The sequence below is a fragment of the cyanobacterium endosymbiont of Rhopalodia gibberula genome (genome assembly GCF_003574135.1).
GTDB lineage: Bacteria > Cyanobacteriota > Cyanobacteriia > Cyanobacteriales > Microcystaceae > Rippkaea.
Window position 1 is genome coordinate 2,941,243 of the sequence record NZ_AP018341.1, and the last position, 57,671, is coordinate 2,998,913.

Here is a 57,671-nt window from a genome sequence, read left to right on the forward strand (position 1 = left end):
TTTATCAAGTTGGGAAATTAACCAACGTCCTCCTGCGGTATTACGAGTGCGATCAACTATATTTAGGATTTTTAAAAGTTGTAAATGTGCGCTCTCTGGATCATTTTTAACCGCCGTTAATAGGAGAGGATAAAAAGGTTTAACTAAATTAAACATATGAATAATCAACAGATATAGATTGAATTAAGTTAAAAGAAACTAAACACCAGCATAACGTTTTTTTTGAGGAAAACCCTGTTAAGTATTATTGATTAACTTCATTCAGCGAGAAATGACTCATACTATTGGTATTTGCTATTAGCTCTTTCTCTGTACAAATTCTTGTTATTAATTAACTTGTCTTATTTTAAAATTAATATTCTGTTTACTTGCGCTTATTTAAGTACGAGGGATGATATCGTGAACATTTAACTAGAGTCTTTTAAGGGTATTTTTTCCTTTAGTATTCAGATTATATTGACAGTGGATTATAGTTTAATTCATCCTGAAACTTTCTATTCTCAATTGTTGGTAACAATAAAAGTTTGAGTAGGCTTATTGTTAGTCACTATTTTTATAGAGTTAATGTTTGCTAACTTTTCTTGGCTAACAGCAGGAATTTTATTTAGTCAGATGGCGGTAATTTGTCTTTTTAATGGAGTTCTACCTTGATGTTTCGGTCTACAAATTAGACGACAAAATCAAATTTTAGAGACACAAATTTACGTCAGTTTAGTCAGAGACAAAGTTCCTCCTGATATAGATATCAATGGAACATCTTTAAAGTTTCTCGAACAAATAGAAGAAAAAATCTGAGTTGCTCTAATAGAACTTTATAAAACTTTTTCCTAGACTATTCACGCTCGCTATTTCTATTTTAGTGGCTAAATTTGCTTAAATATGCGCTTTATAGATGTTTTTTATTCCTCAATAAGTCAATATTAATTCATATTAGTCGTCTTAATGATGTGGCTGCGTTGCCTTCTGAATTAGGGGAATGATGGGTTAGGTATTCAAACAGAATTCCCGACCCACACTCTTGTTACTAGACACTACAAAGGGGCTACCTGAATTTCAATTTCTGCGGTAACTTCGGGGTGTAGTTTTACTGTCGCTTTGTAAAATCCAGTTTGACTAATTTCAGGTAAAGTAATCCCACGACGATCCACTTCTTGATTCGTAACTATCTGAATTGCCTCAGCCACTTCTTGAGTGGTAACAGTACCGAAAATAGCTTCCCCTTCCCCAACTTGTTTACGGATAGTGAAACGTCCAATAGTTGCCAGGGCTGTTTTATGGGCTTCAGCTGCTTGTTTTTCAGCTAGCAGGCGTTGTCTTTCTTTTTCTTTACGTTGTTCTACCTGTCTGAGAATACCTGATGTTGCTATAACCCCCAGTCTTTTAGGAATTAGATAATTGCGAGCATATCCTGGAGCAACCTCTACGAGAGCTCCAGTGTCTCCCAATTTATTGATAGATTTATTCAATACAATTTGAACGCGTTTAGCCATGGTTTCCTCTATGTCTTCAGCAAAATTTGTTTACTAACCACAATCAACAATTGTAAAACTAATTAGTTATTCCTTACAAGTTAGAAGCTAATTTTGAAGATTAATTTGTTCTAATCTCTCACCAACATCAAATTCCTCCTTTTATTACTAATTATTACTGAATGGTTGTATACTTGAGAAGGTTTTGACAATCTGACTCCCTTTAACAAGTTATGCTATTTCGTCAACTCTTTGATGGGGAATCTTCGACTTATACTTATCTCATCGCTGATCGCACTACAAAAGAAGCGTTACTGGTTGATCCAGTATTCGAACAAATTGAACGTGATTGCCAACTTTTAGAAGAACTAGGATTAACCCTCAAATATTGTTTAGAAACCCACATTCATGCTGATCACATTACGGGGACAGGAAAACTAAGAGAAATAACCGGATGTCTGGGAATTATTCCGGAAAATTCCAGAATTGCCTGTGCTGATCGTTTTTTAAAAGACCAAGAAACCTTGCAACTTGGAGAGATTATTCTAAAGGCGATTGCTACCCCTGGGCACACAGATAGTCATCTAGCACACTTAGTCAATGGAACTCACTTATTGACAGGAGATGCTTTATTTATTCGAGGATGTGGACGCACCGACTTTCAAAGTGGAGATGCAGCAACTCTTTACGACTCAGTAACTCAGCGACTTTTTACTTTATCTGATGATATCCTAGTGTATCCTGGTCACGACTATCGAGGTCACACAGTTTCTACTATTGGAGAAGAAAAAAAATGGAATCCTCGCTTTGTAGGACGGGATAAAAGCAATTTTATTACCTTTATGAACAATCTTAATTTACCAAATCCGAAAAAGATGATGGAAGCTGTCCCTGCTAATAAAAATTGTGGGAAAATCTCAGAAAAAATTTAGTTTTTTAAGTAACTCTAGAAAAGAGAATTAACAAAAAACATTAAGACAGATCTTTACCAAAAAAATCTTATCAAGAAATAGTTTACTTATTTGGTTTAAAGCTTATTTTGTGATTAATTTTATCTTGAATTGGAAAGACAAACATTTTATTTCAAAATTATTGCCTATGCAAATAATAAGTCTATCGTCAAAAAAAAATAATTATTTTAATGCGATGTTTATCGATAATCTTGAATTTTAAGACTACTATAGTCAGTGGTATTAAAAAAATTAAAAAAATTCCTAAAGATGATTAGATACAAATAACTAAAAAATTGAAAAGATACGGTAAATCATTCTTAATCAGTGGTGTTTTTCAGACAAATTAAAGGAGATAATCAACATAAAATAAATCTTAGGTTACTGGAATTCTTCAATTTAAGTGAATTAAACTATCTCCAAGACTCAAAAATTATTACTCGTACTTGATGTTTAATATCTCCAGCGTTTTTTAAATTTTTTTAAAATGACGTTCAATCTTCTACTCTTAATTTAGAAGAGTGCGATTCTAGTCCAGTGCTTAATGAATTAGAAAGTAATAATTATTGGTTGCTAGAATAACTGATAACAGTAGACAGATTAGCTACCATAAGAACTATCTATTTTCTTCTGTAATAAAAGTAATTTTTTACTAAAAAAAATAAAGTATAGTTGACTCACTGTCAAATTATATGTGTTTCAGCAAAAGAATAAAAAATAGTTAAAATAATCCCATTTAACTCAATTTAAATTAGTAGAAATAACAAAGAAAACAATCGATTTTAATCGTATCAAAAAACACTGCTCAGTTGTTTCTTCTTTCTTTTTGTTCTTGGGTAGATTTGTAAGAACTAAATAGATTTTTGAGGAGTTATCGGGAACTTAGACCATAGCAAGTTTATTAATGAAACTGTCTTACATTGAATAGAAGTTACACATTGACAGATAGACTTAAAATATGTGCTTTCTGAAAATATGAAACTAGCGCTAAAAATAAAGAACAAAAAACTGATAGAATGGACGAAGTTATCGAAATACAGAGGTAAGTATACGAACTCTTTAATCGAACCTTAAAAGAAAGGATTTTATCCATTATAGGTTCCTTCCAATTTCAAAAAAGCATCGCGTAATCTAGTCAACTATAATTATTTTGTTGAACTTAATATTTTGGGAAATGACGTTGCTGTAGTGTTCGTCACCAAATAACAAAATAGAAATCACAGGGATTAATTCCGTCGAATCTACTCCGATAGCTGTCTGTTGCTGAATTTTCAGTACAGTAGAGTACACCAAGTTTATAGAGGCTCAGTTCGATGAATCTATAATTATGTGAGATGATCTTAAGGATTTAGACTACGTTTAATAATAAACAACCGCGGTGAATTATTAGCTTTTTAGTTAAGTTAAAGTAATACAGATAACCGTAAATTCATCTCTAAATCAAGGTAAGGTTTGATTGAAAAATTGTTGGTAGATAGAGAATATCTTATTTAAGAACTCTTTAAAAAGCTCTATTAATAAGGAACTTAATTAATGACTAGTCATTAATTGAAGATGAGGCAACAGTTAGTAATACTAAGTGATATGATCTTACCTTGTAAGCGTTTTCTTATTGAAACAGTTAGCGACCAACCTAAAAAATATCTCTCAAATTGAACATTCGAGAAATCGAATTATTTAGAACTGTTCTGTTAACTTTTGTTCTCGCCTAATTTCTTAGGCTCATTTACTTCAAAAACCTTCTTTCAACTTAAAGTTAAAAGATAGGCTAGCTTTGCTTCCTGTTATTTTTAAACAACCATTGATTGTGGACTGGATTGTTGGCGGTTATTATTTCATATAATCATCAACCTCATCGTATTTTTACTTAGATATTTAAGAATAACAACTGTATTTTTAAATATCGTCGAACTTACGTTATTTAAAATCAGTCCAAGTGAAGTTAGGGTGAAGAGAAAGACTCTAATTGTTACCTTATGTCTTTATGTTTCCTAATCGTTTACTATTTGAAAATATAACTGTTGATATGTTGATACAAATCATTGGACATCTGCTGGCTGGTTGTATTGGGATTAGTCTAGGACTATTAGGGGGAGGAGGTTCAGTTCTCACTCTGCCTATTTTAGTCTATGTTATGGAAATTCCCCCCAAAAGCGCGATTGCCATGACCTTAGTTATTGTAGGGGTCGTTAGCATCGTTGGGGCAATTCCCCACTGGCGTAAAGGGAATGTAAATCTTAAAAAAGCATTTTTATTTGGTAAAGCTACCATGTTAGGGGCTTTTTTTGGAGCTAATTTAGCTATTCTTCCCTTTATTACAGAAAAAATACAACTGCTACTATTTGCCATAATGATGATTGTAGCGGCTGTTTTAATCATTCAGAAAAATCTATTACCACCTTCATTTTTTTCCAAAGAAAATACTAACTCTAATCAAAAGGTTCAACCCGTCCATCGATATAGTTGGCTTTGGTTGATCTTAGAAGGGTTGGGCATTGGGATTTTGATCGGACTAGTGGGAGTTGGGGGAGGATTTGTTATCGTTCCAGCCTTAGTTTTGTTGGGGAATACCCCGATAAAAGAGGCTATTGGAACCTCCTTGGTAATTATTGCCTTAAATGGAATAGCTGGATTTCTAGGATATGTGGGTAAAGTCCCTCTTGATTGGAGTTTAATGGCCTCATTTACCTTAGTAGCAAGTTTCGGAACCTTTTTCGGGGCGCATTTATCTCAATATGTTCAAGCAAAGCAACTAGAAAAAGGATTTGGTTATTTCTTAATTGTCGTCGCAGTCTTTATTTTCATTCAACAATAGGGTGTTTCATCCCGTTGATTAGCTTCAGATGAAACCCAAACTAAGATTATGATAGAAGTAGCGAACTCTAATATTTGGGATCGCTACAATCGAAAATAACATCCTTGTAATAGTATAGTTAATTAACATAAACAATCCTATGACATCCTACGTAGCTTCATCTGCCAGAGCAGAAATGAGTGAACTTCGACGGCTTAAAACCTTATTACCACCGGAATTACAAAGTTGGGTCATGGTCGAAGGTAGCACTGAGGTCAATCCTTCTCTGCTTCGCTGTGAAGAACTTGGAAAAGATGAAGTTGAAATACAAGTTGACCTGACTCAATGGGAAAACTTCTCGATTGACCAGCGCAATCTACTTTTTTGGCATGAAGTTGCCCGAATTCAAAATGACACAATTCCCAGAGAGGGGTGGGAAATGGCTGCTCTGGCCATTGGTTTAGGGGGAGCAGTTGGCGAACTTTGGGTACAAGATGGTTTACTACTTTTGTTAGCCCTTACTTTATGCGGAATTTCTGGCTATCGACTCTGGCAGAAAAATAACGGTGAACGGAAACTCCGAGAATCCCTTGATGCAGATGAAAAAGCCATTACCCTAGCCACTCGTTTCGGGTATTCCCTACCCAATGCCTATAAAAGTCTTGGTAGTGCTTTAAAAACTCTCATTGAGCAAACCCCAAACCGTCGCCAACGCAAACGATATGAAACTCGTCTCCAAGCTCTCAGAAAAAGTGCAGCTAAAGCAAAAGCTAAAATGCAGCAAAACCCAGTTCAACGTCCTCATCTTTAATAGAAGATTATTAACACTATTAAGAGTTTTATGCTAATAGTTTGACAACGAAGAAAATAAATTAAACCAATTCCTACTTTCATGATTTGCCAAAGACATAAAATTCAATGATGTCTGATTTGTGATTTTTATATATGACTCGCCAGATACCAAAAGTAAAGTTTCCAATTGTTGTCGTTGACAGACAATCGGTCAATGATGCAGATGCCCCTATGACTAACGGTTCTGGAGGCAGTCGTATTTAAAGACATTTGTCATCAATAACTTGATAATAGCCCCGTTACCCGACAACTAATCCTCAATTTTACTCAGATTTAATTCATCGAGGGTAGTGGGGTTGAATCATTAGTTCATAACTTTAAAGTATCCAAAAATTATGACTTTAAAATGGTTTTGTATTATCTCCATCCCCTTTTATGCTAGTCATGACAGGACTCAATGAAGTTTTTCCTAATTATCAAAACCCTGGATACAAGGAAAACAACGATATCCTCGACGAATAATCTACAGCTTCTCAAAACCTATCCTTCAGTCAATTCTTGGATTAAACGCTCTATTGATATTGTAGGCAGTATAGTAGTAGGACGGGGAGTTCTTGGGGCATTATTAATACTCATTCTTATTACCATTCAATTTGATAATCCAGGAGCAGTTTTTTAAAAAAAGCTAGTTTTGGATAGCAGGAAAACCGCTTTAGGAAGACAAAACTTTGTTCTATTATATCCCTATAATATATAGATGCAGAAGCCCAAAAACACAAAATTTCTAATGAAGCACAGGGAGCGATTTGAAAAAAATGAATGCTCCACGAAGTACGATTACAAAAGTTGGAAAACTTTTATGATGCACCAGTTTAGATGAATTGCCCCAGTTTTGGCGTGTTCTTAAAGGAGAGATGAGTCTAGTGGGTTTGTGACACCCAATTTCTGATGAAGTGGGTCTTTATGAAATTTCTCAGTGGCAACGGTTAAACGTTAAGCAAGGAATGACGGAAGAATGACAAGTTTATGGGCGAGCACAGGTGAAAGTTTTTGAAGACGTGATTGAACTAGATTGACGTTGCCAAGCAAGTTGGAGCTACTGGTATGATTTAAAATTTATTTTCAGAACAATTCTGATCTAATAAAAATATCCGATTAAAAATCATAACCAAATTTAAAGCTTTAAAAAAAAATTGGTAGAGATCGAGAAAAGTACAGTAAATTCTCTGGATCAATAAAGAGGACGCCGACTATTTTTAATGAGAAAATTAAATGATAACTTACAATATGTTCACATTACTGGTCAGGGCAATTGCTCGATTATGGGAAAAATTTTAGTTTCTTTTAGACCAAGTATGATGAATTAGTAGTTAATCACTTCTAAAATTTTTATTTTGACTACATTCTATAACTATGAAAACTAAATCTCTATCAAAATCAAGTTTTCATAGTTGTATAAACCTTGCAAAGCAGTACTTTCAACTTTTTTTATTATAATCTTGTTATGACTAGTCTAAAAGAACTAAAATATTTAAAATAACCGTAACTACGTCACAATCAACCGATAATAGTCATCGACACTATTTAGATTTTTCAACAGAAATGTTAAGTGCAGTCCTCACCAAAAATCTATTGATTTAGATGTGGTTAGGACAACTGAGAAATAAACTGCAACGCACATTGACGATAAAAAGTCACAATTGTAATATTATCTCTTTATAGAAAGATGAACCTTATTTTGTGGTTTATTGTGGGTGTGTATCTATTCCAGTGACCCATTGTTTCAAGGTAACTACTACTTTCTCAATAGCCATCTCCCGGGAGTTTTTTCTTGCCCGTTCTACCACTTCCACCTTACCAGATTTGAGTGATCGCCCTGTCACAATACGATAGGGAATACCAATTAATTCCGCATCCTTAAATTTAACTCCAGCCCGTTCATTTCGGTCATCCAAGAGAGTTTCTACCCCGGCTTGGTTCAACTCGTTATAAAGTTTCTCAGCCACTTCTATTTGTTTAGAATCATTAATATTGGGAATAACTACAATTACATGGTAGGGGGCTATTGCTACCGGCCAAATAATTCCATCCTCATCATAAGACTGTTCCACAGCCGCTTGAGCTAGACGAGATACTCCTACCCCGTAACATCCCATAACTAAGGGCTGTTCTTTTCCTTTTTCATTGGTAAAGGTTGCCCCCATTGCCCGGGAATATTTTGTTCCTAATTGGAAAATATGTCCGACTTCAATCCCTCTAGCGGTTTTTAGAGTTTGTTTATGATTATGAACCGCGCGATCACCCACCATAGCTGTTCTTACATCTACTACTAATTCTGGCAACTTAAACTCTTTATCCCAATTAGCCCCTATTTGATGATATCCATTTTTATTAGCCCCTGTGATAAAGTTTTTCAAATCTATAACAGTCTTATCCACTATTCTCAAGAATTTTGGGAAGTAATCTTTGCTATTATCAATATAATCGTCTCTTAGATCGGGAGCAATATATCCTAATGGGAGGGGTTTAGTCGCCCATTTTTGTTGTGATGTTCTATTAGAAGTTGCCAAATCTAAAACTGCACTTCCTTGATATTGAGGGGCAAATGTTGTTAATTCATTTTTTAACTTGACCTCGTTTACATCGTGATCTCCACGAATTGCAATCAATACTATAACAGTCTTTCCACTATCATACAAAACTTCATAGAGGACATTTTTGACGATCACTGTGGGGGAGCATTTCAAGAATTTAGAGAGTTTCTCTACAGTATCAGTTGCTGGAGTTTCTCGTCTCTCTGATTGAGTAAAAGGAGATTTTTCCGCATCAAGAGGCAAAGATACCGCTTTTTCTACATTAGCTGCATATTTTCCATCTTCGGTATAGAAGATTTGATCTTCCCCTGCTTCAGCAAGTATCATAAACTCCTGAGAGGCTGATCCCCCGATTACTCCTGAATCTGCTTGTACAGCTCTAAATTCCAAACCACAACGACGAATTATGTTCTGATAAGCTTTGTCCATAGCTTCGTAGGTTTTTTGAAGACTTTCATGAGAAGTGTGGAAGGAATAGGCGTCCTTCATAATAAATTCTCGTCCCCGCATTAACCCAAAACGAGGGCGAATTTCGTCACGAAACTTGGTTTGAATTTGGTATAAACTGACAGGTAATTGACGATAGGAATGGATCATGTCCTTAGCAAGAGTAGTGATCACCTCTTCATGGGTTGGTCCCAGTCCCAATTGTGTTTGTCGTCTATCGACCAAAGAAAACATAATCCCTTCTGCTTTAGTATAGGTCTCCCATCGACCTGACTCTCGCCATAAGTCTGCCGGTTGCAGTTGAGGAAGTAAACATTCTTGAGCGTTGACAACGTTCATTTCTTCACGGACAATTTGGGATACCTTTTGTAAAACTCGCCACATCAGTGGTAAATAGGTATAAATTCCACTACCAATGCGACGGATATATCCCGCTCTCAATAGCAGTTTATGACTAGGAATTTCTGCTTCGGCAGGATCTTCCCTTAGGGTTACAAAAAGCATTTGAGACAGTCGCATGGCTAGTTTCCTCTTATTGACCCAGAATTCATTATGGCATCTTTTGGTGATTTTCAAATCTTGCAAGAGGACTTCTTGTTAGGTCTATCCTAGCTTAATTCGTTCGTTTTTATAAGAAAGAAGACAGAGAACAAATATTACCCAAGATTATTTGATAGATGGCTTATTCGATAAATTTAATAGTCTGAGTGATTAGCTAATTAGTTTATACCAAAGTTATCAATCTTATTTATTTGAAGCGTTTAATTGTTTATTAAATTGGCGTACTTTTGTCTGGCACTAGATTGTGACTATTTGGAGTAAGACTTCAATCTTCAATCGAAGATTATCAAATATTTAGCTATAATTAACAGTAACTTGTTTGGAAAACCTTCTAGTTTTTGATTAACAGAGAAACCAATAGGACAGAGAAAAGACATGCGATATCTTATATATCAGAGATTAATCTTCATTTAGTTTAATTCAATTAGTTAATTCTGAGAATATAAAAAAATTGGAAAATCTTAAATTTTCTTAATCTCAGCTAACAGGTATTCTTTAATTTATATTAAAAATAAAACATTTTTAATATAAAGCAATTATTTAAAGTATTCTTAAGGTTATGTAAACTATAGAAATGAATTGAATAGATCAAAAACCTAGTATATCTCAACTTTAAAAATTAAGATAAAAAATGTTTGAACTATAAAAAATAATTCTAGACTGAAAGATTGATTTAAAATTTAGTTATCATCATAAGACTAGATTCAGTTTCAGAAATAGAACAAATGATGACCCTGAATCAGTTGCCCAATGTTCTAGTTTACAGCATTATCCTACCTATACTTAATCCTTGTCTAATTGATATACTTTGTCTCTTATCTTGAGTTGATGCAGTCTGAGATCAACAAACAGCGCTCTGTTAATGTACATTATGGCTTCAAAAGTAACCGCTATAAACAAGACTCCACAGTAAATTGACAGAGTTATCTATAAAACTCTAATTAACTAATGTCATCTCTTCGTTTAAGAGTGTTTTTCAAGTCGAAGCAGAAAAAGGGTTTATTTTATCGAAGTAAAGCTCTATGTGTTTTTCAACAAGTAAATAATAGAGCTAATGTGATTATATCGTCAGTAATAGAGTGAAAGTTAAAGAAAATTGCCATTTATTTAATAGCGATTTTTATTTGGATAGGTCAAGGTGAAAAAACTTAAAAAACACTAGTTGCACAAAAAAATAAAGCGGCACTCCATCTCTCATAGCTAAGGAAAACATCCTTCAATTAAGGTAAGATAACTTAGGCTTGGTATTATAGGATAATTTCTAGAAAGACACAACAATACTACTCTAAAAGGACTAAATACTTGTCTATAAGAAAAAATAAATGTGAAAGTTGGTATTTACCCCGCCGTGTATCACCCAATTCAAACATTGCTGAAAAGAGATTAAAAAATTTTTATAATAAAAAATGCACGAACTAATGTCTCTATTAATTTTCGGGTTTCATTTGAACTTCTTAGGCTAGAGACCCTTCTAATTTTTTCAGTATGAGTTGACAGTTTACCTATTTTTTTATAAAAAAGAACATACTGTTGTCTATTTGTACTCGAGTTCTCGACGTAGCACAGATCACCCAAAAAATTATTGTTGTGGGTTACGGCAAGAAGTAAGTCCAAAAACTACAAAAAAAGCGCCAATTTGTCTGACGCACTTCACTTAATCTTTTATTTAAGAACCGTCTATGAGTCTACTTTTTGTGGTTATTAATATCCTTCTAAGCTTTAACTGTAAAACCAGTTCTATGATATCATCTAAATGATATTGCAAAGATATCATAGAACTGGAATGATAGTTAATTATTCATTATTCAAATATTTAGCTACCGTTTGCACATCTTTATCCCCTCGTCCCGAACAATTGATAATAATACGAGGACTGCCTTCCAATTGAAGACAAAGAGTTTCCAGATAGGCGATCGCGTGAGAAGTTTCCAAAGCGGGAATAATCCCTTCTAATTGAGACAACTGTTGAAAAGCTGCTACCGCCTCCGCATCGGTAACACTATAGTATTCCGCGCGATGGCTATCTTTAAGATAACTATGTTCCGGACCAACTCCAGGATAATCTAATCCAGCACTGATAGAATGGGCTTCAATCACTTGGCCATCTTCATCTTGTAAAAGATAACTCATTGCTCCATGTAAGACTCCAGGACGACCTTTTGTTAAGGTTGCAGCATGTTTTCCAGACACAATACTTTCTCCTGCGGCTTCGATTCCAATTAACCGGACGGAGGGATCATCCACGAACTCATAAAATAGTCCAATAGCATTAGAACCACCTCCTACACAAGCTAAAAGAATATCTGGCAAACCACCCCATTTTTCTAAACTTTGGCGACGGGTTTCTTGTCCGATAATTTGATGAAAATCACGCACCATCATAGGATAGGGATGGGGACCAGCTACTGATCCGAGAATGTAATGGGTTGTTTCTACATTTGTTACCCAATCTCTAATAGCTTGTGAGGTAGCATCTTTAAGAGTTCCTGTTCCCATTTCAACAGGTTTTATAGTAGCCCCCAGTAAATTCATGCGGAAAACATTCAATTTTTGACGTTCCATGTCGTGAGCGCCCATGTAAATCACGCATTCTAGACCAAAACGGGCGCAAACAGTGGCGGTTGCCACTCCATGTTGACCCGCTCCTGTTTCAGCAATAATGCGCTTTTTATTCATTCTTTTGGCTAACAGCACTTGTCCCAGGGCATTATTAATTTTATGCGCTCCAGTATGGTTTAAATCTTCTCGTTTGAGGTAAATTTGAGGACCATTACCATCAGGATGACTATAACGAGTGGTTAAACGTTCAGCAAAGTAGAGGGGGCTAGGTCTTCCTACATAGTCTCGTAATAATTGATTTAATTCTTCTCGAAAGTCGGGATTGTCTTTGTAGTGACTGTAGGCAGTTTCTAGTTCACTTAAGGCTGGCATTAAGGTTTCGGGGACATACTTCCCACCATAACTGCCAAAACGGCCTAAAGCATCAGGATATTGGCGTTGTGTGGCTGAAGTGGTAGAAATAGGGGTTATAGTCATTACAGTTTCGTGATCTATGATCTGTTCAAAAGTGTGACACTCTAGGTGTTAATTCTATCGAAATTTAACGGGGAATTTTTTCTTTCCTCCCTACCAAAATCCGATTAAATACTAAATCTACTTCAAAGTCTTTTGAAAAGATACCATGAATCAAACCATCAGTTTAGATAATGTTCGTAATAGGAAAATCAAAGATATTGTTGGGGCTGATTTAACTGAAGTCGATTTTCCAGGAGTTAGTTTACCTGAAGTTCACCTATCCAAAGCTAGTTAACAAGGAGCTAATTTACGGGCTAACTTAAGGGGGCTAATTTACAAGAAACTAATGCTGACTGTGGTAAGGCTGATTTGTGCTAAACAATTCTTTTAGCTCTTGAAGGAAGTAAGCTGAGTTTGATCAGAGCTTTTTTGCAATAACTTTATTTAGTCACTTGGATTGAATAGGAGTCGATTTTTGCGGTTGTGACTTGCGAGGCGCATCTTTAGTGGAAACAACACTACAATAATCCAATTTCGGCTATTTTAAATTACCAAGAGCCGATCCATCCCAAGTTAACTTAAGAAAAATGGATTCTTCGGGGCACTTTCTCTATTATGGGGCACCCAGGTGGAAAATGCTGACTTATAAGAAATTGGATCACAACAAACTTGTCTCGAAGGTACTCTTTTAGAGTTAACTATCAATCGTCAAATTTGAATCTTATAAGATTCTCATACTTAAATCTAGCCAGGGTGATCGCGTAATGGGCGCACTACTTGAAATATAATCAACCCCCGTTTCTGCTACGGATCGAATGGTTGTTAAAGTAACATTACCCGATGCTTCAATTTTGACCTTAACGTTGTTATTGCGGATAAGTTGCACCGCCTGTTTCATTAAGGACAATTCCATATTATCCAACATAATGATATCAGCAGCACCTTTCAGGGCTTGGTTTACTTCTTCTAGAGTGGTAGTCTCTACTTCTATAGTGAGAGGATAAGGTGTAGTTCGGCGGATACTATCAATAGCTGGTTTAATACCCCCTGCTGCTTTGATGTGATTGTCTTTGATCATTACCGCATCATCTAACCCCATACGATGATTAATTGCTCCTCCAACCCGAGTGGCATATTTTTCTAAAATTCTTAGTCCAGGAGTTGTTTTACGAGTGTCTACCAATTGGGTGGGGAGGTCTGCGATCGCCTCTGTGTACTTTTGGGTAGCTGTAGCAATTCCACTTAGGCGCATTGCTAAATTTAAGGCGACCCTTTCTCCCATCAACAGCGCATCCAACGGTCCGTTAAACGTAGTAATCACTTGTGACGGCTGTACCTGGTTTCCCTCAGCGATCTCATAATTGACTTGAACTTGATCGCTCAATAGTTCAAATACCCTAGCGGCTATAGGTATCCCTGCAATAACTCCTGTTTCTTTAGCTAACCATTGCGCTTGTCCCCATTGTTGTAAAGATAAACCTTGAGCAGTGCAGTCGCCTCGCCCTACATCTTCTCGCAACCATGTGTTGAGTAATGGATCTAAAATTAACCGATGGGGTAAGATGTTCATCATCTAAGTTGGTAATTGAGACTAAGAGAAAGAGGGGTAAGAGGTGGGACAAATTGACAGTTTTCATAGACTTAGACTATACCCAAGTTTCAAGTACACAACTACTTAGTACAGTAACATCACTAATAACTTAGTGATTTTTCTTAAATTGTTAGTAATCAATTTTCCTACATTTACTTTACAATCAACTCACAGTAATTAGCAAGGATATTTTTATAACCTATCATTAATCTTATGTAGATAGGTGAGCAAAAATAAAAAAGGAAGAACCGAGTCTAAAACAGTTACTAGATGAATGGCTCTAAATAAACATTAAGAAAAATTTAAGATCTCTATATTTAAACAACTGGAGTTAGCTTTATATCGCTTTAATCAAAATTATTTATAATTATTCCTTTAGAAAAAATTTTGTTTAACTATCCTAGCTTAATTAGGTTCATACTAAAACATTTCTCCAGTAAGTCTATGGGTTTTTAAACCTATTCTTCTGTTACTATACTTAGTTCTATACTCTAATTTTTTAAAAAAACTAGATAGAATCATTTATTTAATATCTCAGTTTAACTTTGCTTAAACTAATTATATAAACTTCTTTTTTTTAAGAAGACCAGTTTTTTATATTGTATTTTTTAGCTTTAAAAGACTATGTTTGAACAAAAATTATTTTTTTATTTATAAATGGTATTTATTTATTAATATTATTAATATGTATTTCTCAATATCTACACCAACCTCTTCAATCTTGATTAGAATATTTTTTCTCCAAACTTATGGTTATTTTACTATTTTATTTAAATAAACTAACGCTATATAATTACTTATCTTTTTTTAATTACGGCAATTCTATTAAGATTAATTATTTTAATACTTAATGCTTTATCTATCATAAAAAATCAAAATATTTGAGTATTATTTTTATTTTTCTATATTTTTTGATAAGTTAATTTAACTTATTTTTATAATTCTCACTATTAAACAAGTATAGATTTAGTTAAAGTTTTAATGATGATTATTTTAAATTAACTTATAATTAATAATTAATTTTTATCTTTATATTTTTTATTTTTACATTACAGGCTCGGTATAAATTAAGTTCTTTTTATTCTACTTTTCAGAGAAACCTATCATTTCTCTTTTCCTTTAAGAATATATATAGAAATTATTTTTCTATATAGTTTCACAAAATCTACAATTTGTTTAACTTTCTATCCTCTTGCAATTAAACATACTATTTCTAATCTTTTTGCATTTTGGAAGTAATTAATTTCGAGTCGACTTTTACAGTTCTTGCTCTCCTCAATTCTTTTGGCTAAATTTTTAGGCATATTGACATCCAGTGATCGCTATTTTTTAAAAATTTTTCTATTCTTTACTTATTTAAGTTTACTTTTTTAGTAGAAAGATTAACATGGCTCTTCTAAACTAGATGTGGAAAAAATTATGATAAAAAAATTTAAAGTCTTGTTTCATAAAGTTTCTAAATTTACAAAAATTTTTTTAAATTCTACAAGAAATGGAGTTGTACAGTGCAGGCAGTCGGAATAAAAATATTGGAAGTTATTAGTTGCTAATCTAACATTCTCAGTCTACAATGGCTGTTTATATTGTTTTCTTATTTATAGAATGAATGGCTGTCACGGCTAATCTCATATACAACACAAAAAGTTGCATACTTAGAACAGTCTCGGACAATAAAATGAATTTAGAAAAATTTAAAACATAATTTATGGATAGGAAATTATCATACAATGTTCATTGTAAACAGAATGTGGAGCATCTCGTGAATAATATTGGGAACAGGAGTAGTTTCATCGTATAGCATAAACGGGTAAAGAAGTGAACGTTCAGGGTGACATATATTTTTGATAAAAACAGATCATTATGCTCCTTGATGTTGTTCACTAATTGTCTAAAGATGACTATATTCAGCGATTGTGGTGGTCGTTTTACAGTTTTTAAAATTTTGATAGATTTACTTGTCGGTTTCTAATTATCAGAATCAGGGAATAATCTTCTAAATATAGAATTAGAAGAAGATTTTATGATTGATACCTGATACATCTGTTAACCAAGCTAGATGAGCAAAATTTATGTTGTATCAAGTCTATCTTAGATTTAAGACGCTAATTTTTTCACAAATTGTAATTCTGCAGAAGGTGCTATGTCCTATACAATTGCCAACAGTTGTCCAAGCTGTACTCCCTGTCAAATAAAATGCCCTACTGGGGCAATTCAAGTCAAGGATGGAGAGTATCTGATTGACCAGCGACTATGCAACAATTGTGAAGGCTATTTCTCAGAACCTCAATGTATTGTCCAATGTCCCATCAGTAGTCCTATTCCTGTTCAAGCAAAAAAAGGTAGATATAAAAGTGTTTCGAGAATAGCAACCTCTGATGAACTTTTTGTCAATGGAAATAATACTCCGTTTGCATCATCAATGGTCATTTGGGAAGGATGCAATGTGTTAACTAGTGCGGCTGTTTTACCCTGGGAAAAAGACGATAATGGAGCACTATATTACCAACGAGAGGTTAAACAAGGTCGTGGGACAATGATTTTCCGATTAAACGATACTTTAGAATCAGCTTCTTCTGAAGAGTGTAACTATGCATCCAATGTTTCTAAGTTAGAAACGATTGATATTCGTTCGGCAAGTTTACATCTTATCTTTTCAGCTTATGCAACCACATTAGAGCAACCTTGGGAGCAAGAGTTTATTATTAGTGATCAACAAATTGAAGATTACTTAGGTTTAGATAAACGTAAAGATCTCAGTAAGGCAGCTAAGCTATCGTTAATTAAAACATTAGTACAACAACCAGGCCAACTTAGAATAACGGTTGATTGGCCAAAACAAGGGAAAGTTGAGGGATTTACGGTTCCTGAAAGCCCCTTATGGCATATTTTAGATATTCAACATCATTTTCAGCAAGACGACTCGGGATGTCAACATCTAATCGGGCTAACTTTCACCATAAAACCGGGGCTTTGGGCAAAGTATTTTTTGAATAAACAAGGTTACAAACGACGGATTGCTTTTTACCAATATGGGTCGTTGCCTAAATTTCTTTTAACTACAGTCATGAGTATTTGGCAGCAACATCAAGGAGCAGTTCGGATTATGTTGTGGTTGCTATTTAAAAGTAAAATGGGCAGAAAACAATGTTTAACAGTTTCTACCTTAATGCGAGTGGCCTATGGTCAGGGAAAAATCAATCAGTCAAACTTGCAACGGGAACAACGAAAGCGACTAATTCGTTCTTTTGAAAGTGACCTCGAGGTGCTTAACCATTATGGTATTAAAGCTGTTTTTGATCCTGTTTCCTATCCTGAAACCATTCAACCTATGTGGGTAAAATTGGCCGATTTACCTGATGATGCTGATGAAGCCTTAGACTTTTGGATTAATGACGGTTCTCAAGAAAATCGCGTTACTGATGCCGGTCGTCGTGGCAAATGGAATCAGTTAATGAAAGCGCGCATTCGTAATTTTGAATTACCCCCGGAGTGGGAGGAACAACTGGCTAAATTTGAGCGTAAAAAACAACAACTTACCAACCGAAAAAGTCGTTCTAAAAAATTATCTGGTCTTACCGCTGAACAGATTTTAGCTGCCAGGCAACGTCAAGGAATGAGTCAAAGAGCATTGGCGGAGAAATTAGGTAAAAGTCAAAGTTGGATTCGAGATTTAGAAAGAGGACGTTTTTCTGCAAAACCTGAAGATAGAGCGATTCTACAGAACGTTTTAGGATTAAGGTAAAATTCTAGGGAATTGACAGATGTATAAGATGGTTTTTATCAGAGAATGAAAGTGTTAGTTTTTACATCCCAATTTATGGATATAAAGTAGAATAATGATGCTGCTATCAGAAATTTATGGAGTGTATGCACGATAGTAAACTCGGAAAGGAAACAAAAAATTGCCCCTATTCTTAGTAGGTTACCTACTAAAATGGCAACTGAAGTTCTTCAAAGACGTTCGATATAATTACAAATCGATGGCTAAAAAATAATCAATAAAGAATGTAACCGTGTGAATTCGTGGGATTATCTGAGAATATTGTTTGTCCAGAATATTTATGAAGCCATCACCAATAGTGGTTTAGCAAAAATCATCCGTCCGGCAGAAGTTTATAACGCAGAAGTCACAATGACTTGTATTTCATCCCCCACATACTCTTTCCCTTCTTCTGGGACTACCATTGTCCTATCTTCGAGGTATCCTACTCCTTGAGTAGGTTCTTTTCCCTGTTTGAGTATTTTAAGTTTGATGGTGTCTCCTGAAAGATGAATGGGGCGGATAGCTTGAGCAATATCATTAACGTTGAGAACAACCACTTTTTGTAAATTGGCTACTTTACTCAGATCATAGTTATTTGTTAGCAAAATTTCCTGAACCGGATATATTATTTTAGCATCAACGGTAGTAATCTCCTCATAATCTGCTGAATGGATAATAATCCGCTGAGGAAATGCCTCTTGTATTCGGTTGAGGATATCTAACCCTCGCTGTCCCCGAACCCTTTTTTGATCATTACTGGCATCAGCTAGTTATTGTAATTTTCTGTAAGACAAATTGGGGAACTAGCAACTGTCCTTCGATAAATCCGGTTTCGAGAAGTTGTTCGATATGACCGTCAATGATACAACTGGTGTCGAGAACCTTAGTAGAGACTAGTTTTAACGTCTCTTCGTCCACTAACATGGTTTCAATGCTATTGATGTTAATTAGTCGTAGAAAGGTGTGTCCATGGGTATCGGCTAAACTAATCCCCATGAAGGAGAAGACAACACTCCCTAAGATACTAACCATTGGTTTGATGAAGATCAATTTTCTAGGAATGGGGAGTAAAAAAATAGGAGCTAACAAGAGATTAGCTATTAATAACCCAATGACTAGCCCCACAGCCCGTGTCAAAATTATTTCAATGGGGGTGCTACTAATTCTATTTTCTAAACAACAATATGTAGTTTTAGAGACTAAGCCAGAGGCTAGTCTAAGAATTGAGGTAAAACCGACTATTAACCAGCGTAAGGTTTCCAAATTAGAGACTTGATCTCGAACAACATATGGCACAAATCAATGCTATTAAAACTGATTCCAGCGACTACTAGAATAAATATGAGGATGATAATGACATCAAGCATAAGTCCTATCCTGTATCAATATTTAGGAAGCTCAGGTCACAAAATCGAGATATTTTCCTAATCTTAAATAAGAATGAATTAATCTATCCATTAAATTTTCTCATCTTCAGCCTTATTATTTTTAGTTTTAACCTTCATAAGTAGGAAAAAATTTAGTTAAATTATCAAAATTTTTCAAATTTTTTCCATCAGATTCCTTCAATTAGTTAAACAATAGTTAAACAAATGAAATTAAGTGATCTTCCTAAAGCAGCTTATCTCCATATTCCTTTTTGTCGTCGCCGTTGCTACTATTGTGATTTTCCAATATCTGTGTTGGGAAATAAAACTGATATTAGACAATCTTCTTCTATTTCTGAATACGTGGAGGTATTATGTCGAGAAATTACCGCTACTCCATCTCAAAATAGTATCCTAGAAACGGTTTTTTTTGGAGGAGGAACTCCATCTTTATTATCTCCATTTTATTTAGAAAAGATTTTAATAACTTTAGATAAACATTTAGGTGTTGTTCCTAATGCAGAAATTTCTTTGGAGATAGATCCTGGAACTTTCAGTCTTAAACAATTACGAAATTATCAAATTGCAGGGGTCAATCGAATTAGTTTAGGTTGTCAAGGGTTTCAAGATAATTTATTAGAATCTTGTGGAAGAACTCATCGGATTGATGATATTTTTAGAGCTATAGATTGGATTAATCAAGTTAACTTTAAAAACTTTAGCCTTGATTTAATATCAGGATTGCCTCATCAAACTTTAGAAGATTGGCGAATTTCTTTAGAAACTGCGATAAAAATTGACCCGTCTCATGTATCTTGTTATGATTTAGTTCTTGAACCTGTTACCGTTTTTGGGAAACGATATCAACCTGGAAAAAGTCCCCTACCTACTGATGAAACAAGCGCAACAATGTACCGTCTTGGTCAACAATTATTGACTGAAGCCGGATATCAACATTATGAAATTTCTAATTATGCCAAGCTGGGTTATCAATGTCGTCATAACCGCGTTTATTGGGAAAATATGCCTTATTATGGCTTTGGAATGGGCGCATCAAGTTATACAAATCAACAACGTTTTACTCGTCCTCGTACCCGAAAATATTATTATTCATGGGTAAATCAGTTGTTAGAATCAGGCGGGTTTATTAATTGTCCTAAATTATCTGACATAGATATTCTACTGGAAAATTTGATGCTAAAATTAAGATTGTCTGAGGGTATAGATTTATCTTTAATAAAAGCAGATTTTGGAAGAGAAATAACTAGTAGAATAGTATCTTGTGTGTATACTTATTACGAGCAGAATTTAATTGATTTTATTGATGAGCAAGGGAACAAGATAGTATTAAAAAATACTAAGACAATACCAGAAAATACTAAATTAAAATTAACTGATCCTGAGGGCTTTCTATTTTCCAATACTGTTCTAGCAACTTTATTTTCTAATCTGCAAGAGAGTCTTAACTAAGAAGTTGCCTGCTTTATAACTTAAGTGTACTACTGTCAACAAACCAGGAGATTTTGTTGTTATTTATAATTTAACTGTTAATGGTACAACAGTTAAGCTTAGTATAGTGGTGAGAATTCAGTCATAATTTTTGATACCATGTGAACAGAGATTCGCAAGTTATGGAGAGAAGAAACCTTGTTAGACGAACAAGCTAAGAAAACCATGTTACGCAAAATTCCACACGGACTTTATATCTGTGGTGTCAAAGATGGAGAAGAATTAAATGGATTTACTGCCAGTTGGGTAATGCAAGGTTCATTTGAACCTCCTTTGGTAATTAATTGCGTCAAAAATGATTCTGGTTCTCACAAAATACTTAAAAAAAGTGGCGTTTTTGCCTTGAGTTTCCTTGAAGATGGGCAAAAAGAATTAGCTGCTAAGTTTTTTAAACCTAAACGTCGTGTTGGAAATAAATTTGAAGACGTAGAATTCGTCGAGGGAACTGAAACCGGATGTCCTATCATTGAAGATTCTCTTGGTTATGTGGAATGTCAAGTGGTTGGTTTTGTAGAAAAAGGGGATCATACCGTCTTTGTTGGGGAAGTTATTGGTGCAGGAGTTCATCGTGAAGGAAAACCATTATTATTAGAAAGCACGGGTTGGCAATATGGTGGTTAAATCAGTTATCAATAAACAGCAATTAACAAACAATCAATTAGTTTATCGACTATTTACTTTTCTTTAAACTACTTCATCGATTACCTTTTGTTGATATTGTCAACATTTGAAATGTTTGAAAGAAAATCTTAGAGAGTAAAATGCCATTAATTAAAATAAAATCATCTGTTTCCGAAATCAGTTCGTCTGTTGTGGAAAAGTTATTAACAAGTCTTTCATTTAAGATGGCTAAGCATTTTTGTAAACCGGAATCTTATGTAATGACTGCTTTTGAACATGATGTCAAAATGACTTTCGGAGGAACTTTTGATCCAGTTTGTTATGTGGAAATTAAAAATATTGGCAAAATGACTCCAGAACAAACTAAATCTATAAGTAAAGATTTTTGTCAAGAAATAAAAGATAAATTAGGAGTTCCCACGAATCGTATTTATATTGAGTTTACTAATGCTGAAGCACCTATGTGGGGATGGAATGGAGAAACTTTTTAAGAGTGATTAATGATCTCGATTGATTTCAGGACAGTGGTAATAACATTAATGTTATTACCACTGTCCTGAGGAATAATGGTTATCTGAAAGATAAAAATTATTTAGATTGTTTTTATCCCAAGTATTTTAAATTCACCGTCTCTTCCATGTTAAGACAGTCCACACTGTAGAGGATTTTCTACGATAAGCTTTAGATGAAAACTGGTGTATTGAAAAATATAAAAATTAATTTATTTAGTAGAATTTAACAATTCTAGTAGTTTACATAAATTTGATATCTATTAGGTAGTTTTTCTACCCATTTCACTGGAATTACTTGATATAAAAGTGTCTTGAAGAAATGTGATATTGGTTAATTAAATAAGTTTTTTAGAAAAAGTAATTAAAAACTCGGGTGGGATATTAACAAGAGTTTAAAGTGATTATTTAATGGAAAGTGGTGCCATGAAAGTTAAGATAAAAGTAAACATAGCAGGAGTATTTCCTTCCATCGACATTCTCCAATTGCTTGACACCGCCGTTAAAAAATTGAGGGATGAGTCAAAGCAGCTGTAAAAAATTCCTGGTTTGCCTTTTTCGTGCACACAATTATTACTAATCTAACTTAAGGAGGTCTTCATAAAGAAGTATCTCGTTTTTGCTTGCACATTAGTGTGGAAACGTTAGCTGCTCTATAACAAATTAGAGTCTATTTATTGAGAGATCATTTGTTTTTAAGAGAAGTATTGATGACAGTTAGCCTACCTACTATTGCAGGGTGTTCCCATCGCTACAGCTGCCAAACAGATACATCTGGAGTTAGTGGTTCTCACAGACACTGCACAGAAAATAGCTATAATTAAACATTAGTTCGACGAGATGTAAAAACATGACGAGTTTGACGATTATCGGAAATAGCAACCGCTAACAATCAAGATTATAATTCTTGTCTCAAAACGATAGTGGGTGAGAATAAATGACCTTATAACCCTAAATCGATAGAAGATTATTTAGATAAAGAAGGATAAGTTATCAGTCAAGTACAAAGGTTAACTGAATAAAATCATTGATAGAATAAAGTAAAAGAGTCAAGATTTAACGTTGAGTAATTCATTAGATATTATTGTAATTGGAGGAGGAGCGGCTGGATTTTTTGCCGCTATCACTTGCGCCCAAACTTATCTCCATAGTCGCGTAACTTTACTAGAATCAACTTCCAAAGTATTAACGAAGGTTCGTATTTCTGGGGGAGGACGTTGTAATGTTACTCACCACTGTTTTGAGCCAGAACAATTAGTCACTTATTATCCCAGAGGAGGTAGGGAATTACGAGGGGCATTTACTCGTTTTCAACCTAAAGATCTGATTGAGTGGTTTGAATCTCAGGGAGTGGCTTTAAAAACGGAAATTGATGGTCGCGTTTTTCCCGTTACTGATACTTCAGAAACTATTGTTGATTGTTTAATCAAAACAGCTAAGAAAGCAAAAGTTGATATCAATATCAGGTCAGAAGTTATTAATTTGATTAAAAAAGATAATCACTTTAAAGTGGAGTTGAAAACAGGAAAAATTTTAGAGTGCAATCGCGTTTTAATTGCAACAGGCAGTAATATGATTGGCTATCAGTTAGCAAAATCTTTAGGGCATGAAATTATCTCCCCTCTTCCATCTTTATTTACCTTTAAAATCAAAGATTTTCGTTTTCAAGGATTAGAAGGGATCGGTCTGGCTCAAGTAGGATTAAAGTTATTAGGAACAGAAAAAAAACAGCAATGTCAACAATCAGGATCGCTTTTGATTACCCATTGGGGAATTAGTGGATTTGGAGTTCTTAGATTATCTGCATTCGGGGCAAAAATACTACACAAAAAAAAATATAATATGTTTCTACTAATTAATTTTTTATTTCCTGATAACATTGAAGAAGTGAAACAACGGCTGTTAGTTATTAAATTTAAAAATCAAAAATCAAATAAGCAAATTTCTAGTTTTTCTCCTTTTAATTTACCTAGAAGACTGTGGCAAAAACTATTGGAACATGCTGCTATTGATTGCAGGAAAAATTGGTCAGAACTATCTGAAAAGGAAATAATTAAGTTAGCAAAAGAACTAGCTCAAGGACAATATAGAATTATAGACAAGGGAGTTTTTAAAGAAGAATTTGTTACTTGTGGAGGCGTTAATTTAAAAGAAATTAATTTTAAAACAATGGAAAGCAAAGTTTGCCCTCATTTATACTTGGCTGGAGAGGTTTTAGATATTGATGGGGTGACAGGAGGATTCAATTTACAAAGTGCCTGGACTACGGGTTGGATAGCAGGAAAAGCAATAGGAAATGAATGATGATCTAAACCACGATCTCTGATCGACTTTTTCAAGAAAAACGGCGAAAATAAAAGGAGTGTTTTAATATGACTTTTTTTTTAACTTAAGTAACAGTGAGCTTAAATCGATAATTTTTTTAAAAAAAACTCATAAATTACTTATTATTTATTGTTCTATTTTTCTAAGTAAATTACTTGATAATGTACTGATTTTATATTTTTTCATAAGAAAACATATTGATCTCAATATATTCTTAGCTACCAACTGTTCTCTTTATTTCGAGCAAACAAGAGTGTATACAAACACCATATTGTAAATAATAAATACTACCCAAAATGGTGTTCCACTTAGGAAGCAACCATTAAGCTTCTTGCTATTCTGTGTTTTTATTCAAGCCTAAATTTGAAATAAATAAAATATGTTACTACTAATAGTTTAAAAACATTTCAACAGCCCACATAAAAGTAAAATTAACTAAGAAATTAGTCTAGCATATAGACACGAGTATGGCTAACGTTAAGGATATACTAGCTAAATTGAGAGCAGTGATTTCTGAATCAGAAGCTAACCAGAGGTCAAGGTACTTGTGCACAACATCACAACCATTATTTATGACCAATATATCAAGACAAATTTTGTACGAAAAATTGAGTAAACATCATCACTATAATTAACGGTATTAGACTTCCTATTAAACCATGATTAATTACTTTTTGTTGGGCAATATGTCATAAATAATCATTAAAACTTAGCCGCAGTTGCCCTAAACGTTCAACCACTGACAATGGGTAAATTATTGAATCATAATCCTGCAGTGACTTCTAACAATAAAGGGATTCTGACTATACCAAAACAAAAGAGTGTTCTCTAACGCTACCAGTGGGAAAGAGTGCACAAATTACCGTAGGGGTTTCAAATCCTACCGCCCTTTCAAGAAAGCAAACAAAATACCAAGCAATGATAGTTACTTGAATACAGCGATCTACCGAGAATTATAATAACCCTTGATTGTTGGCAATGTTCTTGGTTCGACTTGTTATTTAACAACAAAATTGCTCCAAATAGAATGTGAAGGATGTGGCAGACCACAACAGACCCATTAATGTTTGTTGCCATGATTTGGAGTGAGGGAATCCGCCATATTAATGTTGATGCCGCATTGACCACTGTAATTAATTAAACTAACGAAGTCACTTTTTGTTCTGACTATCTCTGAATTACGAGGAAAACAAAGACACACAACACGGGGCGAGGACAACAGTCGTTTAATTGTATAAAAAAAGTCTCTTGATAGTCCACATATACTCCCAAATTCTGGGGAAGACTATCTTAATACATTGAAGATAACAAGTGTTTAAAAAAACCTTAACTCTAAATCTTACTCTGTTAAAGTTGAAGATTTATCCAATAGACAGTTGATTCTTTGGATTGAGCTTGAGATATCTTTTATAAGGTGCATTTTAGAATTAAGATGTAGAGACTATCATACTGTGCTAATAAACCAAAACTTGAGGACAGTTGACTGCTGAATCCATCAAAATTCGTGGAAGTCGATATTTAAACCCACAAAGAATTTCCCAGGAAATAGTTCCTGAAGCGTTTGCCCAATCATCTGCTGTAATTTCTTCTGTTTTGTCTTTGCCAATTAAGGTAACTATTTCTCCGACTTGAATATCTGTAATAGAACTAACATCTAACATTAACTGATCCATGGTAATTGCCCCAATTTGGCGTACCCGTCTACCTCGAATCAAAACTTCTAATCTGTTGGAAAGGTTACGGGGAACTCCGTCTGCATAACCAATACCCACCACAGCAATATTCATCGGACGATCGCTGACAAATTGATACCCATAACTAACCCCTGTTCCCGGGGGAATTGTCTTGACCTGAGTGATTTTGGCTTTAACTTGCAGTACAGGTTTTAAGGCGATGATCAAACGCAAATGAGGAGCAGGATATAATCCATACAAAGCTAATCCAACTCTAACTAAATCGTAGTGTAAATTCGGGTCAATCAAAGTTGCTGCTGAATTGGCTAAATGTAGAGGGGGTAATTTAAATAAATGGGTTTTTAATTGAGAGATTACCTTCTCGAACCGTTGGTGCTGTTTTTTCATCATTGCGGTATCAGGATTATCCGCCGTAGCAAGATGGGAATATAAACTAGCAATTTTGAGATAAGGCAACCGACTCACTAACCCTACAAATTCTCTTGCTTGATGCCAAGGTGTTCCTAGACGAGACATTCCTGTGTCGAGTTTAAGATGAACGGGTAAAGACTCTTCCAGGTGACTGAGAGTATCAGAAAAAACTAAGGCTTGCTGGGGGTTACAAAGAGTAGGTTGTAATTGCCAGTGGACGATCGCGGCAATTTCTTTAGGGGTATTGATTGCCCCTAGAATCAAGATCGGGGCTGTAACTCCTGCTTCTCGAAGTTCAATTCCTTCTGTTAGGGTAGCCGTCGCTAAACTATTAGCCCCCGCCTGTAAGGCTATCTGGGCGACTTTAATAGCACCGTGTCCATAAGCATCAGCCTTAACCACAGCCATTAACGATGTTTTTGGTGATAACAATCCTCTAATTTCCTTAATATTATGAATCAAGGCTTCTGCATTAATTTCCACCCAAGCTCGTTGACGAATAATTTCTGACAGATGGTAATCGTGGCGATTTTTTTTAGTAATCTCATACGCTGACTCTTTACTCAACATCACCCCTCACTCCATATACACTCAATTCTTGAATCCATTGAGTTCTTCCTCGAAGCTCTTGATAGACTTAGAAATATGCCTAATCTAACAAAAGTTTCTAAAAAGTCAAGGAATCTATCTCAAAAGACTTTTACACAACTTGAAAGTTTGTGTAGATTAATCTAGACTAACAGAGGCTTTAGTGGAGACTGAACCAATGCTCGCTCTAACGTAGAGTGTAAACTCATACTATACAGGCAGCAAATTAGAGTGATTGACTATAAACTGAGTATTTGTAGTTTGGTCTGGAATTTTCCTTTGGAAAGGAGTAAAAATCGGCTGACATCTAGTAAATTGTCTTTCGATGTTTGTTCTTCAAAATTCAAAAGAAGAGTATATTGTCCCTTCTGAAGTTCCCCATCCTAATTATCACAAACAATCTCAGAGGCTAACAAAAACTAACAAAATTCTCAATACAGGTAGTGCTCAAGCCCTGAAACAAGTTTTAATAGTTTCAAACGAGGCTTTTGTCAACATTCGGTCCAGAAAGTTGTATCTTCCTTGTTCCAAACATAAATTATAAAATGCGTTTTTATAAGGATTCCCAGATACTTAAAAATTGTGTCGAAGTTAATCAGATTAAGTTATCCCAATTAGGATGGGTAAAGTCTAGAAACATACAAGGTGGATTTGAATTAAGACAGGCTCGCATTTTACGGGGAGCGTCCGGGTACCTTGTGATGTTCTCAATGCAATTAAAGGGAAATATTCCTTATGTCCCCTTTCATTGGCATCCATTAGAAATTAGTTTAAGCTTGGATAAATTCTTTGCTATCAGTGATGGTGAATTTGTGGACAGACCACGATTTTTAAACCAACTACACCGCAAGATAAAATTGCTGCAACTTAGATTAAGGAATAAGCAAACAGGATATAACAATTCTTACAAGTTATATCAAAAGATAGCTCAATTGTATCGGCGTATTTCCGATACTCGTAAAAACTGGCATTTTAAGTTAGTTCCCCACTTCTGTGATCAAGCTCAATCCGCATTCATTGAGAATATTGATTTTCGATCATGGGGTAGGCGGATACTTTCTAAAGACTCTCTTGAGGATGGTTTCAAACGAGCCGTAACTATTCTTAAGTTGGTGGCATGGAAACGATATGTTTTTATTGCTGAAATTGACAAGAATCTCATCTCACAAATCTACATCAATTATGGGTTTCACACTGGCAAGAAAACTTTTGATGTTAGAAAACATAATTGTTTCGAATATTAGGTTTCGAACACACAGAGATAAAGATATGGCTGCAGCTCAAATTATTAGCGTGGTCAGGACATAGCATTTTAGAAAATACCTATGAAGACAGTCCGACGAGGCTTTGCCTAGTCAAAAATATAAGAAGTAGAAACCCTTAAATGTAAATTCAAGAATCTCCCGTCAAGCTATGCTGTGACGGCTAGACTATGCCAAAGGCAGGATTAACCCTCAACCATTTATTAATCAATGACACAGACTCTGGTTGTTAAAATTGGGACATCGAGTTTAACTCAACCCGCAAGTGGACAATTAGCCTTGTCCACCATTGCTGCTCTAGTGGAAACCTTAACCCAGTTGCAACAATTGGGCTATCGGGTGGTATTAGTCTCTTCTGGTGCTGTAGGGGTGGGATGTGTCCGTCTGAATTTAAAAGAACGCCCAAAAAAAATAGCTTTTAAACAGGCAATCGCTGCTGTTGGTCAAGGTCGTCTTATCCGTGTCTATGATGACCTATTTACCACCATTGGACAGCCTATTGCTCAAGTTTTGCTGACACGACGGGAACTAATAGAACGTAGCTGTTATGTCAATGCCTCTAACACTTTCCGATCACTATTCGAGTTGGGAGTTATCCCTATTGTTAACGAAAATGATACAGTGGCTACTGAAGAGTTAAAATTCGGTGATAATGATACCCTATCAGCTCTTGTAGCTAGTGTCATCCATGCCGATTGGTTATTCTTACTAACAGATGTTGATCGACTTTATTCAGCTGATCCTCGACTGGTTCAGGATGCTCAACCCATTACTCTTGTCAATGCCGAAGAAATTGATCAACTAAGAGTCAATACAGAGAATAAAGGGTCTCAATGGGGAACAGGAGGAATGGAAACCAAACTAACAGCTGTACGACTGGCTACTAGTGCAGGGGTGAGAACCGTGATTACTCATGGACAAAAACCAGGCGACTTGCTCAAAATATTACGAGGGAAGGCAATTGGAACTCAATTTGAACCCCAACCGCGTAATGAAAACGCTCGTAAACGCTGGATTGCTTACGGGTTGGTTCCTAGTGGACAACTTTATCTCGATCACGGGGCAATTGAGGCTATTTGTCACCAAGGAAAGTCCCTGTTAGCGGCGGGCATTACAAAAGTTGAAGGACAATTTGAAGCATCCGATGCAATTCAATTATGCGATAAACAAGGACAAGAACTAGCCAGGGGAATTGTTAATTACAGCAGTTTAGAAGTAAAAAAAATTAAAGGACATCACTCTGATAAAATTGCTAAAATCTTGGGTTATGAAGGTCCACAAACTATAGTGCATCGAGATAATTTGGTTATCCAAGAAAGTCGTAAATTCGGGAAACCTGATGTCACCCCTCAATCTTGAAATTGGAAAAAACTTATCGGATGGACAATGCCAACCGGAGTTTAATGTCCTTAAAGGAATAACTTAAGGTTGGGAAAACTGACGATTATAAACCTCATCTTCCTTTTCAGTTTCAATTTTTAGATTAGAACGCGGATAGGAAACACACAAAAGGGCGTACCCTTCTCCTTGAAGTTCAGAAGATATCCCCATCCCCTCACCTTGCTCTACTGTTCCTTCTAGCAATTGTGCAGCACAGGCAGTACAAACTCCTACACCACAAGATGTAGGTAGATCTAATCCTGTTTCTTGAGCTACATCGAGAATTTTTCGATCCTCAGCAACTTCAATGGTGTAGATATTGCCTTGGTGATTAATTTCAACAGTATAGATGTTGTCCATAAATTGCGTCGTAATACTTCCCTCAGTTTAATGTATTCTTCCTAGAGAAGTCGGAGAAAATTGTTAATAAACGTAGCTAAATTCAAAGTTTACTCGTGATTTAAGCGATAATTAATCAATTGAGAAAAAATTATAGCGTTAAGCTCGGTAACATAAAGTTTTTTAGACTTATCTTTTTAAGTTAATCATAAATTTTGTTTTAGGGCATTTGAATTGAACCCAATACCTTTTCGATAATGAAGTTGCAAGTTCTCACTTAATTAGGACTCCATTGTTAGGGCTTTTTGGAGATCACATCAACTTTTTTCTTCAACCCGTAAAATTTCTCCGTCAAATGCCTATTGTCTCTGCCAAGAATTATCTTCAAAGGTTTCTTTTCCTTGATAAAGGCGATGTTTAGATAAAAAGTCCAAGATGAAATCTCCCCACACAACGAAAATTAATTCTAGACAAGCATTTAAGCTAGGATTTAACTTTAGTGCTGGTGTGGTGATGCTATGGGTTTTCCACAATTCAGAGAGATCATTTAAAATGGATTTATCTCTATTGACTTAATAACAGTATAAAAATACTCCCAGTAGTTTATAAGGAAAAGCTAAAGTGTACCAGAAAAACAATAAGTATTCATGTTAATCATCACAAAATGCCAAAAATATTTTTGTTGAGTAAATAATCCTTCTCCATTGATAATGAAGTATAGGTGACAAATGACCAGGAAAATTGGACAGCTAACGCAGAGGAATCATCGTGCGATTATCCAAAGGGCTCGAAATTGAAATGTACACGGGGACATCCGATGGGCAAATTGTAGGATTGTCTGAGCGTATTGTTAAAGACTTAGAAGGATTTGTTCGAGAACCTGATTCACGTAATGTAGAGTACACAACAGCCCCCTTGTCCTCCTATGATCGCCTATTGTGTGCTACCATTCGACCCCGACATAACTTAAGGAAATATCTACAACGCATTGGCAATTTCACCTTGATTCCGGGGAGTACCCTTTCATTAGGAAACAGCGATCATTTCTATCGGTCCGATCTCCATAATCCCTACCATAGTTATATTGAGAAAACCTATGGAACGAGAGTTGTAACTGCTAGTATTCATATTAATATTGGAATTAATGATCCGGAAACTTTAATTCGAGCTTGTCGCCTCATTCGCCTAGAAGCTCCTCTCTATTTGGCATTAAGTGCATCGTCTCCTTTCCTTGACGGGCAGGTCACTGGCTATCATTCTACCCGTTGGCATTTGTTTCCCCACACTCCTGATCATGTCCCTCTGTTTAAAAGTCACAGTCACTTTATTTATTGGACAGAAGAACAGTTAGCTCGCCAAACCATGCAGAACGTACGCCATCTCTGGACATCAGTGCGTCCTAATGGAGATAACCGTCCCTATAATCTTAATCGCTTAGAATTGAGAATTTGTGACCTGATAGTTGAACCGATCACTTTATTGTCAGTCGTGGCATTGTTAGAAGCTCGTTTAATTCAGCTTATTAATGATCCCAATCTTGATCCCCTAATTCATAGTCAATTATCTCTGGACGAATTATTGACTATTACTGCCCATAATGAAAAAGCGGTCGCCAAAGACAGTCTAACTGCTCAACTAACGCACTGGCAAGATGGACGTAGGATAGACGCACAAAGTTGGATTCAGGAATTATATCAAGAAATATTGCCAACGGCTAAACAAAGAGGCTTTAGTTGTTTTCTTAACCCCGTGAAAAGAATCTTACGCGATGGCAACTTAGCACAACAATGGCTCAGAAAATATCAGTCTGGTTATCCAATTTCTTCGATTTTAGCTCAAGAAATCGAGGAAATTGCCCAATTAGAACAAGAGTTAGAAGATAAATTATGTCAATCTTTGCTAGTTGCCTAGAAATAAGTTTTAGTTATAAGGATATGTTTTGAGTTTACTAAAACTAATGGTTTTGGAGATTTAAAATTAAATATTGATTTAAATTAAATAAAAACTATAGACTTCTATGCCAAGAATAATTTTAATCAACCCGCAAATACCACCAAATACTGGTAATATTGCCCGAACTTGTGCAGCTACTAACACAGAATTGCATTTAGTCGGTCCATTAGGATTTGAGTTAAGTAATCGTTATTTGAAACGAGCGGGTTTAGATTACTGGCCCTATGTTAATCTTGACTACCATAACAGTTTAGAAGACTTTTTGGCCTGGCATGAGCAACAGGGGGGACGTTTACTTGGCTTTAGCGTTCGGGGTCGTCGTTCTTATCTTGAATGGACATTTCAAGATAGTGATTGGCTGTTATTTGGGAGTGAAACCGAAGGACTACCCCAATCTCTTCTAGCTAATTGCCAAGAAACCCTATATATTCCGATAAGTCACCCTCAAGTGCGTAGTTTAAACTTGTCGGTGAGTGTCACCATTGGTCTATTTGAAGCACAAAGACAATTGAAGATGATTTAAATGCTTAATAAACAATCCATATCCATTCTCTGAAAATGCCAGAGAAATCAATTTTATGGAATTAAGAAATCGACTGTGTTATCTTCATCGACTCAAAACACCCTAATCCCGAGCTTTTAATCGTTAGACAAGACTCCACTACGAAACCTTCAATCAACTCCTATCGTCTACAGACTTGCATCAGATAAAAAGATTAGATGTAAGGGTCCCTCATTGGAATCCGAATCAGACTATACTTATCTAAAATAAATCAGCAAAAAAAACAAGTTGATTTTAATGTTTCATCAATAAAATGATATCTGAGTATATTGACTTATTAATATATCTCTATTAAGATGTTCCCCTGTAAAATCAAGTATCTATTCCGTTTCTGAAACTCGACCGGATCTATAGATTTTTAACAATGGCTCGTTCCTAACATTAGGAGGTTTTTTTGAAAAATACATTTACACGCAAAGCAACGCCCATATCTTCGTACCTTGCTGACTATCCCGATACATCAGTTGTCCCTCTAGCAGAGCTTCCCTTAAGCAGTTTGACTCCCAATAACAATTGTGGTCAAGTACGTCGTTCTACAGCCATGATCGGACTAGCCATTTCTATGGGAGCCACAGGATTGTTCCTGACTCAAAATAAAGCAGCAGTAGCAGCTAACTCATTAACTGCTACTGCTACTCCTTCAAATCTATCAGCCTCGTTGAGCTCAACCGACGCCACTAGCTCTTCCAAGAGTCAATTAGCTCCTCTGAATCTTAAGCACAAAGTTAAGCTCGGAGAATCTATCAGGCAACTAGCCCAAGAGTATCAAGTGGAAGCAGCAGCGCTCGCTACCCTCAATAAACTGTCTGTTGAAGCAGACTTAGTTTCTGGGCAAATTTTAAAAATCCCTTCCCTAGAAGAATCTCAGCTTCAAGCTCAATCACGTCAACTTGGAACAGGACTTTCCGAGTCCCAGGAATTACTCTCCAAACCAGTCAATACTTCTCTCGATCATCTTAGAGAAACTCGTAAACGTTTACAAGATAGTTTAGCTGAATTAAAAACGGAGAAGTCTAACCTAAAGTCTAATATCAGTTCCTTGCTAGCAGATGTCTCTGATGTGAGTCAACCCTTAAGACCTATTAGCAGTAAACTTCAAGAGAATGAATCTGTAAAAGAAACCGCGATTCGAGTGATTACCTCCCAAAAAGCTGAGTCAGTTTCGGCTTCGAGTTTAACCACATTTGTAGATAATGCCGGTTCTCTGTCTTCTAGTTTGTCGAGTAAAAGTATTTCTTCACCAGAAAACACTGGCGAAAATTCCTCTTCTGCGTTTTCTTCTTTTACAAAACTTTCTTCAGTTCCCTTGGCCCAGATGGAACAAGAAGAAATTCCTCAATTTAATGAGCCTATTCCGATTCCAGTTTCTACACCTGAAAACAATCTAGCTTCAACCGCTGTTCTTCCTCCCTACTCTTCAACCCTTAGCAAATCAACTTTTGAACCATCTAAAACTGAGATCTCTGTAGAATCAACCTCAACTGAGCAAGCTCGGATTGTTCCTAAACCACAAGTAAAATTAGTTCAAACTGAAAAATCCTATCGTGTTCAACCTGGAGACACTCTTAATAGTATTGCTCGTCACCACGGCTTAACCCTTTCAGAGTTAATTCGAGCTAATAGTATTACCAATCCAAATTTGATTAAGGTTCATCAGAGTTTAGTTCTTCCTGAATCTACAACAAGGACACAATATAAAAATCGATCTTACAAGGCGTTGAATATTCCTAAATCTCGAAATTTAGTAGCCTCATCTCCTAGTCGATTTTCTGATTCTCCTCTTCCAGTTTCTGTGAGTGCGCCATCATCGGCTTCTTCGTCCGAGGTTGATCGATGGAAAAGACAGTCGTCTGGAAATGAAGATCTCGAAATGCTCGAGATTTCTGTTAATTCTAGTCCAGATTCCTATACCGAACAACTCAAAACAGATATTGCTAACCTTGAACAGGAATATGCAGGTGAAACTGGACCTGGCACAATTAAAATAGAGCCTAATACTAATACTCCAAGAAAATCTAAAACTCCTGTGCTAGGACAGACTCTAAATCCTGAGTGGGCAAGTGCTCGCCGTAATTATCCTTCTTCTCAACAGCAAGTTGCCCAACAGCTACCTAAATTCCGTTCTCGGTTAATGGGGGCTGCTCCTAACGATGCAGAACAATATAATGACGCTTTCCGCATTCCCGTAGGTACGAATGTAGGACCTGAATTACCACCTTTATCCGTTCCTGACAATTATCTTCCTAATGCCCCTATGCAGTTTACTGGCTATATCTGGCCAAGTAAAGGGGTGTTGACTTCCGGCTATGGACGACGCTGGGGCAGAATGCATCGAGGAATCGATATTGCGGCTCCTATTGGTACTCCTATCATTGCCGCAGCCCCTGGTGAGGTGATTACAGCAGGGTGGAATTCAGGAGGCTACGGGAAACTAGTTAAGGTTCGTCACCCTGACGGCAGTATTACTCTCTATGCTCATAATAACCGTCTGTTAGTCCGTCGTGGACAAAAGGTAGAGCAAGGGCAGCAAATTGCTGAAATGGGGAGTACGGGATACAGTACTGGTCCTCATCTTCATTTTGAAGTTCATCCGAGTGGCACAGGAGCGGTCAATCCTGTAGCCTTGTTACCCAAGAAAAGAAAGTAATCAATAGATAGATTTCTCCAGTTCAATTCTTTCTCAGGGGGAGGTTAAACTTCCTCTGATTTTTTTATTTGTCTTGGTTAATCTCGTTATTTTATGTTATGCTAAGCCATGATAGAGAAATTGCGGCTCAGTAGCTCAGTAGGTCAGAGCAGGGGACTCATAAGCCCAAGGTCGGCAGTTCAAATCTGCCTTGAGCCATTTAATTAAGTTAAGAGTTTAATGGTCGATTCTGATAGGATCTAAGTGGTGGGAACTTCTCTCCATATTTTGTTAAATAATTTAGAGAGGTAGAATCAGTTGGGTTCTACTTAACCAGTTATGTGAAATTATTAATACTAACGTCTTGAAAGTCTTATTTGGGAATTATTTTAGTTTCTATCCTAATAGTTTTCTTGTTATTAACATTATTGTCAAATTAAGCTATCTTAGGGCTAAGAATGTTTTTGCCGTTCTAAGTTCAGTAGGGCTATCAATAGTGTAGGTCTGAGTGACACTCAGACCTACACTATTGAGGACAATGCCATTACTACAAACTTTAAAAACATACAAAAACGGTTTTATCTCTGTACTTAATTTTGTAAATATCATAATTTAGGAGATGTTGTACTTCTTTGTTTAATTGTTAAAGAGATTCAATAAATTCCCTCAAACTAACCTAAAATTCCCTCAAACTAACCTAAAAAGAACTTAGAAAAATCTTTAGAGATTCTTCAAGTATAAAAACTATGACTTTCTATAAAACAATGTTGAGTTTATAGGAAAAATAAATAGGTAGCTATAGATAAACTTTATAAAAGCAGGTTAATTTTATATTGTTATTTTTTCTAATTGTCTAATTAGAGTTTATTTCAAATTGTTTTAATTGATATTTTTTATATTAACTAGTCTGAGCGATACTTGGATGAACTGACTTAACTAAGTCATATTCATCTTCAAACATCTTTTTAGGAATTTTATTAACTTTGGACTTAATTCTATTCTCCTTTTATTATATTTAGTTCTAGACCATTAATTGGTAGAAAAAATAGATATAATTCTTTTTTCTCTCATTATTTCAGTTTGGGTTCAACTAATATAGTTATATACGCTGAGTAGTTATCAATAACAATTATAATATCTATTACTTTTGCTTTGTCGTATTTTTCTTCCTTAATTACAACAGAATCGGGTAAATAAACGTCTTTGGTAAAATATAATTTATTTAACTATTTTTTTAAACTTTTTACTTTTTATATAAAAACTACTATTGGTGTCTAGAAATAGAAAATGTTTTATAATATAAAAAATTATTATTTTTTCTAAAAAAGTAAAAGAGACAGGAAAGTAGTAAGATTCATTGATCCTCGATGCAGAAATAATTTTAATTCCTTTTGATTTATCAGTATATGTGTCTTGTTTTTATAATTTTAAGCTGTTCATTTAATTTTGATTAATATGTCATAAATGAAGTATTTTAAACACTTAAACAATAAAAATATATGTAAAAATATTACATCATAAAAATGATTAATTACAAAAAACAAACAGACTACTTAATAATAGTAACTATTATAAATAATCTAAATAGAAGTATAAAAATGATAAATAAAAATAAAATACTTCTATTTAATAGATAAATAAATAATGAGAATAATTAGGCGTCACACCAAAGACTAGTAAATATTTAAAGAGTCGAACTATTTCAAGTGAACAAGACTTAATCCAAAAAATAGAAAAATATTGTGACCACTTACTCGAAACAATATTAAATTTCTTACCGTTTATCAAAACATATGATTAAATGCTCCAGATAAACGTTATTCAATTATTTAAAATCAATAAGATGACTAATATATTTAATTTTAGTCACCTCATATAAAGCAATTATATAATATTGATTTTTTTTAGATATGGTATTACAGCATATAAAAATAAATCTTGATTGACAATTATCTTCTTTAAAGAATTTATTCAATTTATAAAATCTCTTTAGCACCAACTTGATCTTACTAATTAATCTTCTACAAAAGAACATGTTTTATATTTATAACTAAATAATAATTTTCTATTTTATTTATTAAACCAAATAAAATAGAAAATTATTATTTAATTGTTATTAACTTTTGAAGGTGTCCATCTATTATGAGTAGTTATCACTGAAAACCGAGGGTGACTTATGGGAAATGTTGAGGGCATAATAACAGGAAAAAAATCTACTTTGTTCTTAGCTTATCAGCTAAAGTTAATGCTTGTTGAGTATTAGAGAATGCTTGAATAAAGTCAAAATATTTGGTACAAATATCTCCATTTTTTTCCATCAACTGCTATAGCGTGTACTTTATTAAAACTAGACAGTTATATTTAGTAACTAGGGATAATCTTTAAAAAAGAAGACAAGCATCTCCATTCATATTAAAGATACTATTATTGCTGGTTAAACCATGATAGTATTTGTGACGGTGTTCTTGAATTTTTCTATGTTATTTTTAATATTAGTAGATTAATATACTATAACAGTATAACTGAGTTTTGCTATATTTTTTAAGCTAAGACGATTATATTAATAGGTCTAATTAAATCTTTATTACCAATAAATAGCCGGGATATTTCTCAGATTAGTTAAATAACTATAGCTAAAAACAAGACATTTTCTTTATTTTCTAGTGGTTGCCATGGCTGCTTTAATTAATATGGAATTAAAATAATTATTATTAGCAAAATCAATGAGGGTTTACCGGTTTATTTTCATAGTTGCTCTAAGAATACTGACAACAGGAGTAACGCAACTATACTAATGAGCTTTATGGATAGTTTTTAGATATGTTTTAATCCAGTGATGAGGGTTTAATTGTGATAGTATTCTTATTAGGAAATATAAATAAAATTAGTTAATTTAATGCTAGGATCGCAGTATTTATAAATTTTAATTTTTTTGTTAAAATAAAAACAATTTTTTAAACAAAAATGTCTAATATTCGGAATATTATGGTGGCTATAGGAGAAAATTTTTATTCCCAAAACTGGGTATATCTAAATGTTTGATAGGTAAATGCTATGGTTATTAATGGGGATAGCTACTTTATTTTTTAAAATTTAATCAAAATAACCCAAAATGGTGTCTAATATTTTTATTAAACTAAGTTCCATTTTGACGATAAATTAACCAATTGGTTTTGCAGTTATGCGGTTATAATCTAATAAGCAATTGGATTAAGTTTTGCCAAGAAAGCTGTTAAAAGTCGTCAGAAATATCGTCATTAATTTTAAAATATTAATATCATTGCACTTAGGATAGTTCATTTACTAAAGTTATATTTCATAGTAAATCGCGACTTATTGTTTTGGATTAACTGTAGTTTCAGAATAGCATTCACTCAAAAGAGTTTCAGCACGGGGACAAGAAAGCTTACTTTGACAAATAAATATTAACCATTTATTTCCTAACTCAAGCAATTCATTTTTAGTACGATAATCAAAAAAGTTTAGCTATAACTAGCATAAACAAAGACTTACAGATAACTTAACAAGAAAAATATACTACATCAACAGAACTAGAACAACTTGAGTATTTTTCTTAGAAGTAAAAAATTAATCTAAGCTAAACTGGTAATGAATTTATAATCTATTAAGTTGTAAAGAATAATCAGCATAGTTATGAGTAAACAAGGAGGAAAAACCCAACCAATCCGATCACTGGAAGATGCCCTTAACCTTTGTCAGGCACTGGGAATGCGGGTTAGTCGTCAACGTCGTTTTATCCTAGAATTACTTTGGAAAGCTAAGGGACATTTGTCCGCTAGGGAAATTTACAAGTATCTCTCCCAAGAGGGCAAAGAGATTGGACACACCTCAGTATATCAAAACCTAGAAGCTCTTTCAAACCAAGGTATCATTGAACGTATTGAACGATCTGACGGCAGGCTATACGGTCATATCAGCGACTCTCACAGCCATGTTAACTGTCTGGATACACAACAAATCATGGACATCCATCTTAAATTACCCCCGGAATTACTTGAACAAGTGGAACAGCAAACAGGAGTGAAAATAACTGACTATCGAATCGACTTTTTTGGTTATAAGCAATCAGACAAACCTGGACTAAACTAAAGATAGTGTTATTATTCTTTCCTAAGCATCGTGAGCGATCGCCCGATTAATCTACTACTAATTGATAATGATGCTATTTTTCGCTTAGGACTTTCTAATGTCTTAAGCAACTATTCAGATTTTCATGTTGTTGTTCAAACAGATTTCTCTCAATCTATCCGAGAAACCTTAGTGGAACAGTCAATAGATTTAATAATCTTAGATCCTGATACCCCCAATAACGTCTCAGAGGGGTGGAAGTTTCTTGAAGAAATTAAACAAACCTATCGCACTCTTAAAATATGCTTGTTAAGTCATTTAACCGACCCGTTGTCACTACAAACGGCTAAACAAGTTGGTGTTGAAGGTTATTGTCCAAAAGGGATAACGATAGAACGTCTGATCGAACAATTGCAGAAAATAGCTCAAGGGCAAACAGCTTGGCCGACCCTATCTGTCCCATCGTCTAATCTAACTCTAGAACAACCAAAATCTCCTCAGGCATGGCTTTTACAGGGTAAACAATTAGGATTAAAACAAATTGATAAGACCATTACACAAATTAATCTACAGCTTAGCCAAAATCAATTATCGTGGGTTGACAAAGAATTGTTGAAGGGAAAAAGACGAGAATTATTAGTTGCAAAATGGTTAGTTAATAGATTAATTCCCATAGATGTTACTATGGCTGCCTCAACCTTACAATCAAAGCTTTCCTCAACAGGATCTCAAAATCAGAACGATCCTCCTGGATTCTCAGCTGAGTCCTCAACAAACATCTTAGGAGTAAAATCACTCAATAAATCAGTAATTATCAAGAATACACTTGACAAATTAGCGATTAGCTCCAATAATTTAACATCAATTTCTCTAGAAATAGATGTTCTCCAAGCTGATAAAAAAGAGGAATTAATGACCATTATTATTCATCAGTTGGGGAGAAGCTTAGAAGACTTGGAATTTATTAGAGCAGATGCTGCAGAATTACCGAAGGATACCGCCATGATTACTCAGAAAATTTGGCAGGAATCAGCGGTTAATTTTTTAGGTAAGTATTGTGTGTTACAACCTACAACAACTTTAAATGACATTGAAAATATCATTAATAATAATATCAGCTTAGTTAAAAAAGAATTTCTTAGAAAAATCTATTATTTTGATGAATTGTTAAAATGTTTACTTTTTGATAAAGGACTAATAATTGAGGGAATTTTATACTCTGCTAAAAGCACTGAAGTTGGACATCAAGCTGAGATTTTTCTTGAAAACTTTATTATTCAGACAGCTAATGGGATTGTGTTTTTAATTTTAAATAATTTTTCAGATATAGAAGTAATAAGCCGAAAATTATATTCAGAAAAAATTGGTTCTTCCAGAGAAATTGCTAAATTTCGTAATAACTTGTCTTGGGCTTATCGTCAAGAACAATTTTGGGAGGAACCGCGTAATATTTTTGAAAGTAGGTACCGACTATTATTCTGGAGTAAAAAAGGAATTGAAGCCACCTTTATTCACGCTTCACGACAACATGAACTTAAACAACTTAAAGGAATTCGTTGGGCAGTCACCATTATCCTAGAATCTCGTGATGCCTTTGCTCCAGTATTACGCTCTATGGTTAGATTGATTGGTAATGGCTTAGTTTATATACTCACTCAAGTTATTGGCAGAGGATTAGGACTAATTGTTCGTGGAATCATTCAAGGAATTAGCAATAGTCTACAGGAAACTCGATATGGAAAAAATCGGGAACGACGAGACTCCTAACCCTAAGGTGGAAGAAGAAGAAAATTAGGGGGTATAACAGCTAGTATCTGACTGTTAACAAGCCCGGAACCTTAGTAGTTCTCTCTTGTAAATTCTTTGACATCATCGTTCATAATAAAAATAAAGTAACTTCTTGGCTGAACTCAATTATGGACAACTATTCTTAAATTGACCTCAGAGCAAAATATAACTCAACAAACTATGATAAAGAAAAATACAGCAGTCCCCAAGGTTAAGCAATCAAAAAAACATAAAATCTCCTTAAGAGGATGGAATCAGTTTGTTACTAGTTTGATGCTCATTCAATCATTACTAATGGTTACACCCGGTTGGGGACAAACGAAAACAGACACCAAAACTGATAAAGGCAGCTACACCGAATTAATTGAGAAAATTGAATCGGATCAAGTGGCCAACGTGGAAATTGATCCCAAACAGCAAAAAGCCAAAGTTACCTTGAAAGACCCAGATGAAAAAGGGCAACACCAAGAAATTCCTATATTTAAAAATCATCTTAATACTGAATTAATTGCCAAACTTCGAGATAATGAAGTACCATTCGCAATTCGCCCATCTGCCGATAATTCAGCTGCAATTGGATTAGTTACCAATTTAATCGTTCTTTTTTTATTATTTGCAATTTTTCTAGTAATTCTACGACGTTCAGCCGGTGTATCTGGTCAAGCTATGAACTTTGGAAAATCTCGCGCCCGTTTCCAGATGGAAGCTAAAACAGGAATTACCTTTGACGCAGTGGCTGGTATTGACGAAGCTAAAGAGGAATTACAAGAAGTAGTGACTTTCCTCAAACAACCTGAAAAATTTACTGCAATAGGCGCAAAAATACCTAAAGGGGTACTGTTAGTTGGTCCCCCTGGAACTGGCAAAACTTTACTAGCTAAAGCCATTGCAGGAGAAGCAGTTGTTCCCTTCTTTAGTATATCTGGCTCAGAATTTGTGGAGATGTTTGTCGGTGTCGGGGCTTCACGGGTACGAGATTTATTCAAAAAAGCTAAAGAAAACGCCCCTTGTCTGATTTTCATTGACGAAATTGATGCAGTAGGTCGTCAACGAGGAGTAGGCTATGGAGGAGGAAATGATGAAAGGGAACAAACCCTTAACCAGTTATTAACAGAAATGGATGGCTTTGAGGGTAATCAGGGAATTATTGTGATTGCAGCCACCAACCGTCCTCATGTCCTCGATAAAGCATTGTTACGTCCTGGACGTTTTGACCGACAGTTAATGGTAGACTATCCTGATTTTAAAGGTCGTCAAGGCATTTTAGAAGTTCACGCCAGAGATAAAAAAATTGATGAAAAAGTATCCTTAGAAGCGATCGCCCGACGGACTCCAGGGTTCACAGGAGCAGATTTGGCCAATGTCCTCAACGAAGCGGCAATTTTCACAGCACGGCGACGCAAAGAAGCCATTACTATGACAGAAATTAACGATGCTATTGATCGAGTTGTGGCTGGAATGGAAGGAACTCCTTTAGTTGATAGTAAGAGTAAACGGCTAATCGCCTATCATGAAGTGGGTCATGCGATCGTAGGAACTTTATGTGGTGGTCATGATCTTATGGAAAAAGTTACTTTAATTCCCAGAGGACAAGTCAAAGGTTTAACTTGGTTTACCCCAGATGAAGAACATAGACTAACCACCAGAAATCAATTATTGGCCAGAATTGCTGGTTTATTGGGGGGTAGAGCTGCTGAAGAAATAATTTTTGGTGAGGATGAAGTCACAACTGGGGCTGGGAACGATATTGAAAAAGTGACTGACTTGGCCCGACAAATGGTAACTCGCTTCGGAATGTCTGAGTTAGGATTAGTTGCTTTAGAAAATGATGATCACAATGAATCTGATTATTCTCAGGAGATTGCCGGTAAAATTGACCATCAAGTACGACATATCGTAGATCATTGCCATGATGAAGCTCAAAAGATAATTCAAGAGAATCGTACTGCCATTGATTACTTAGTAGACATTTTAATTGACCAAGAGACCATTGAAGGAGAGCAATTCCGCCAATTATTAGAAAAATTCGAGGTTTCTTTCCAACAGCCCTTAGGATTTCCGGTTAAATGGTTGTAAATTTGTAGAATTATAAAAGTTTATATTTCTGTCTGTAAATTTCTGAATCTATATTTAGATGACTTTTTCGATAGTAATAAGTTAGTAAGCTAACTATGACTTATTAATTTGAAGGTTTTACACTTTTCGGTATTTTAGATAGTACCTAAATTGATAATAATGTCACTAAATAGAGCATAAATGTCAGGGGAAAAGTTACTTCTCTGTTTAATCAACTAACAAATTCAAATTTAATTTAAATTAACTAGTATAGATTCGCTTTTTGAAAAATTTTCTAGTCAAGGACTATTAGAATAAAGAATTAAGGATTTACTAGATTGAGTGTAATAAGTCAGCAGAAAAAGAACTAGTCTGATAAAATTATTCTTCTGAAATCATCAAAGTTAGTTAAGCAATAAACTTATCTTTTAATCAATTTAATTTTCTGATTGATCGCTTCTGTAAATCCTCGGGGATTAGGGTTTCAAAATAAGTTGCAATTCTGTTCATTTATCTACTTATTATCTGACAACTCTTTAGAAAATTTTTATAAACGGTTTCTGTCTATTCTAGAAGTTTATCGAGAGTATCATAACTTATTTTCTGAGGTTTTAAAAAACTTCTTATCTCCTCTTTTATTTAAAACATATTTTCTAAGACTGATGACATTCTTTTTGATTTACTCTATTTTGGCTTTCTTTTTGTCAATCAGGCTTTTTTCTGTCTTTAGTCAGGGAGATTTATTATGGATTATGACAGCCAGTTCTTTATCTATTTTTCTTTTATCTTTAGGTTTTTCTGCGAATTTTTTGTAAGTCTGTTCACTACTATGTTTGCATTAGAAAGTATTTCTTTGATAATCATTTTATAGAAAACAGACAAATATATACAACTTAACCAAACTTAGAATAGTAAAAATCCACCAAGCTTTAACATAGTCTGAATGGGCTGATTGGGCAATAGTTTTAATAACAAGCAAACTACCAGAAACTTAAACAATTTTAAAATCATATTTCCAAGACATTAATCTCGATGATTCTATATAACAGGTTTAGTAAAATTATCTATACTAATTTATTATATTTGGCTTAATATCTATGAACTTTTACTATAAAAACAGTTTATTATTACCTCTTTATTTTTTATAAAAAGCTATCAATTTTTAACTTTCTATATTTACTAAAATTGCCGCGTAATTTTTTTACTATTTTAAAATAAGTGATTTTATAGATTCCTGACTTTTTTATTCTTTGAGTTTTTTAAAAAATAAACTGTCGATCCCTGGCGTAATCATTTTCTTCGAGCGGCGTTTTTGTAGTTAGTTTCTAAAACTTTTTGAGTAATTTTTGAAACTAATCTTATCTGTATAGTGTTTTTTCCTCTTGACAAGATCTAGTACTTCACTCAACATTTTATTGTATTTAGTACATCTAAACTGATAACAGTTTATTTAGAGAAATACCAAAAATATTTCTGACTCTATACAGGTGATTTTTTTTAGTTCTATCAAAATCAAATCTCGACTTATAAAATATAAAATAATAACGAGCCGCTTTAATACCGTTGATATTAATCACTTGAGTAATGAGATTAAGTAATAGATTAGATGGCATATTTATTGATTTTTTATTTATCTCTAAAATCTAATAATTTTAGAGATAAATAAAAATAGTGTTTATTAAAACTTTAAAGAAAGTATTCGATGTCACAATATTTTGTAAAAAATTTAGATTTAAATTGATTCTATTTTTAGATATTAAAATTTTTATTTATTAAAAACAATAATATTATTATTTTCTAGTTAGTATAGAATAACAAAAAATATAAGATTATCTAGGTTAATATTGCATTAATAAATATAATAGTATTTTGTTAATTCTTAATGAGAAATATCTTTATAATTAATCTTAATTAAACTTAATTTAAATAATTTTTAAAAATATAAATATTTATATTTTTCTATTTTAACTAATGAATAGATTATCCACTAATTGACTAATCTTAAAATTTATTATTATCGATAATCGCTTTAAATTGAAATAATTTGATTAGGTAGAATAAGTTTATCAAGCAAGTCATATCTCAGGATCTTATTACTTTAATGTAGACTAAGATTTATTATTTCCAGTCACTACTTATGAGGACTGTATCTTTTCCACTGTATAGATATTTCTTCTAGAAAAAGTAGAGATCGATATTTTACATAAAAAAATTATAGTGATTACCTTGAAAAACTACAGGTTACTTTCGCTGCCCTTTTTTAACAGTAGTTATTTTGATAAATTTACGGGGCAACAATCGCCATCGAGAGGAACACAAACCGATTAATTCTCTTGCTGACTATATTGAGGAGCAGTTAATTAACTTTGAAAACAAGTTACCGATGATTAGAATTATTTATTATTTTTAACTGTTGAACAAACCCTTCTGTAAGTTTATCAACAAATAGAAGAAATTATCGTTTGTTGCGGTTCAGGAGTAACTGCTTATGTTGATTTATTGTCCTTAACTTTAGTAAGTATCACTACTACAAAATTATTCCCAGTATGATGGAGCAATTGGTGTTCTTATTTAGTAGTTTAAAAATAATTTTGGACAATTATGTCTTTAGAGTTCTCCCAATAGTTAAAGACCTAGACTTAACTCAAAATACTTCTTTAGAAGTATTTTGAGTTGACTTCTACCTTAAAGACTTCTCTTTTCTATTTGAGATATCCATCACAACAAAGGGGGAAACTTTTAAGGTAAGATTTTAATTAAGTAAAATTGCTTAACTAGACTATTAAGCTAAAAAATTAAATTTTATTTCTAAATAATCTTAGGTCTTATTTTCATGAATGCTACAAATATTTGTATTCTTCAGAAAGAGCGTATTTCTATATTTATTGATGGTAATAATATGTTTTATGCTCAACAGAAAAACAGCTGGTTTTTTGACCCTAGGAGGGTTCTAGAATATTTTACTAAAGATCCTATCGTTAGTTTAGTGAATGCTTTTTGGTACACTGGCTTAAAAGATTCTCAAGATCAAAGAGGATTTCGAGACGCTTTAATAAGTTTAGGATATACAGTAAGAACCAAAATTCTTAAAGAATATTATGACGATACATCAGGTCGTTATTCACAAAAAGCTAATCTTGATATCGAAATTGTAGTTGATATGTTTAATACAGTAGATCAATATGATCGAGTGATTCTTTTTAGTGGTGATGGAGATTTTGAACGAGCAATTGAACTATTACGTTCTAAGAGTACCCATATTACAGTTGTCTCTACGGAGGGCATGATTGCTAGGGAATTGAGAAATGCTACTGATCGCTATATCGACCTTAATGATATTCGTCAAGATATTGAAAAGCTCGATTTTCAAAGTTAGAGAACGTTAACATCATATTGTCTGATGGGGAAGGACTGATGGTCCGTAATCCCCTATCTTAGTTAGATTGCTTCAAGATTGCTTTCTCCGGTGCGAATACGGATAATTTGATCCACGGGAGAGACAAAGATTTTTCCATCTCCAATTTCCCCAGTGCGTGCTGCGGCGACCAATTGTTTGATCACCATATCTACCTGAGGATCTTCGACGACAATTTCTATCTTAAGTTTTTGTAGAAACTCCACCGTGTATTCTGATCCACGATACCGTTCCGTTTGACCTTTTTGTCGCCCAAATCCCCGCACTTCTGAAACCGTCATTCCAACAATGCCTGCATTGACGAGAGCAATTTTAACGTCATCTAATTTAAAAGGGCGAATGATCGCTTCTACTTTTTTCAAATTGATTACTCCTTATGAAAAGATATCTCTTCGCTTCTAGTTATAATGCCAGTCTCTACGCTTATGTTATCTAGAATCTGAAAATTTTTCTAAAAGCTACTGCCTGTGAAGTCTTGGAAAAAAAATTCAGGGTAGTGGTAAGTTGCTTTTCTCAAATGTAAGATTGAATGACCTGGATTTTACTTGAATTTGTAGTATTTCATAAATATCTCTAAATAAATCTCAAAGAGTCTTTCCTGAAAATTTAGCAATTTGCTTAACTGCTACTTCTAACACATCAGGATTGTAAGCTAAAACAAATCTAACATAACCTTCTCCCTGTTTTTTAAAATCTGCTCCAGGAGAAACTGCGACTCTCGTTATTAATACTAATTGCTAACAAAATTCAATTAATTTAATCTGTCATGGTTATGGTGATTTTGCCTAAATATACATAGTTAATTAAGAAGATTCAACTAACTAATTAATATTATTTAGTGCTTTAATAAAAGCATAACTACATTTTTATAATTCAGTAACAGTTTGTTTTACGTTTTTTTGAGAGCTTTCTAAAGTAGCAATTACTCCCTTTAATATTCTTAGATATCGATTAAAATTAATAATTATTTTAATTTTTCTTGGTGTCGTAATAAGTTAAATATTTTTAATAGTAAATTAAATTCTAAATTCACTATATTGGATAACTTAGAAAAGATAAAGAACTCAATTGAACTAGATCTATTAAGATCTGCTTATAAAATAGAAGGCGGTAATTTTATTTCATTAAAAACAATATCAGCGTAAAAGAAATCGTGAATTAAAACTAAATTATATTGCTGATAAAATTTGACTTTTTCCTCAAAAAAGGACAAGGAAGCCATGTCCGTCGCGGGATTGTGAGGATAATTCAACACCATAAAACGAGCTTTAGCTAGAACAGAAGTGGGACTATCTGCTAATATTTGCAAAAGTTGATTTTCCGCTAACAAGGGCATTGTATGGATTGGTCCCCCTGCTAAATGGATACTCTCTGCGGAGGAAGGATAGCGAGGATCAAGCAATAAAGCTATTTTTCGAGGGTCAAGGATTGTTAGTGGCAAATAGACCGTTCCCTCCTGAGAACTGATCAAAGGTAATACTTCTGTCTGAGGAACAGTTTCAACGTCAAAACGGTAAGTGTACCATTTAGCCACAGCTTCCCGAAAAGTGAATATTCCATGGTGCAACAACTAGCCGGGAGTTGTGGGGTCGTGCGAAGATTTTTCGATAGCAGCAGCAATCGCCACATCTGGGGCTGGCAGATCGGATGATCGCAAGGATAAATCTATGATAATTTTACCTGCTGATATGCATTCGGTTTTCGCCTGATCCATATCGACAAAGACATTCCTTGACAGGGCTTGAAGATGCTTGGAAGAGCGCATAGTCTTTACAAGACTAAAGTTATTTAATGACTCGTTCAAATAGTTGAGTGAACAGTTATTAATCATTAACTATTCGTTATTAACTGCTCGCTATCTAACTTAAATAAGGATCTAAAATCTCCTCAATAAGTTTTTGTTTGGTAATAGCCCCTTCATGGGAAGCTAAAAGTTCTTTGTCTTTATAGAGTCTCAAAGCTGGAACCCCTTCTACTTGACACTCAGCAGTTGCTTTAGGGTTAGGATCAACTTCTAATTTAACCACTTTTAGACGATTACTATAAGTTTTAGCGATCGCACTAATAGAGGGAGAAACTAATTTACATGGACCGCACCAAGAAGCCCAAAAATAAACTAGAACAGGTTGCTTAGCGTGAAAAACTTCTTCTTCAAATTTTGGATCAGTAATTTCAAGAACACTACTCATAATTGTTTTTTTTATTGGCCATCTGGCCATCTAATAATTGAGTTACCAGTCATCTAGGTTACAGGTTAGCCAGTTATTTTGCTTATCTTTTGTTCAGATAAATCCTAAAAATAGAGCAATTTAAATTTAGCCAGTTGATGGGGACGTAATAATATACGTCCCTAAAAATTGAAACGAAGTTTTTTGTGATGTATTCTTTGATTTCTCCTTTAAAGATTATCCAATTGTTTCCGTAATTCTTCTAATTCTGCATCCACCGCCAAATCTTTTCGAGATGATTGGGTGTTATAAGCTTCAGGTAATTTTTGCGGTTCAGAAATACCAACTTGAGCTTTGAGCATGGCTAATTCGTCATCTACACCACTTCCAGACTCTAATCTAGCAAATTGTTCTTCAATACCAGTATCGCCCAACTCCCCAATGGCTTGGGAACGAGCTTCCATGTCCAATACTTTGGATTCCATGCGCTCAAAGGCTGCCATCGAACCACTAGTATTAACACCACTCAAAGTTTGTTGAATTTCTACGTTAGCTTTAGCGGCTTTAGAACGAGCAATTAGCATATTTTTCTTAGTCTTGGCTTCAGAAATTTTACTTTCTAAAGCCGCTAGATTACGCTTGAGGGTATTTACCTGACCATTTTGTTGTTCCAGCTGTTGTTTAAGAGTTACGGAAGTATCAGTATGAGTTTTTTTACGGACTAGAGCTTCTCTAGCTAGATTCTCATCCCCTTTAGACAGGGCAAGTTTAGCCCGTTGTTCCCATTTGTTCGCTTCTGATAGATCCTGATTGTATCGTTGCTCAGTACGCTTTTGTTCAGCAATAGCACGGGCGACGGCTTGACGCACTTGTATCAAGTCTTCTCCCATATCATTGATAGTTTGTTCTAAGACTTTTTCTGGGTCTTCTGCTTTGCTGACGAGATCGTTTAAGTTAGCTCGGACAACTCGGCCTAGGCGATCAAATAATCCCATGATGCTGTTTATCCTCCGGTGCGTGTACTAGGGTAAGTCAAATTTTAAAGTTAAGATTGCTTTTTTGTGCCATTGATTATGGCTTATCCATTTCTAGTTTGGCATATGAATGGTCACGGATGGAAAGTGAGGGAGTCAGAGAAAAAAACAACTTTGAAATACTCCTGAACAAAATTTATCTCTGTTTCTCAAGAATTACGTCTTAAAATTGATCGAGCTCAGCATTAATTACATCTATTTCTGAGGGAGATACTGATGATTGCTTAGACTGGCGTGAGGTCAGTTTTTTAGCTTTAAGGTTGACAATTTCTGTATCGATTATTTTATCCATTTCTAAGTCCATGAATTGCTTTTCTAAGGGATCAGTACTCAGATTTTGAGTTATTTGTGACTCTGCTTCGAGTTCGAGAATCCTCGATTCTATCTGCTCAAAAATACTGGTAGAATTGCCTGAGTTTAGATTTCCAACAATTTCTTGTAGTTTTTGGGAAGCCATCGCTGATCGCAGTCTGGCTACATTAATGCTTTTTTTTGCTTTAGCTTCGGTATATTTCCGTTCTAGAGTTCGTAAATCTTGCTTAACCTTCTCAACTACCTGATTTTGTTGTTCTAGTTGATTTTTTATCCCTTGAGCCTGTACTTGGTAAGATTGGCGGTTAATAAGTGCTTCCCTGGCTAAAGGCTCATTTCCTTTGTCAATAGCCATTTTTGCTTGTTCATACCATTTTTCTGCCGCCTTTTGATGGTAAGCTAACTGGCGTTGTGCACTTTTGTTAATGGCGATTGCTTCTGCTAATGCTCGTCGCATGGCGATCAATTCCTGTTCTATCTGAGCAATCGCTGTCTCTAAAACTTTTTCAGGATCCTCTTCTTCTTTTATTAAGCTATTAATCTGTGATCGTACGACTCGACTAATTCTTTCTAACCATTCCATAACTATCCTCAATTTCCTCAATTCACCTATCCATGTTAACTTGAGTTCGGTTTGAGAAGAAGAGACAGAGAAGTTGGGAGTAGTCTGAACATTCTCGTCCTCCCTGAATTGTGAAACAATAAGACAGTAGAATTTATTTTTATGCTTATCTACTTAACCTATCACTTTAAAAAAGTTGCTTGCTTGATTAGATCAAAGATTGTATTAATAATTATTAATACAATCTTTGATCTAATTTAGTTTAGTTTTATGCTGATCTTTCTAAAAAAGAGTAATAGTCTATTGTGACTTCCAAAGATTGCAATTTTTATTTCGCAAAGTAAATTAATTTGAAATAATCAAAGACAAGTAGCAGTTTAAACCTTTTATAATGCAGGACACATCACTGCGGGAATATAATTATTTGCCGCAGTGATGTGTCCACAGTAAAGGTGATTAAAATCAGTACTATTTGCGGCTACCTTCGTCAATATTTCAGAGCTACTGATTGTATCCGCCCGGCTTTTCCTGGTGGCTCAATGTCCGGTGCTCCCAAAATGAGAATCATGGGAATTTTTGATAAACTCGAAGGAGAAGCACGGAGTATTTACTCAGGGGCAATTAGTTTTCTAGGACTAAATGACACAGCAGATTTGAACATTGTCATACGTACAATCGTAATGACCTTAATTAGAACGACTATCGGCGTAGAAGGAACAATTGTTGCTTTATAGAATCCCTAGATGAAATTTGATGAAATACTCCTCAAGGTACAGACCTTAATTTGGGCTATTTGACTCACAGTTCATGGAAAGATTAATCCTAATCTCTACCACATCGTTGATACTCCATTAGTTAAACCAGCTGTTAAAGTTAAAGGGCAAGTTTAATATGTTGTGAACAATAAGTTTTTATAAAGCCCTTTTTTTTAAACTATCCATGAGTTTACTTTTAGATAATTTTCTTGTATTCCACTACATGAATACAGTTAGCACGACGAGTATTTAAAAAACAATGAGCAATAATAATTTTTACGTCTACTTAGAGCCATCTACTTTACTCAAATCGTTTTATGAGTGGTTAACATTAATCTTCACAAGTTAAGTGAAATAAAACGGCAGGTAATCTTAGGAATATCAAAGATGATATCTGTATCAATTTTATAAAGCTGCTCTACTGCAGCTTAATCTACTAAATAGTTAAAATATTTAAAATCATAAAGCTAGCTCTTATGATAGTTAAGTCGGTTGACTGATAAAAATTCCGAATTCTTTGAAGGGCAATGTTACAGTATGTTTAGAAGTATGTAAAATTTGTTATTATCTACCGTTGGACTCGTAATAACATGATAATTTCGTAGAATGGTTAATCAACCAAATCACACACTTAATTTTAGGAAGGAATATTAAAAGTGGAAACGACTTCGACCAATACAGAAGCCATGCAGGAAAACATACAAGATTACGTGGCTCAACTACAACTCTACATGACATTACATTCTCGTAATCTTGTTCCCTCTTTAACGCAAATTGAGGATCCTCGCCACCAACTATTACAAGAAACCCAGGCAACAATCGAAAAATTAGCATCTCGCCAAACTCGCTAACATTTGACTTTTTAAAAAAGGCCTTCATTATCATCTATGTAAATGGGATGGTGCTGGGGGCACCTAGTGAATTCAAAAAGTGATGTCAATCATGTCTTTAGCGCAAATCAGAATTATTTTAGTTGAACCTGCTGGTCCATTGAATGTGGGGTCAGTAGCGCGAGTCATGAAAAATATGGGGTTACAAAAGCTAATTTTAGTGAGCCCTCACTGTGATCCTTTGGGAGAAGAAGCGCGATTAATGGCTGTTCATGGTCTAAACATTTTAGAACAAGTTCAACAAGTAGGCAGTTTACCTGAAGCATTGCAAGGATGTCAGCAAACGATAGCCACTACAGCCCGCACTCGTAGCTTTCCGACTCCTCTGGAAACTCCCCGTCAAGCCCTTCCCTGGTTATTAACCTCCAACCTCCCTAGTGCCTTAATTTTTGGACCAGAAGATCGGGGATTAAGTAATGAAGAACTCAATTACGCCCAACGTTTCCTCTGTATTCCAGCTAGTCCGGCCTATCCATCTTTAAATCTTGCCCAGTCTGTTGCTATCTGCGCATATGAACTCTACCAAGCTGCCCAAATCCCTCTGGAATTCTCTTCGATCTCCCTTACAAAACTGGCCTCTTTTGATGTACTCGAAGGCTATTACCAACACCTCGAAACGATTTTATTAAAGATGGGTTATCTTTTTCCCCATACGGCTAAGGCTAAAATGGAAAAACTCCGCCGTCTTTATAACCGCTCAAACTTAAGTGCTGAAGAAGTAGCTTTGCTGCGGGGAATTCTTGGACAGATTAATTCTATATGGCAACATTTACCCGACAATTATAGTCGTAAAAGTTAATCGTCTCGATCAAATTTACACTGATTGACGTCGCAAATATTGTTTTAACTTGTCTTTTTTTCGATTTTAATTGCAAGGATTCTTAGACTATGCCCCGTCGAATGATTAATTCCTCCTATAATCCCAAAAGTAGTGCAATTAATAACAACTCTTACGGTCGTTCGACCAATGGCAAAAGTAGTTCTCGTCGTGAACAGATAAATGATGTTTCTGGGACAGGGCGTTCAGGCAGACGACTTTCTCGCCGAAGAGTGTCAACTTTAACGGTTCCTACCAAACTTCTTGATCGGCGCACTAAAGATTCTCCTTCCAGTTTGATGACCGTCGTGTTTTTGTATATTCTTCGTTTAGGTGTTATGGGAGTAGGAGTAAGTGCGATTGCCGGAACAATTTTAACTGTATTGAATCCGACCAGTTTATTCGCCACCTATTTTAATTCTCCCCAACTGACCGCTTCTGAAGAATCTGTACAATTTGAGAAAAAAATCCCTACAGCAGCGACTATTGATAATACGATATCTATTCCCCCAGGGCGAGAATTAACTCATCTCAAAACCAAATTAGAAAAGGTAGCCAGCCAGGAAAAATACGCTAAAGTCAAGCCTCAAGGCTGGTTTATCGATTTAGATAACGGTAACTATGTCAATTTCAATGGAGATACTTCCCTTTCTGCCGCTAGTACCATTAAAATTCCTGTTCTTGTCGCTTTTTTCGAAGAGTTAGATGCCGGAAGAATCTATCTAGACGAAATGCTAACCATGGACGAGGAGATTATCACTGGAGGGTCAGGAAGTATGCAATATCAGAAACCTGGAACTAAGTTTAGTGCCTTGGAAGCTGCCACAAAGATGATTGTTATCAGCGATAATACAGCCACGGATATGTTAGTCCGTCGTCTAGGAGGTAAAGAAGCTCTCAATAAACGTTTTAAGGAATGGGGATTAACCAAGACAGAGATTAATAATCGTTTACCCGATTTAGAAGGCACCAATACCACCAGTCCCAAAGATTTAGTAGAATTATTGGCCCGCGTTGAACGGGGAGATTTATTGACAGTACGATCACGTGATCGCCTGTTAGGAATTATGCAAAAAACACGCACTCAAACCTTATTACCTCAAGGACTAGAACAGGGTGCAATTATTTCTCATAAAACAGGGGATATTGGTACGATTTTAGGAGATGCTGGCATTATCGATATTCCCACGGGTAAGCGTTATATTGGGGCCGTATTTGCCGAACGCTCTTACAATGATGTCATGGGGAGAATGGTCATTCAAGATTTCTCTCGCACCGTTTATCAACATTTTAAATGGTATCAACCCAATTAAAGTATTAAACATTAAAAACTGGCTCAATAAGTTCAGAAAACTACTGTTGAGGCTAAAAGAAAACTAAAAAAAAGAGTATATACTCAAAGGTCACTGTGAGCTTGTTTCAGTAAAAACTTAAAAAATGCTAGGGTCCAATTTGGAGACTTTTCAATTCTCAAGAAGAAGCAATTACCCGTCGTGTAGAACTGATTTGAATTAATCAGTGTAGTTCTCTCTGCTTATTCGTATCTATATCTATTCTTCATTCCCTTGACAATCAATAATTTTATCTTCAATAATTTCAGTAACAGACCCTTCTAGACGATGAAGACGAATTTGCAATAAACGAGGAGGTTCAACCGTGACAACTGTAAACTCTAAATTGTCATAGAATAAAGTTTCTCCTATAGCAGGAATTTTCTGCCATTGATAAAGTAAGAATCCTCCCAAGGTTTGATATTCATCCGTTAGAGGTAACTCCAGGTCTAAAACTTTATTAAGTTCTTCAAGATTGATTTGAGCTTTCACTAAAAATGTTTGATCATCCAACATTTTTAGTGAAATATCTTCTGTCCGAGTTTCTTCCAAATCACTATCAAGAATTTCTGCAATCAAATCTCGAAGAGTAATTAATCCAGAAGTTCCTCCAAATTCATCCACGACAATTACTATTTTTAACTGTGATCTCTGCATTACAGAAAGCAATTCATCTAACGGCATGGATTCAGAGACGAATTTAATTGGTTTGAGCCAACGGAGCAAGGAAGATTCCTTTGTTAATTCTCCTTGAGCCAATGGAGGAGCTAAATCTTTGAAATCAATAAAGCCTAACATATCATCAAGGGAATCTCCTTTCACCGGATAACGAGAATGACCAGTAATGGCGATTTCTTCAAGTAAATCCCCAAAAGTTGCTTCCTCAGAAATGGCAATCAACTGAGTACGGGGAACCATTACCTCAACAGCCATTACCTCGCCAAATTCAAAGACATTTTTCAGTAGTGCTCGTTCCTTGGCTTCTAAACCAGTTGATTCTCCTTCAGTAGCAATGATCAATTGAAGTTCTTCTGAGGTCACTTGATTGTATCGTCTTTCCCTCATGTATTTAATCCCAACACTACATAATAAATAGCGAGTTGATTGATTTAAAATCCAGATAAAAGGATTAAAAATTTGGGCAATTACTCCAATGGGAGGACCTAAAAGTCGAGCTAACTTCTCTGAGTAAATCAAGGCAACAGATTTAGGACATAATTCTCCCAACACAATTTGTAGATAAGCAACTAGCAAAAAAGCAACTGGGATAGTAAGACTATAGGATAGGGATTGGGTCAGTTTAGGATCGAACGGCAGATTCCTCAAAAGAGGACTTACTAAAACTACCATGGTTCCTTCTCCAATCCAACCGAGAGCTAAACTAGAAAGAGTAATTCCTAATTGAGTGGTTGAGAGAAGACGATCAATACTACGTTGTAGGGATTGGACGGTTTGAGCTTGAAGATCACCAGCTTCTACTAATTGACTAATGCGTGACCGCCGTACCGACACCATGGCAAACTCGGCAGTAACAAAAAAGGCATTAATGGCAATCAGTAACAATATTAATAAAAAACGTAGTAAGATTTCACTAACACTCAAACTATTCATTGAAAAATAAAGCTTGTAACCATTATTAATAATCTCTAAATTTCAAAAATCAAATCTTTACTAAATTATTGTTTTAGGCTAGTGATTTCTAATTTTAAATCGACTATAAAGCCTTAAACTCTCTTTGAAAGAAAACACTTCCATTATAGATCCTAAAACTCAATTTATATAATTAGATGAATCTTGGTAACTAAATTACTGACAACAGTTATGTGTGCCATCATTTATGATGCACTACAAATTCCTTCAAAGGTTGTTTAACTCCTTATTCCTACCTTCGAAAAATTTACGTATTACTGATAGGAAATTAAGTCAATAAAATTATCCTTTAATTCTAGGCAATTAAATTGTGGGAACTATAGTAAAGGTGGGGAAGAAGCCAACTAAATTTCAAAAGGGTGGTATTGTCTGGGTTCCCTTGGGAAGAAGTATCTGTGGTCATTGTCTTTATTGTCAGAAAGTATCGAGAAAACCTTTTTGATAAAACGTAATTTGTTAGATATAAACTTGACAGTGGTTATGCTGACTGTAAGATAATAAACAGTCCAAAGACTATCTTAACCTAACAAGTTATCTCATTGCTGTGTGTAGTATAATCTGATTCAGGATTATTGTTACCGCATAAGGGGAGAGACGCAACCCCTTAAATGTAATACTTGTTTTTAACCTAATACAAAATTTAATTGAAAAATTATTTATGGTCTGAGCATGTTTTACTCAAGAATTCTTTGAAAGCCTCAAGAGAACCACGAGTCAATAAATTTGCGAAGAGATCTTTAACAATCATCCCTCTTCAACTGAATAAATCACCAAGATATCAGCTTTTCAAAAGAAAGACTAATATTTTTTGAAAATCTACCCTACAGTTATTTATTTGCTGTCAACCTAAACACGATTTTAACATCCAACAGTTAAGAATTATCTAAGATAGGAGTTGAAAGCAAGTAGGGTCAACGGCTGTTGTTCCCTACTCTCTACTTAGGTGAAAAAAACAAGACTAGACTTGTCTTACCTCATATCTCAACAGAGATAATCAGTTCTCAGATGACTCTTAACCGAGGAAAAATCAACCTGACGTTGCGGGATTGTAATCTTTGATTGTGATAGTGACAGGTTTAACATCCCAAATTTCTTTGCAATACTCCCTGATCGTGCGATCGCTAGAAAACTTACCCATCCGCGCCGAATTCAAAATAGACATATCTGTCCACTTTTCATGATCACGGTAGGCATAACTAACAGCTTCTTGGGCATCAATATAAGATTGGTAATCAGCCATCAACATATAAGGATCATGGCACATTAAGGGACCAACAATGGGTTGGAATAATTCCCCATCTCCATGACTAAAGTAGCCACTGGCAATGCGGTCAATAACATCCCGTAATTCTTCATTATTATGATAATAATCTATGGGGTTGTATCCATTAGCCTTAAGATCGTAGACTTCTTCGGCCGTTAAACCAAACAAGAAAAAGTTTTCAGCCCCAGCCGCTTCACGAATTTCAATGTTCGCTCCGTCTAAGGTTCCGATGGTTAATGCTCCATTCATAGCAAATTTCATATTACCAGTTCCAGAAGCTTCTTTGCCGGCAGTGGAAATCTGCTCGGATAAGTCAGCAGCTGGATAAATCCGTTGACCTAAAGAAACGTTAAAGTTAGGCAAGAAGACAACTTTTAATCGGCCACGAACATCGGGATCTTTATTAACAACTTCAGCAA

Annotated in this window: 41 protein-coding genes, 1 tRNA gene and 2 pseudogenes (2 of these 44 only partly in view); 27 read left to right on the forward strand and 17 right to left on the reverse strand. The window is 34.9% G+C overall.

Annotated elements, in window-relative coordinates; all coding sequences use genetic code 11:
• Positions 1-156, reverse strand: the 5' portion of a protein-coding gene (locus RGRSB_RS09565; RefSeq protein WP_119260847.1) for a quinone-dependent dihydroorotate dehydrogenase. The gene continues 993 nt to the left of window position 1, outside the view; only the first 156 of its 1,149 coding nucleotides appear in the window; it begins with the start codon at positions 154-156; the stop codon falls past the left edge of the window.
• An 875-nt stretch (positions 157-1,031) separates the two neighbouring features.
• Positions 1,032-1,490 (reverse strand): 50S ribosomal protein L9, encoded by a 459-nt coding sequence (gene rplI, locus RGRSB_RS09570; protein WP_119260848.1) that lies wholly within the window; start codon positions 1,488-1,490, stop codon positions 1,032-1,034.
• A 212-nt stretch (positions 1,491-1,702) separates the two neighbouring features.
• Here rplI and RGRSB_RS09575 point away from each other — a divergent pair, with 212 nt between their 5' ends.
• The 5 genes from RGRSB_RS09575 (at position 1,703) to RGRSB_RS11235 (ending at position 6,940) form a co-directional block, all read left to right on the forward strand.
• Positions 1,703-2,401: an MBL fold metallo-hydrolase gene (locus RGRSB_RS09575; RefSeq protein ID WP_119260849.1), complete on the forward strand. Its 699-nt coding sequence runs from the start codon at positions 1,703-1,705 to the stop codon at positions 2,399-2,401.
• Between the two features lie 2,044 nt (positions 2,402-4,445).
• On the forward strand, positions 4,446-5,234 hold the full coding sequence (locus RGRSB_RS09580; RefSeq protein ID WP_119261045.1) for a sulfite exporter TauE/SafE family protein: 789 nt from the start codon (positions 4,446-4,448) through the stop codon (positions 5,232-5,234).
• A 139-nt stretch (positions 5,235-5,373) separates the two neighbouring features.
• Complete coding sequence (locus tag RGRSB_RS09585; protein ID WP_119260850.1) at positions 5,374-6,024, forward strand: DUF3318 domain-containing protein; 651 nt, start codon at positions 5,374-5,376, stop codon at positions 6,022-6,024.
• A 438-nt stretch (positions 6,025-6,462) separates the two neighbouring features.
• A complete protein-coding gene (locus RGRSB_RS09590; RefSeq protein WP_119260851.1) occupies positions 6,463-6,684 on the forward strand; it encodes a hypothetical protein in 222 nt (73 codons plus the stop codon).
• Between the two features lie 202 nt (positions 6,685-6,886).
• The gene (locus RGRSB_RS11235; RefSeq protein ID WP_420823017.1) at positions 6,887-6,940 is read left to right on the forward strand and encodes a hypothetical protein; all 54 of its coding nucleotides are present in this window, start codon (positions 6,887-6,889) and stop codon (positions 6,938-6,940) included.
• 810 nt (positions 6,941-7,750) lie between these two features.
• Here the strand turns inward: RGRSB_RS11235 and proS are convergent.
• Entirely contained in the window at positions 7,751-9,565 is a 1,815-nt protein-coding gene (proS, locus tag RGRSB_RS09600) for a proline--tRNA ligase (protein ID WP_119260852.1), read from the reverse strand.
• Positions 9,566-11,401: 1,836 nt separating this feature from the next.
• Positions 11,402-12,643, reverse strand: a complete 1,242-nt coding sequence (trpB, locus tag RGRSB_RS09605) for a tryptophan synthase subunit beta (protein WP_119260853.1) — start codon at positions 12,641-12,643, stop codon at positions 11,402-11,404.
• Between the two features lie 145 nt (positions 12,644-12,788).
• Between trpB and RGRSB_RS10835 the strand changes: the two genes are divergently transcribed.
• The gene (locus RGRSB_RS10835; protein ID WP_269460788.1) at positions 12,789-12,917 is read left to right on the forward strand and encodes a hypothetical protein; all 129 of its coding nucleotides are present in this window, start codon (positions 12,789-12,791) and stop codon (positions 12,915-12,917) included.
• A gap of 426 nt (positions 12,918-13,343) precedes the next feature.
• Here the strand turns inward: RGRSB_RS10835 and nadC are convergent, their stop codons facing one another.
• Positions 13,344-14,195, reverse strand: coding sequence for a carboxylating nicotinate-nucleotide diphosphorylase (gene nadC, locus RGRSB_RS09615; RefSeq protein WP_172582101.1), 852 nt, complete (start codon positions 14,193-14,195; stop codon positions 13,344-13,346).
• A gap of 2,158 nt (positions 14,196-16,353) precedes the next feature.
• On the opposite strand from nadC, the gene RGRSB_RS09620 reads away from it, so the two are divergent.
• Complete coding sequence (locus tag RGRSB_RS09620) at positions 16,354-17,955, forward strand: helix-turn-helix domain-containing protein (protein WP_119260854.1); 1,602 nt, start codon at positions 16,354-16,356, stop codon at positions 17,953-17,955.
• A gap of 371 nt (positions 17,956-18,326) precedes the next feature.
• Here RGRSB_RS09620 and RGRSB_RS09625 read toward each other — a convergent pair.
• Positions 18,327-19,343 (reverse strand): annotated as a pseudogene (locus RGRSB_RS09625) (PIN/TRAM domain-containing protein).
• 225 nt (positions 19,344-19,568) lie between these two features.
• Between RGRSB_RS09625 and hemW the strand changes: the two are divergent.
• The 4 genes from hemW (at position 19,569) to RGRSB_RS09645 (ending at position 24,286) form a co-directional block, all read left to right on the forward strand.
• Complete coding sequence (gene hemW / locus RGRSB_RS09630; protein WP_119260855.1) at positions 19,569-20,813, forward strand: radical SAM family heme chaperone HemW; 1,245 nt, start codon at positions 19,569-19,571, stop codon at positions 20,811-20,813.
• 177 nt (positions 20,814-20,990) lie between these two features.
• Positions 20,991-21,473: a flavin reductase family protein gene (locus RGRSB_RS09635; RefSeq protein ID WP_119260856.1), complete on the forward strand. Its 483-nt coding sequence runs from the start codon at positions 20,991-20,993 to the stop codon at positions 21,471-21,473.
• 140 nt (positions 21,474-21,613) lie between these two features.
• Positions 21,614-21,964: a phenylpyruvate tautomerase MIF-related protein gene (locus RGRSB_RS09640; protein WP_119260857.1), complete on the forward strand. Its 351-nt coding sequence runs from the start codon at positions 21,614-21,616 to the stop codon at positions 21,962-21,964.
• Between the two features lie 1,080 nt (positions 21,965-23,044).
• Positions 23,045-24,286 (forward strand): BaiN/RdsA family NAD(P)/FAD-dependent oxidoreductase, encoded by a 1,242-nt coding sequence (locus RGRSB_RS09645; RefSeq protein ID WP_119260858.1) that lies wholly within the window; start codon positions 23,045-23,047, stop codon positions 24,284-24,286.
• 1,475 nt (positions 24,287-25,761) lie between these two features.
• On the opposite strand, the gene alr is transcribed toward RGRSB_RS09645, so the two are convergent.
• The gene (gene alr / locus RGRSB_RS09655) at positions 25,762-26,982 is read right to left on the reverse strand and encodes an alanine racemase (RefSeq protein ID WP_119260859.1); all 1,221 of its coding nucleotides are present in this window, start codon (positions 26,980-26,982) and stop codon (positions 25,762-25,764) included.
• A 563-nt stretch (positions 26,983-27,545) separates the two neighbouring features.
• On the opposite strand from alr, the gene RGRSB_RS09665 reads away from it, so the two are divergent.
• Both RGRSB_RS09665 and proB read left to right on the forward strand, forming a co-directional pair.
• Positions 27,546-28,244, forward strand: a complete 699-nt coding sequence (locus RGRSB_RS09665; protein ID WP_232014520.1) for an RNA-guided endonuclease InsQ/TnpB family protein — start codon at positions 27,546-27,548, stop codon at positions 28,242-28,244.
• Positions 28,245-28,472: 228 nt separating this feature from the next.
• Entirely contained in the window at positions 28,473-29,621 is a 1,149-nt protein-coding gene (gene proB, locus RGRSB_RS09670; protein WP_119260861.1) for a glutamate 5-kinase, read from the forward strand.
• Between the two features lie 63 nt (positions 29,622-29,684).
• Here the strand turns inward: proB and RGRSB_RS09675 are convergent, their stop codons facing one another.
• The gene (locus RGRSB_RS09675; RefSeq protein ID WP_119260862.1) at positions 29,685-30,002 is read right to left on the reverse strand and encodes a 2Fe-2S iron-sulfur cluster-binding protein; all 318 of its coding nucleotides are present in this window, start codon (positions 30,000-30,002) and stop codon (positions 29,685-29,687) included.
• A gap of 338 nt (positions 30,003-30,340) precedes the next feature.
• The gene (locus RGRSB_RS10285; RefSeq protein ID WP_172582102.1) at positions 30,341-30,514 is read right to left on the reverse strand and encodes a hypothetical protein; all 174 of its coding nucleotides are present in this window, start codon (positions 30,512-30,514) and stop codon (positions 30,341-30,343) included.
• A 235-nt stretch (positions 30,515-30,749) separates the two neighbouring features.
• On the opposite strand from RGRSB_RS10285, the gene gshA reads away from it, so the two are divergent.
• The 4 genes from gshA (at position 30,750) to RGRSB_RS09695 (ending at position 35,341) form a co-directional block, all read left to right on the forward strand.
• A complete protein-coding gene (gshA, locus tag RGRSB_RS09680; RefSeq protein ID WP_119260863.1) occupies positions 30,750-31,892 on the forward strand; it encodes a glutamate--cysteine ligase in 1,143 nt (380 codons plus the stop codon).
• Between the two features lie 106 nt (positions 31,893-31,998).
• Complete coding sequence (locus RGRSB_RS09685; protein ID WP_119260864.1) at positions 31,999-32,457, forward strand: tRNA (cytidine(34)-2'-O)-methyltransferase; 459 nt, start codon at positions 31,999-32,001, stop codon at positions 32,455-32,457.
• A 466-nt stretch (positions 32,458-32,923) separates the two neighbouring features.
• Positions 32,924-35,143 carry a peptidoglycan DD-metalloendopeptidase family protein gene (locus RGRSB_RS09690; RefSeq protein ID WP_119261049.1) on the forward strand — a complete coding sequence of 740 codons (2,220 nt, stop codon included), beginning with the start codon at positions 32,924-32,926 and terminating at the stop codon, positions 35,141-35,143.
• A gap of 124 nt (positions 35,144-35,267) precedes the next feature.
• Positions 35,268-35,341 (forward strand) — tRNA-Met (locus RGRSB_RS09695).
• Between the two features lie 222 nt (positions 35,342-35,563).
• Here RGRSB_RS09695 and RGRSB_RS10290 read toward each other — a convergent pair.
• The gene (locus tag RGRSB_RS10290; RefSeq protein ID WP_172582103.1) at positions 35,564-35,731 is read right to left on the reverse strand and encodes a hypothetical protein; all 168 of its coding nucleotides are present in this window, start codon (positions 35,729-35,731) and stop codon (positions 35,564-35,566) included.
• A gap of 3,045 nt (positions 35,732-38,776) precedes the next feature.
• Between RGRSB_RS10290 and RGRSB_RS09700 the strand changes: the two genes are divergently transcribed.
• The 5 genes from RGRSB_RS09700 (at position 38,777) to RGRSB_RS09720 (ending at position 46,430) form a co-directional block, all read left to right on the forward strand.
• Positions 38,777-39,232, forward strand: coding sequence for a Fur family transcriptional regulator (locus RGRSB_RS09700; protein WP_119260865.1), 456 nt, complete (start codon positions 38,777-38,779; stop codon positions 39,230-39,232).
• Positions 39,233-39,262: 30 nt separating this feature from the next.
• Positions 39,263-40,978 carry a DUF3685 domain-containing protein gene (locus RGRSB_RS09705; RefSeq protein ID WP_232014523.1) on the forward strand — a complete coding sequence of 572 codons (1,716 nt, stop codon included), beginning with the start codon at positions 39,263-39,265 and terminating at the stop codon, positions 40,976-40,978.
• Positions 40,979-41,179: 201 nt separating this feature from the next.
• Complete coding sequence (gene ftsH, locus RGRSB_RS09710) at positions 41,180-43,075, forward strand: ATP-dependent zinc metalloprotease FtsH (protein WP_119260867.1); 1,896 nt, start codon at positions 41,180-41,182, stop codon at positions 43,073-43,075.
• A 2,254-nt stretch (positions 43,076-45,329) separates the two neighbouring features.
• Positions 45,330-45,464 (forward strand): hypothetical protein, encoded by a 135-nt coding sequence (locus RGRSB_RS10840; protein WP_269460789.1) that lies wholly within the window; start codon positions 45,330-45,332, stop codon positions 45,462-45,464.
• 423 nt (positions 45,465-45,887) lie between these two features.
• Entirely contained in the window at positions 45,888-46,430 is a 543-nt protein-coding gene (locus tag RGRSB_RS09720) for a LabA-like NYN domain-containing protein (protein ID WP_119260869.1), read from the forward strand.
• A gap of 62 nt (positions 46,431-46,492) precedes the next feature.
• On the opposite strand, the gene RGRSB_RS09725 is transcribed toward RGRSB_RS09720, so the two are convergent.
• From RGRSB_RS09725 to RGRSB_RS09745, 5 genes and pseudogenes are all read right to left on the reverse strand, one after another.
• A complete protein-coding gene (locus tag RGRSB_RS09725) occupies positions 46,493-46,831 on the reverse strand; it encodes a P-II family nitrogen regulator (protein ID WP_119260870.1) in 339 nt (112 codons plus the stop codon).
• A 222-nt stretch (positions 46,832-47,053) separates the two neighbouring features.
• A pseudogene (locus RGRSB_RS09730) lies at positions 47,054-48,234 on the reverse strand (aminotransferase class I/II-fold pyridoxal phosphate-dependent enzyme).
• Positions 48,235-48,328: 94 nt separating this feature from the next.
• Positions 48,329-48,658, reverse strand: coding sequence for a thioredoxin family protein (locus RGRSB_RS09735; RefSeq protein ID WP_119260871.1), 330 nt, complete (start codon positions 48,656-48,658; stop codon positions 48,329-48,331).
• Between the two features lie 209 nt (positions 48,659-48,867).
• Positions 48,868-49,632: a PspA/IM30 family protein gene (locus tag RGRSB_RS09740; protein WP_119260872.1), complete on the reverse strand. Its 765-nt coding sequence runs from the start codon at positions 49,630-49,632 to the stop codon at positions 48,868-48,870.
• Between the two features lie 202 nt (positions 49,633-49,834).
• Positions 49,835-50,566: a PspA/IM30 family protein gene (locus tag RGRSB_RS09745; protein ID WP_119260873.1), complete on the reverse strand. Its 732-nt coding sequence runs from the start codon at positions 50,564-50,566 to the stop codon at positions 49,835-49,837.
• A 416-nt stretch (positions 50,567-50,982) separates the two neighbouring features.
• On the opposite strand from RGRSB_RS09745, the gene RGRSB_RS09750 reads away from it, so the two are divergent.
• From RGRSB_RS09750 to RGRSB_RS09765, 4 genes are all read left to right on the forward strand, one after another.
• A complete protein-coding gene (locus RGRSB_RS09750; protein ID WP_232014525.1) occupies positions 50,983-51,279 on the forward strand; it encodes a chorismate-binding protein in 297 nt (98 codons plus the stop codon).
• A 677-nt stretch (positions 51,280-51,956) separates the two neighbouring features.
• On the forward strand, positions 51,957-52,151 hold the full coding sequence (locus RGRSB_RS09755) for a hypothetical protein (protein ID WP_119260875.1): 195 nt from the start codon (positions 51,957-51,959) through the stop codon (positions 52,149-52,151).
• A gap of 82 nt (positions 52,152-52,233) precedes the next feature.
• On the forward strand, positions 52,234-52,989 hold the full coding sequence (locus RGRSB_RS09760) for an RNA methyltransferase (protein ID WP_232014527.1): 756 nt from the start codon (positions 52,234-52,236) through the stop codon (positions 52,987-52,989).
• Positions 52,990-53,078: 89 nt separating this feature from the next.
• Positions 53,079-54,320, forward strand: coding sequence for a serine hydrolase (locus tag RGRSB_RS09765; RefSeq protein WP_119260877.1), 1,242 nt, complete (start codon positions 53,079-53,081; stop codon positions 54,318-54,320).
• Positions 54,321-54,557: 237 nt separating this feature from the next.
• Here the strand turns inward: RGRSB_RS09765 and RGRSB_RS09770 are convergent, their stop codons facing one another.
• Positions 54,558-55,949: a hemolysin family protein gene (locus tag RGRSB_RS09770; protein ID WP_119260878.1), complete on the reverse strand. Its 1,392-nt coding sequence runs from the start codon at positions 55,947-55,949 to the stop codon at positions 54,558-54,560.
• A 367-nt stretch (positions 55,950-56,316) separates the two neighbouring features.
• Between RGRSB_RS09770 and RGRSB_RS11245 the strand changes: the two genes are divergently transcribed.
• Positions 56,317-56,430 carry a hypothetical protein gene (locus RGRSB_RS11245; RefSeq protein ID WP_420823018.1) on the forward strand — a complete coding sequence of 38 codons (114 nt, stop codon included), beginning with the start codon at positions 56,317-56,319 and terminating at the stop codon, positions 56,428-56,430.
• A 585-nt stretch (positions 56,431-57,015) separates the two neighbouring features.
• On the opposite strand, the gene RGRSB_RS09780 is transcribed toward RGRSB_RS11245, so the two are convergent.
• A protein-coding gene (locus RGRSB_RS09780; RefSeq protein ID WP_232014528.1) for a glycogen/starch/alpha-glucan phosphorylase crosses the window boundary here: on the reverse strand, positions 57,016-57,671 show its end. 1,858 nt of this gene lie beyond the right edge of the window; 656 of the gene's 2,514 nt are visible here — the last part of the coding sequence; its start codon lies beyond the right edge, outside the window — the gene reads right to left on this strand; it ends in the stop codon at positions 57,016-57,018.

Coding starts and splice junctions, on each gene's coding strand:
- proS (WP_119260852.1), bottom strand. CDS start 9,565: ATGCGACTGTCTCAAATGCTTTTTGTAACCCTAAGGGAAGATCCTGCC.
- nadC (WP_172582101.1), bottom strand. CDS start 14,195: ATGATGAACATCTTACCCCATCGGTTAATTTTAGATCCATTACTCAAC.
- RGRSB_RS09685 (WP_119260864.1), top strand. CDS start 31,999: ATGCCAAGAATAATTTTAATCAACCCGCAAATACCACCAAATACTGGT.
- trpB (WP_119260853.1), bottom strand. CDS start 12,643: ATGACTATAACCCCTATTTCTACCACTTCAGCCACACAACGCCAATAT.
- RGRSB_RS09675 (WP_119260862.1), bottom strand. CDS start 30,002: ATGGACAACATCTATACTGTTGAAATTAATCACCAAGGCAATATCTAC.
- RGRSB_RS09740 (WP_119260872.1), bottom strand. CDS start 49,632: ATGGGATTATTTGATCGCCTAGGCCGAGTTGTCCGAGCTAACTTAAAC.
- RGRSB_RS09575 (WP_119260849.1), top strand. CDS start 1,703: ATGCTATTTCGTCAACTCTTTGATGGGGAATCTTCGACTTATACTTAT.
- RGRSB_RS09620 (WP_119260854.1), top strand. CDS start 16,354: ATGTCCTATACAATTGCCAACAGTTGTCCAAGCTGTACTCCCTGTCAA.
- RGRSB_RS09720 (WP_119260869.1), top strand. CDS start 45,888: ATGAATGCTACAAATATTTGTATTCTTCAGAAAGAGCGTATTTCTATA.
- alr (WP_119260859.1), bottom strand. CDS start 26,982: ATGTTGAGTAAAGAGTCAGCGTATGAGATTACTAAAAAAAATCGCCAC.
- RGRSB_RS09765 (WP_119260877.1), top strand. CDS start 53,079: ATGCCCCGTCGAATGATTAATTCCTCCTATAATCCCAAAAGTAGTGCA.
- RGRSB_RS09590 (WP_119260851.1), top strand. CDS start 6,463: ATGAAGTTTTTCCTAATTATCAAAACCCTGGATACAAGGAAAACAACG.
- RGRSB_RS09585 (WP_119260850.1), top strand. CDS start 5,374: ATGACATCCTACGTAGCTTCATCTGCCAGAGCAGAAATGAGTGAACTT.
- proB (WP_119260861.1), top strand. CDS start 28,473: ATGACACAGACTCTGGTTGTTAAAATTGGGACATCGAGTTTAACTCAA.
- RGRSB_RS10835 (WP_269460788.1), top strand. CDS start 12,789: ATGAATCAAACCATCAGTTTAGATAATGTTCGTAATAGGAAAATCAAA.
- RGRSB_RS09700 (WP_119260865.1), top strand. CDS start 38,777: ATGAGTAAACAAGGAGGAAAAACCCAACCAATCCGATCACTGGAAGAT.
- hemW (WP_119260855.1), top strand. CDS start 19,569: ATGAAATTAAGTGATCTTCCTAAAGCAGCTTATCTCCATATTCCTTTT.
- RGRSB_RS09760 (WP_232014527.1), top strand. CDS start 52,234: ATGTCAATCATGTCTTTAGCGCAAATCAGAATTATTTTAGTTGAACCT.
- RGRSB_RS09745 (WP_119260873.1), bottom strand. CDS start 50,566: ATGGAATGGTTAGAAAGAATTAGTCGAGTCGTACGATCACAGATTAAT.
- RGRSB_RS10290 (WP_172582103.1), bottom strand. CDS start 35,731: ATGATATTTACAAAATTAAGTACAGAGATAAAACCGTTTTTGTATGTT.
- RGRSB_RS09580 (WP_119261045.1), top strand. CDS start 4,446: ATGTTGATACAAATCATTGGACATCTGCTGGCTGGTTGTATTGGGATT.
- RGRSB_RS09770 (WP_119260878.1), bottom strand. CDS start 55,949: ATGAATAGTTTGAGTGTTAGTGAAATCTTACTACGTTTTTTATTAATA.
- RGRSB_RS09665 (WP_232014520.1), top strand. CDS start 27,546: ATGCGTTTTTATAAGGATTCCCAGATACTTAAAAATTGTGTCGAAGTT.
- RGRSB_RS09640 (WP_119260857.1), top strand. CDS start 21,614: ATGCCATTAATTAAAATAAAATCATCTGTTTCCGAAATCAGTTCGTCT.
- rplI (WP_119260848.1), bottom strand. CDS start 1,490: ATGGCTAAACGCGTTCAAATTGTATTGAATAAATCTATCAATAAATTG.
- RGRSB_RS09735 (WP_119260871.1), bottom strand. CDS start 48,658: ATGAGTAGTGTTCTTGAAATTACTGATCCAAAATTTGAAGAAGAAGTT.
- ftsH (WP_119260867.1), top strand. CDS start 41,180: ATGATAAAGAAAAATACAGCAGTCCCCAAGGTTAAGCAATCAAAAAAA.